51 protein-coding genes and 1 pseudogene are annotated in these 57106 nt (G+C 67.1%); 30 read left to right on the top strand and 22 right to left on the bottom strand.

The annotated features are described in order from the left end of the window. Positions 1-43 precede the first annotated feature (43 nt). Genes C7H84_RS25670 through opcM form a run of 4 tightly spaced genes read left to right on the top strand, consistent with a single transcriptional unit; the run spans position 44 to position 6967 of the window. Complete coding sequence (locus C7H84_RS25670) at positions 44-904, top strand: alpha/beta hydrolase (RefSeq protein ID WP_121861405.1); 861 nt, start codon at positions 44-46, stop codon at positions 902-904. Positions 905-935: 31 nt separating this feature from the next. Then, on the top strand, positions 936-2153 hold the full coding sequence (gene ceoA / locus C7H84_RS25665) for a multidrug efflux RND transporter periplasmic adaptor subunit CeoA (protein ID WP_121861404.1): 1218 nt from the start codon (positions 936-938) through the stop codon (positions 2151-2153). Positions 2154-2199: 46 nt separating this feature from the next. Beyond that, positions 2200-5415 carry a multidrug efflux RND transporter permease subunit CeoB gene (ceoB, locus tag C7H84_RS25660; protein WP_121861403.1) on the top strand — a complete coding sequence of 1072 codons (3216 nt, stop codon included), beginning with the start codon at positions 2200-2202 and terminating at the stop codon, positions 5413-5415. Positions 5416-5425: 10 nt separating this feature from the next. After that, positions 5426-6967, top strand: coding sequence for a multidrug efflux transporter outer membrane subunit OpcM (gene opcM, locus C7H84_RS25655; RefSeq protein WP_121861402.1), 1542 nt, complete (start codon positions 5426-5428; stop codon positions 6965-6967). A gap of 176 nt (positions 6968-7143) precedes the next feature. On the opposite strand, the gene C7H84_RS25650 is transcribed toward opcM, so the two are convergent. Next, positions 7144-7995: an alpha/beta hydrolase gene (locus tag C7H84_RS25650; protein WP_121861401.1), complete on the bottom strand. Its 852-nt coding sequence runs from the start codon at positions 7993-7995 to the stop codon at positions 7144-7146. 338 nt (positions 7996-8333) lie between these two features. Here C7H84_RS25650 and C7H84_RS25645 point away from each other — a divergent pair, with 338 nt between their 5' ends. Together C7H84_RS25645 and C7H84_RS25640 are read left to right on the top strand one after the other, a co-directional pair. After that, positions 8334-9473 (top strand): helix-turn-helix domain-containing protein, encoded by a 1140-nt coding sequence (locus C7H84_RS25645; protein ID WP_121861400.1) that lies wholly within the window; start codon positions 8334-8336, stop codon positions 9471-9473. Next, positions 9470-10315 (top strand): GSU2403 family nucleotidyltransferase fold protein, encoded by an 846-nt coding sequence (locus C7H84_RS25640; protein WP_121861399.1) that lies wholly within the window; start codon positions 9470-9472, stop codon positions 10313-10315. The genes C7H84_RS25645 and C7H84_RS25640 overlap by 4 nt, the downstream gene beginning before the upstream one ends. 22 nt (positions 10316-10337) lie before the next feature. Here the strand turns inward: C7H84_RS25640 and C7H84_RS25635 are convergent, their stop codons facing one another. The 4 genes from C7H84_RS25635 to C7H84_RS25620 all read right to left on the bottom strand — a co-directional run bounded on the left by C7H84_RS25635 (position 10338) and on the right by C7H84_RS25620 (position 15452). After that, positions 10338-10679 carry a DUF3579 domain-containing protein gene (locus tag C7H84_RS25635; RefSeq protein WP_121861398.1) on the bottom strand — a complete coding sequence of 114 codons (342 nt, stop codon included), beginning with the start codon at positions 10677-10679 and terminating at the stop codon, positions 10338-10340. Positions 10680-10704: 25 nt separating this feature from the next. Further along, the gene (locus C7H84_RS25630; protein ID WP_121861397.1) at positions 10705-12066 is read right to left on the bottom strand and encodes a sigma-54 dependent transcriptional regulator; all 1362 of its coding nucleotides are present in this window, start codon (positions 12064-12066) and stop codon (positions 10705-10707) included. Then, positions 12056-13942 carry an ATP-binding protein gene (locus C7H84_RS25625; protein WP_121861396.1) on the bottom strand — a complete coding sequence of 629 codons (1887 nt, stop codon included), beginning with the start codon at positions 13940-13942 and terminating at the stop codon, positions 12056-12058. The genes C7H84_RS25630 and C7H84_RS25625 overlap by 11 nt, the downstream gene beginning before the upstream one ends. Positions 13943-14087: 145 nt before the next feature. Then, positions 14088-15452 carry a 2-hydroxycarboxylate transporter family protein gene (locus tag C7H84_RS25620; protein ID WP_121861395.1) on the bottom strand — a complete coding sequence of 455 codons (1365 nt, stop codon included), beginning with the start codon at positions 15450-15452 and terminating at the stop codon, positions 14088-14090. A 433-nt stretch (positions 15453-15885) separates the two neighbouring features. Here C7H84_RS25620 and C7H84_RS25615 point away from each other — a divergent pair, with 433 nt between their 5' ends. The 7 genes and pseudogenes from C7H84_RS25615 to C7H84_RS37225 all read left to right on the top strand — a co-directional run. Next, positions 15886-16716, top strand: coding sequence for a MetQ/NlpA family ABC transporter substrate-binding protein (locus C7H84_RS25615; RefSeq protein ID WP_121861394.1), 831 nt, complete (start codon positions 15886-15888; stop codon positions 16714-16716). A 10-nt stretch (positions 16717-16726) separates the two neighbouring features. Next, the gene (locus tag C7H84_RS25610) at positions 16727-18145 is read left to right on the top strand and encodes an LLM class flavin-dependent oxidoreductase (protein WP_121861393.1); all 1419 of its coding nucleotides are present in this window, start codon (positions 16727-16729) and stop codon (positions 18143-18145) included. Positions 18146-18163: 18 nt separating this feature from the next. After that, positions 18164-19351 carry an ATP-binding cassette domain-containing protein gene (locus C7H84_RS25605; RefSeq protein WP_121861392.1) on the top strand — a complete coding sequence of 396 codons (1188 nt, stop codon included), beginning with the start codon at positions 18164-18166 and terminating at the stop codon, positions 19349-19351. Beyond that, positions 19344-20000 carry a methionine ABC transporter permease gene (locus tag C7H84_RS25600; protein ID WP_121861391.1) on the top strand — a complete coding sequence of 219 codons (657 nt, stop codon included), beginning with the start codon at positions 19344-19346 and terminating at the stop codon, positions 19998-20000. Before C7H84_RS25605 ends, C7H84_RS25600 begins: the two co-directional genes overlap by 8 nt. A gap of 55 nt (positions 20001-20055) precedes the next feature. Then, on the top strand, positions 20056-20913 hold the full coding sequence (locus tag C7H84_RS25595) for a hypothetical protein (protein WP_121861390.1): 858 nt from the start codon (positions 20056-20058) through the stop codon (positions 20911-20913). Then, positions 20910-22121, top strand: a complete 1212-nt coding sequence (locus tag C7H84_RS25590; RefSeq protein WP_121861389.1) for an acyl-CoA dehydrogenase family protein — start codon at positions 20910-20912, stop codon at positions 22119-22121. The genes C7H84_RS25595 and C7H84_RS25590 overlap by 4 nt, the downstream gene beginning before the upstream one ends. 84 nt (positions 22122-22205) lie before the next feature. After that, positions 22206-22307 (top strand): annotated as a pseudogene (locus C7H84_RS37225) (LysE family translocator); the annotation flags it as partial. A 9-nt stretch (positions 22308-22316) separates the two neighbouring features. Here C7H84_RS37225 and C7H84_RS25580 read toward each other — a convergent pair. After that, positions 22317-23165: a helix-turn-helix transcriptional regulator gene (locus tag C7H84_RS25580; RefSeq protein WP_121861388.1), complete on the bottom strand. Its 849-nt coding sequence runs from the start codon at positions 23163-23165 to the stop codon at positions 22317-22319. Between the two features lie 36 nt (positions 23166-23201). After that, positions 23202-23660 carry a hypothetical protein gene (locus C7H84_RS36965; protein WP_205611460.1) on the bottom strand — a complete coding sequence of 153 codons (459 nt, stop codon included), beginning with the start codon at positions 23658-23660 and terminating at the stop codon, positions 23202-23204. A gap of 248 nt (positions 23661-23908) precedes the next feature. Here C7H84_RS36965 and C7H84_RS25570 point away from each other — a divergent pair, with 248 nt between their 5' ends. Continuing rightward, a complete protein-coding gene (locus tag C7H84_RS25570; RefSeq protein WP_121861387.1) occupies positions 23909-25486 on the top strand; it encodes an aldehyde dehydrogenase (NADP(+)) in 1578 nt (525 codons plus the stop codon). Positions 25487-25552: 66 nt separating this feature from the next. Here C7H84_RS25570 and C7H84_RS25565 read toward each other — a convergent pair whose 3' ends face one another. The 8 genes from C7H84_RS25565 to C7H84_RS25530 all read right to left on the bottom strand — a co-directional run bounded on the left by C7H84_RS25565 (position 25553) and on the right by C7H84_RS25530 (position 31988). Next, positions 25553-25867 carry a high-potential iron-sulfur protein gene (locus tag C7H84_RS25565; protein WP_121861386.1) on the bottom strand — a complete coding sequence of 105 codons (315 nt, stop codon included), beginning with the start codon at positions 25865-25867 and terminating at the stop codon, positions 25553-25555. Between the two features lie 100 nt (positions 25868-25967). Continuing rightward, complete coding sequence (locus C7H84_RS25560; protein WP_121861385.1) at positions 25968-26309, bottom strand: cytochrome C oxidase subunit IV family protein; 342 nt, start codon at positions 26307-26309, stop codon at positions 25968-25970. A gap of 8 nt (positions 26310-26317) precedes the next feature. Further along, positions 26318-27025 (bottom strand): heme-copper oxidase subunit III family protein, encoded by a 708-nt coding sequence (locus C7H84_RS25555; protein WP_121861384.1) that lies wholly within the window; start codon positions 27023-27025, stop codon positions 26318-26320. Continuing rightward, positions 27022-27633 (bottom strand): cytochrome c oxidase subunit 3, encoded by a 612-nt coding sequence (locus tag C7H84_RS25550; protein WP_121861383.1) that lies wholly within the window; start codon positions 27631-27633, stop codon positions 27022-27024. The genes C7H84_RS25555 and C7H84_RS25550 overlap by 4 nt, the downstream gene beginning before the upstream one ends. Continuing rightward, positions 27630-29384, bottom strand: a complete 1755-nt coding sequence (gene ctaD, locus C7H84_RS25545; RefSeq protein WP_121861382.1) for a cytochrome c oxidase subunit I — start codon at positions 29382-29384, stop codon at positions 27630-27632. Before ctaD ends, C7H84_RS25550 begins: the two co-directional genes overlap by 4 nt. 13 nt (positions 29385-29397) lie before the next feature. Next, complete coding sequence (locus C7H84_RS25540; RefSeq protein ID WP_121861381.1) at positions 29398-30552, bottom strand: c-type cytochrome; 1155 nt, start codon at positions 30550-30552, stop codon at positions 29398-29400. 308 nt (positions 30553-30860) lie between these two features. After that, positions 30861-31373 (bottom strand): hypothetical protein, encoded by a 513-nt coding sequence (locus C7H84_RS25535; RefSeq protein WP_121861380.1) that lies wholly within the window; start codon positions 31371-31373, stop codon positions 30861-30863. A 105-nt stretch (positions 31374-31478) separates the two neighbouring features. After that, positions 31479-31988, bottom strand: a complete 510-nt coding sequence (locus C7H84_RS25530) for a DUF1269 domain-containing protein (protein ID WP_121861379.1) — start codon at positions 31986-31988, stop codon at positions 31479-31481. A 364-nt stretch (positions 31989-32352) separates the two neighbouring features. On the opposite strand from C7H84_RS25530, the gene C7H84_RS25525 reads away from it, so the two are divergent. Further along, the gene (locus tag C7H84_RS25525) at positions 32353-32907 is read left to right on the top strand and encodes a hypothetical protein (protein ID WP_121861378.1); all 555 of its coding nucleotides are present in this window, start codon (positions 32353-32355) and stop codon (positions 32905-32907) included. Between the two features lie 112 nt (positions 32908-33019). On the opposite strand, the gene kdgD is transcribed toward C7H84_RS25525, so the two are convergent. After that, a complete protein-coding gene (gene kdgD / locus C7H84_RS25520) occupies positions 33020-33934 on the bottom strand; it encodes a 5-dehydro-4-deoxyglucarate dehydratase (RefSeq protein WP_121861377.1) in 915 nt (304 codons plus the stop codon). A gap of 229 nt (positions 33935-34163) precedes the next feature. Between kdgD and garD the strand changes: the two genes are divergently transcribed. Beyond that, positions 34164-35717 (top strand): galactarate dehydratase, encoded by a 1554-nt coding sequence (gene garD / locus C7H84_RS25515; protein ID WP_121861376.1) that lies wholly within the window; start codon positions 34164-34166, stop codon positions 35715-35717. Positions 35718-36000: 283 nt separating this feature from the next. Here the strand turns inward: garD and C7H84_RS25505 are convergent, their stop codons facing one another. Next, the gene (locus C7H84_RS25505; RefSeq protein ID WP_121861375.1) at positions 36001-36486 is read right to left on the bottom strand and encodes a cysteine hydrolase family protein; all 486 of its coding nucleotides are present in this window, start codon (positions 36484-36486) and stop codon (positions 36001-36003) included. Positions 36487-36658: 172 nt separating this feature from the next. Here C7H84_RS25505 and C7H84_RS25500 point away from each other — a divergent pair, with 172 nt between their 5' ends. From C7H84_RS25500 to C7H84_RS25490, 3 genes are all read left to right on the top strand, one after another. Beyond that, entirely contained in the window at positions 36659-37060 is a 402-nt protein-coding gene (locus C7H84_RS25500) for a nuclear transport factor 2 family protein (protein ID WP_121861374.1), read from the top strand. A 78-nt stretch (positions 37061-37138) separates the two neighbouring features. Then, positions 37139-37594 (top strand): RbsD/FucU family protein, encoded by a 456-nt coding sequence (locus tag C7H84_RS25495; protein WP_121861373.1) that lies wholly within the window; start codon positions 37139-37141, stop codon positions 37592-37594. A 226-nt stretch (positions 37595-37820) separates the two neighbouring features. Further along, positions 37821-38258 (top strand): DoxX family protein, encoded by a 438-nt coding sequence (locus C7H84_RS25490; protein WP_121861372.1) that lies wholly within the window; start codon positions 37821-37823, stop codon positions 38256-38258. 171 nt (positions 38259-38429) lie between these two features. Here the strand turns inward: C7H84_RS25490 and C7H84_RS25485 are convergent, their stop codons facing one another. Together C7H84_RS25485 and C7H84_RS25480 are read right to left on the bottom strand one after the other, a co-directional pair. Next, entirely contained in the window at positions 38430-39749 is a 1320-nt protein-coding gene (locus C7H84_RS25485; protein ID WP_121861371.1) for an MFS transporter, read from the bottom strand. Between the two features lie 326 nt (positions 39750-40075). Continuing rightward, the gene (locus C7H84_RS25480) at positions 40076-41212 is read right to left on the bottom strand and encodes a branched-chain amino acid ABC transporter substrate-binding protein (RefSeq protein WP_121861490.1); all 1137 of its coding nucleotides are present in this window, start codon (positions 41210-41212) and stop codon (positions 40076-40078) included. Positions 41213-41869: 657 nt separating this feature from the next. Between C7H84_RS25480 and C7H84_RS25470 the strand changes: the two genes are divergently transcribed. Continuing rightward, a complete protein-coding gene (locus tag C7H84_RS25470; RefSeq protein WP_121861369.1) occupies positions 41870-42664 on the top strand; it encodes an AraC family transcriptional regulator in 795 nt (264 codons plus the stop codon). Positions 42665-42730: 66 nt separating this feature from the next. Here the strand turns inward: C7H84_RS25470 and C7H84_RS25465 are convergent, their stop codons facing one another. After that, complete coding sequence (locus C7H84_RS25465) at positions 42731-42994, bottom strand: hypothetical protein (protein WP_121861368.1); 264 nt, start codon at positions 42992-42994, stop codon at positions 42731-42733. 289 nt (positions 42995-43283) lie between these two features. Beyond that, entirely contained in the window at positions 43284-45176 is a 1893-nt protein-coding gene (locus C7H84_RS25460; RefSeq protein ID WP_121861367.1) for a sugar phosphate isomerase/epimerase and 4-hydroxyphenylpyruvate domain-containing protein, read from the bottom strand. A gap of 258 nt (positions 45177-45434) precedes the next feature. Here C7H84_RS25460 and aroQ point away from each other — a divergent pair, with 258 nt between their 5' ends. From aroQ to C7H84_RS25445, 3 genes are read left to right on the top strand one after another with little or no spacing between them, the layout of a single operon-like run. Beyond that, complete coding sequence (gene aroQ / locus C7H84_RS25455; RefSeq protein WP_121861366.1) at positions 45435-45890, top strand: type II 3-dehydroquinate dehydratase; 456 nt, start codon at positions 45435-45437, stop codon at positions 45888-45890. Continuing rightward, positions 45887-46741, top strand: a complete 855-nt coding sequence (locus C7H84_RS25450) for a shikimate dehydrogenase (RefSeq protein ID WP_121861365.1) — start codon at positions 45887-45889, stop codon at positions 46739-46741. The genes aroQ and C7H84_RS25450 overlap by 4 nt, the downstream gene beginning before the upstream one ends. Positions 46742-46786: 45 nt before the next feature. Continuing rightward, positions 46787-48130 carry an MFS transporter gene (locus C7H84_RS25445; RefSeq protein ID WP_121861364.1) on the top strand — a complete coding sequence of 448 codons (1344 nt, stop codon included), beginning with the start codon at positions 46787-46789 and terminating at the stop codon, positions 48128-48130. A 102-nt stretch (positions 48131-48232) separates the two neighbouring features. Here the strand turns inward: C7H84_RS25445 and C7H84_RS25440 are convergent, their stop codons facing one another. Beyond that, complete coding sequence (locus tag C7H84_RS25440) at positions 48233-49342, bottom strand: 2-aminoethylphosphonate--pyruvate transaminase (RefSeq protein ID WP_121861363.1); 1110 nt, start codon at positions 49340-49342, stop codon at positions 48233-48235. A gap of 253 nt (positions 49343-49595) precedes the next feature. Between C7H84_RS25440 and phnS the strand changes: the two genes are divergently transcribed. The 7 genes from phnS to C7H84_RS25405 are packed head-to-tail and all read left to right on the top strand — an operon-like array spanning position 49596 to position 56887. Further along, positions 49596-50687 (top strand): 2-aminoethylphosphonate ABC transporter substrate-binding protein, encoded by a 1092-nt coding sequence (gene phnS / locus C7H84_RS25435; RefSeq protein ID WP_121861362.1) that lies wholly within the window; start codon positions 49596-49598, stop codon positions 50685-50687. 34 nt (positions 50688-50721) lie between these two features. Continuing rightward, on the top strand, positions 50722-51825 hold the full coding sequence (gene phnT, locus C7H84_RS25430) for a 2-aminoethylphosphonate ABC transport system ATP-binding subunit PhnT (protein ID WP_162999362.1): 1104 nt from the start codon (positions 50722-50724) through the stop codon (positions 51823-51825). Next, a complete protein-coding gene (gene phnU / locus C7H84_RS25425; RefSeq protein ID WP_121861361.1) occupies positions 51803-52723 on the top strand; it encodes a 2-aminoethylphosphonate ABC transporter permease subunit in 921 nt (306 codons plus the stop codon). Before phnT ends, phnU begins: the two co-directional genes overlap by 23 nt. After that, positions 52713-53573: a 2-aminoethylphosphonate ABC transport system, membrane component PhnV gene (phnV, locus tag C7H84_RS25420; protein WP_121861360.1), complete on the top strand. Its 861-nt coding sequence runs from the start codon at positions 52713-52715 to the stop codon at positions 53571-53573. The genes phnU and phnV overlap by 11 nt, the downstream gene beginning before the upstream one ends. Further along, entirely contained in the window at positions 53570-54880 is a 1311-nt protein-coding gene (gene phnA, locus C7H84_RS25415) for a phosphonoacetate hydrolase (RefSeq protein WP_121861359.1), read from the top strand. The genes phnV and phnA overlap by 4 nt, the downstream gene beginning before the upstream one ends. Then, positions 54877-56331 (top strand): phosphonoacetaldehyde dehydrogenase, encoded by a 1455-nt coding sequence (gene phnY, locus C7H84_RS25410; RefSeq protein ID WP_121861358.1) that lies wholly within the window; start codon positions 54877-54879, stop codon positions 56329-56331. The genes phnA and phnY overlap by 4 nt, the downstream gene beginning before the upstream one ends. Before the next feature lie 4 nt (positions 56332-56335). Further along, entirely contained in the window at positions 56336-56887 is a 552-nt protein-coding gene (locus C7H84_RS25405; RefSeq protein WP_121861357.1) for a phosphonate degradation HD-domain oxygenase, read from the top strand. The last annotated feature ends 219 nt before the right edge of the window (positions 56888-57106 follow it).

Here is a 57106-nt window from a genome sequence, read left to right as displayed (position 1 = left end):
GGACCCAGAATTCGTTCCATCTCGAAATGGATGCTTCATCGTCATGGACGCTTCTGAATTCAGCAAATTCCTGAAAGCCGCATTGCCCGCCGAAGCCAGAGCCGGCGCGGCATTGACGGTCGCGGAGGTGGAAATCCCCGGCTACGCGCAGGACATCGTGCTGCGTCTCTATCGGCGTGCGGACAAGACCGGACTACCGGTAGTGCTTTACTTCCACGGCGGCGGTTTCGTGCGCGGCACGCTGGACGACGCCGACTTCGCCGCGCGCTTTTTAGCAGAACGCTTACCAGCTCTCGTAGTGTCGGTCGATTATTCGCTCGCACCGGCCTTTCCGTTTCCGGCCGCGCCGGAAGATGCGTATCGCGCTGCCGTGTGGGCCGCGACGCGCGCCCGTGCGTTCGGCGGCAATCCGAAGAAGATCGGTGTCGCGGGGCACGATGCGGGCGGCCAGCTCGCGAACTGTCTTGCGTTCATCGCGCGCGATCGCGGCGAAGTGCCGATCGTCGCGCAGGCGCTGTTCGGGCCGATGCTCGACCCGAGCATGACGCGCATCGGCGACGCCGAACGCCTTTCGTCCGACATCACCGCGCGCGAATGCGCGGCCTGTTATCGCGCCTATCTGCCGCAGGCGGCGCAGCGCATGCACCCGTATGCGGCGCCGCTCGAATCGGTGCGCCTCGCGGGCCTGCCGCCGACGCTCGTCGTCACCGCGCAGAACGACGTGCTGCACGTCGAAGCGGAGAAATATGCGGGCTGCCTGATTTCATCGGGCGTGCTCACGCAGGTGATCCGCTACCCGGACGTCACGCACGCCGCGCTCGCGACGCACGAAGCCGCGCTGGAGGAAGCCGTGCGCTTCTTCGCGTGCCGCTTCCAGGCGCGCCAGCCGAACCGTTCCGAATAACCAGACCAATCCACGCTTACCGGAGATCCACATGGCCATCCTACGCACCTCCCGTTCTCGAATCGCGACAGCGGCGATCGTGACGCTCGCCGTCGTCGGCCTCGGCACGTTCGGCGCGATGCGCGTGAACGCGAACGCACCCGAGAAAGCGGCGGCGCCGCTGCCCGAAGTCGACGTCGCGACCGTCGTCCCGCAGACCGTCACCGACTGGCAAAGCTATTCGGGCCGCCTCGAGGCGGTCGAGAAAGTCGACGTGCGCCCGCAGGTGTCGGGCACCATCGTCGCGGTGAACTTCAAGGACGGCGCGCTCGTGAAGAAAGGCGACGTGCTGTTCGTGATCGATCCGCGCCCGTACCAGGCGGAAGTCGACCGCGCAGCCGCGCAGCTCGCCGCCGCGCAGGCGCGCAACGGCTATACGCAAAGCGACTGGCAGCGCGCACAGCGGCTGATCGGCGACAACGCGATCGCGAAGCGCGACTACGACGAGAAGCAGAACGCCGCGCGCGAAGCGAACGCGAACCTGAAGGCGGCCGAAGCCGCGCTGGAGACGGCGCGCATCAACCTCGGCTATACGCGGATCACGGCACCGGTCTCGGGCCGCGTGTCGCGCGCGGAAATCACGCTCGGCAACGTCGTGTCGGCCGGCGCATCCGCCGCACCGCTGACGACGCTGGTGTCGGTATCGCCGATCTACGCGTCGTTCGACGCGGACGAGCAGACCTACCTGCAATACATCAACGGCGCACGTAACGGCCGCAAGGTGCCGGTCGAGCTCGGCCTCGCGAACGAGTCCGGCTACTCGCGCAGCGGCGAGATCGATTCGGTCGACAACCGGCTCGACACGTCGTCCGGCACGATCCGCGTGCGCGCGCGCTTCGACAACGCGGACGGCACGCTCGTCCCGGGCCTCTATGCGCGCGTGAAGGTGGGCGGCAGCGCGCCCCATCAGGCATTGCTCGTCGACGATGCGGCGATCAACACCGACCAGGACAAGAAGTTCGTGTTCGTCGTCGACCAGCAGGGCCGCGTGTCGTATCGCGAAGTGCAGCCGGGCCTGCAGCACGGCAACCGGCGCGTGATCGTGAGCGGGCTTGCCGCCGGCGATCGCGTGGTCGTGAACGGCACGCAGCGCGTGCGCCCCGGCGCGCAGGTGAAGCCGCACATGGTCCCGATGACGGGCGGCGACGAGCCGTCCGCGCCGCTCGCGAACAGCGCGAAGCCGGCCGCACCGGCGAAGGCGGAATCGTAAGCGGCACGCCGCTTCGTTTTCCGCGTTCAACCAGACAGAGCCACACATGAACATTTCCAAATTCTTTATCGACCGGCCGATCTTTGCAGGAGTCCTATCGGTGATCGTCCTGCTCGGCGGGGTGATCGCGATGTTCCTGCTGCCGATTTCGGAATATCCGGAAGTCGTGCCGCCTTCGGTGATCGTGAAGGCGCAGTACCCGGGTGCGAACCCGAAAGTGATCGCCGAGACGGTCGCGTCGCCGCTGGAAGAGCAGATCAACGGCGTCGAGGACATGCTCTACATGCAGTCGCAGGCGAACAGCGACGGCAACATGACGATCACCGTCACGTTCAAGCTCGGCACCGATCCGGACAAGGCCACGCAGCTCGTGCAGAACCGCGTGAACCAGGCGCTGCCGCGCCTGCCGGAAGACGTTCAGCGGCTCGGCATCACCACGGTGAAGAGCTCGCCGACGCTGACGATGGTGGTCCACCTGATCTCGCCGGACAACCGCTACGACATGACCTACCTGCGCAACTACGCGCTGATCAACGTGAAGGATCGCCTGTCGCGGATCCAGGGCGTTGGCCAGGTGCAGCTGTGGGGCTCGGGCGACTACGCGATGCGCGTATGGCTCGACCCGCAGAAGGTTGCGCAGCGCGGGTTGTCGGCCGAGGACGTCGTGCAGGCGATCCGCGAGCAGAACGTGCAGGTCGCGGCCGGCGTGATCGGCGCGTCGCCGTCGCTGCCCGGCACGCCGCTGCAGCTGTCGGTGAACGCGCGCGGCCGCCTGCAGACGGAAGACGAGTTCGGCGACATCGTCGTGAAGACGACGCCGGACGGCGGCGTCACGCACTTGCGCGACATCGCGCGGATCGAACTCGACGCGTCCGAATACGGGCTGCGCTCGCTGCTCGACAACAAGCCGGCCGTCGCGATGGCGATCAACCAGTCGCCGGGCGCAAACTCGCTGCAGATCTCCGACCAAGTGCGCAAGACGATGGCCGAGCTGAAGCAGGACATGCCGGCCGGCGTCGACTACAAGATCGTCTATGACCCGACGCAGTTCGTGCGTTCGTCGATCAAGGCCGTCGTGCACACGCTGCTCGAGGCGATCGCGCTGGTCGTGCTCGTCGTGATCGTGTTCCTGCAGACCTGGCGCGCATCGCTGATTCCGCTGATCGCGGTGCCGGTGTCGATCATCGGCACGTTCTCGCTGCTGCTCGGCTTCGGCTATTCGATCAACGCGTTGTCGCTGTTCGGGATGGTGCTCGCGATCGGGATCGTGGTCGACGATGCGATCGTGGTCGTCGAGAACGTCGAGCGCAACATCGAAAGCGGGATGAACGCGCGGCAGGCGACCTACAAGGCGATGCAGGAAGTGAGCGGGCCGATCATCGCGATCGCGCTGACGCTCGTCGCCGTGTTCGTGCCGCTCGCGTTCATGTCGGGCCTGACCGGCCAGTTCTACAAGCAGTTCGCGATGACGATCGCGATCTCGACGGTGATCTCGGCGTTCAACTCGCTGACGCTGTCGCCGGCGCTGTCCGCGATCCTGCTGAAGGGCCATGGCGACAAGGAAGACTGGCTCACGCGCGTGATGAACCGCGTGCTCGGCGGCTTCTTCAAGCGCTTCAACAAGGTGTTCCATCGCGGTGCGGAGAACTACGGCCGCGGCGTGCGCGGCGTGCTGTCGCGCAAGACGCTGATGCTCGGCGTGTATCTCGTGCTGGTGGGCGCGACCGTGCTCGTGTCGAAGATCGTGCCGGGCGGCTTCGTGCCCGCGCAGGACAAGGAATACCTGATCGCGTTCGCGCAGCTGCCGAACGGCGCGTCGCTCGACCGCACCGAGAAGGTGATCCGCGACATGGGTTCGATCGCGCTGAAGCAGCCGGGCGTCGAGAGCGCGGTCGCGTTCCCGGGGCTGTCGGTGAACGGCTTCACCAACAGCTCGAGCGCGGGCATCGTGTTCGTCACGCTGAAGCCGTTCTCGGAACGGCACGGCAAGGCGCTGTCGGCCGGGGCGATCGCCGGCGCGCTGAACCAGCAGTACGGTGCGATCAAGGATTCGTTCGTCGCGGTGTTCCCGCCGCCGCCGGTGCTCGGCCTCGGCACGCTCGGCGGGTTCAAGATGCAGATCGAGGATCGCGGCGCGGTCGGCTACGCGAAGCTGTCGGATGCGACCAACGACTTCATCAAGCGCGCGCAGCAGGCGCCGGAGCTCGGTCCGTTGTTTACGAGCTACCAGATCAACGTGCCGCAGCTGAACGTCGATCTCGACCGTGTGAAGGCGAAGCAGCTCGGCGTGCCCGTCACCGACGTGTTCAACACGATGCAGGTGTATCTCGGCTCGCTGTACGTGAACGACTTCAACCGCTTCGGACGCGTGTACCAGGTACGCGTGCAGGCCGATGCGCCGTTCCGTCAGCGCGCGGACGACATCCTGCAGCTGAAGACCCGCAACGACAAGGGCGAGATGGTGCCGCTGTCGTCGCTGGTGACGGTGACGCCGACGTTTGGCCCGGAAATGGTCGTGCGCTACAACGGCTACACGGCGGCCGACATCAACGGCGGTCCGGCACCGGGCTTCTCGTCGGGGCAGGCGCAGGCCGCGATCGAGCGCATCGCGCATGAAACGCTGCCGCGCGGCGTGCGGTTCGAATGGACCGACCTCACGTACCAGCAGATTCTTGCAGGCGATTCGGCGATGTATGTGTTCCCGATCAGCGTGCTGCTCGTGTTCCTCGTGCTCGCCGCGCTGTATGAAAGCCTGACGCTGCCGCTCGCGGTAATCCTGATCGTGCCGATGAGCATTCTGTCGGCGCTGACGGGCGTGTGGCTCACGCAGGGCGACAACAACATCTTCACGCAGATCGGCTTGATGGTGCTGGTGGGGCTGTCCGCGAAGAACGCGATCCTGATCGTCGAGTTCGCACGCGAACTCGAGCATGACGGCAGGACGCCGTTTGAGGCCGCGATCGAGGCGAGCCGCCTGCGGCTGCGCCCGATCCTGATGACGTCGATCGCATTCATCATGGGCGTCGTGCCGCTCGTCACGTCGACGGGTGCGGGCTCGGAGATGCGCCATGCGATGGGTGTCGCGGTGTTCTTCGGGATGCTTGGCGTGACGCTGTTCGGGCTGATGCTGACGCCGGTGTTCTATGTCGTGCTGCGTACGCTCGCGGGCGGCAAGATCCACGTCGCCGGCAAGGACTCGGCCGGCTATGGCGCGTCGCCTTCGGGCGTACCGGCTGCGGGCGCGTCGGCTTCCGATGCTTGAGGATAGAAAGATGGACAACATGCACAACTCGAATGGCCTGATCCGCTTCGCGAAGGTGGCGGCCGCGAGCACCCTGCTCGCGACGCTGCTCGCCGCGTGCGCGGTGGGGCCCGACTACAAGCGCCCGGACGTGTCGACGCCCGCGGCGTTCAAGGAAGCGCCGACGCTCGCGGCCGGCGAACAGGCCGGCACGTGGAAGACCGCGGAACCGGCGGACGGCGAGCATCGCGGCGAATGGTGGAAGGTGTTCGGCGATCCGGTGCTCGACTCGCTCGAGTCGCAGGCGCTCGCCGCGAACCAGAACCTGAAGGCCGCGGCGGCGCGCGTCGAGGAAGCGCGTGCGGCGACCCGCACCGCGCGCTCGCAGTGGTTCCCGCAGATCGGCGCCGGGTTCGGGCCGACGCGTGAAGGGCTGTCGTCGGCGTCGCAGCTCCAGCCGCAGGGCACGGGCCCAACCACCGCGACGTTGTGGCGTGCGCAGGGCACGGTGTCGTACGAGGCCGACCTGTTCGGCCGCGTGGGCCGCAACGTCGAGGCGTCGCGTGCCGACCAGGCGCAGAGCGAAGCGCTGTTCCGTTCGGTGCAGCTCGCGCTGCAGGCCGACGTCGCGCAGAACTACTTCGAACTGCGCCAGCTCGACTCGGACCAGGACCTGTACCGCCGCACGGTCGAATTGCGCGACCAGGCGCTGAAGCTCGTGCAGCGCCGCTTCAACGAAGGCGACATCAGCGAGCTCGACGTGTCGCGCGCGAAGAACGAACTGGCAAGCGCGCAGGCCGATGCGGTCGGCGTCGCGCGCCGGCGTGCGGCGTCCGAGCATGCGCTCGCGATCCTGCTCGGCAAGGCGCCCGCGGATTTCGCATTCAAGGAAACGCCGATCGTGCCGGTCGCGGTGAAGGTGCCGCCGGGACTGCCGTCCGCGCTGCTCGAGCGCCGTCCGGACGTGTCGGCGGCCGAGCGTGCGATGGCCGCCGCGAATGCGCGGATCGGCCTCGCGAAGTCGGCGTATTTCCCGAAGCTCGATATCACGGGCGCGTTCGGGTATGAGGCGTCGACGCTCGGCAACCTGTTCCTGTGGTCGAGCCGCACGTTCCTGCTCGGGCCGTTCGCCGGTACCGCGCTGACGCTGCCGCTGTTCGACGGCGGGCGGCGTGCGGCCGGCGTGCAGCAGGCGCGCGCGCAGTACGACGAGCAGGTCGCGAACTACCGGCAGCAGGTGCTCGTCGCGTTCCGCGAGGTCGAGGACAACCTCGCCGACCTGCGTCTGCTGGACGACCAGATTCGCGCGCAGGAGGCGGCCGTCAATGCGTCGCGTCGCGCGGCGAAGCTGTCGCGTACGCAGTATCAGGAAGGTGAGGTCGCGTATCTCGACGTGATCGACAGCGAGCGGTCGGTGTTGCAGTCGCAGTTGCAGGCGAACCAGTTGACCGGTGCGCAGGCGGTGTCGACGGTCAACCTGATTCGTGCGCTCGGCGGTGGGTGGGGGGCGGCGCCGGCACCGGCCGCGGTCGGCGATGCGGCGACGGGCAAGCAGGACTTAGCCGTGCGTTGAGATATCGGCGGGCGTCGGCGCGCGTGGCGGTTCGCCATGCGTTGTCGACCGTCAACGCCCGAGTGACGAAGAAAGATAACAACCCCGATCCGTGGCGACGCGGATCGGGGTTTTTTCATCGTTGCGCTTCGGAAAGACAAGGGGAGTAACGGGCGGAACGAATGCCGCCCGAGACGTTACGCGGCGACGAACTCGTGCACGAAACGGTTGAACACCGCGGGGCTCGCCGCGTTCATCCCGTGCGATGCACCGGCGACGGTCTGCCGTTGTGCGTCGCCGATCCACTGCGACAGCGTGTCGACGTTGTGGCGGAACATCTTCGGGCTGCGCTGGCCGTCGATCAGCAGCGTGCGGCATCCGATATCCGACGCCGTGTGCTGCGAATACGCCGGCAGCGGATCGCGCAGCTGCTTCGGCAGCGTGCTCGCGTTGTCGATCGCCATCGTGCGAAAGCGCGACGTGCTCTTCTTCCACGCGCCCGGCAGGCTCACCGAGTCGACGAACATCTCGAGGCCCGCTTCCACGTCGCCCTGGTCGATCAGGTTCACGGCCTTCGTGCGCAGCGCGATCGCGGCGGCCGGCAGCGCGGCTTCGCGCACGCCCGGCTGTTGCAGCGGGCCGCCCGGATCGGCGAGGGTCAGCGTGTCGACGAGTCCCGGATGCTGGCGCGCGACGTTGAACGCGACGCTGCCGCCACGCGAATGGCCGACGAGATGCACGGGGCCGAGATCGAGTGCGTCGATGAATTCCGCGAGTTCGTCGACGTGGTTCTGCCAGCTGAACTCGTCCTGGATGCCCGCTTCGACGGCTGGCCAGTAGTGGCTCAGGCTCGGCGCGATGCAGCGGTAGTTCTCCGACAGCGATGCGAGTTGCGGATCCCAGTAGCGGTAATCGCACAACGAGCCGTGCACGAACACCATCGGCGCGCCGCTGCCCCGCTCGACATACGGCAGGCTGATGCCTGACGAAAGCGTCGCAAATTGCAGGTCGGGGTTCGCGAGCACGGACGGCTCGATTCGCATGTTCATGGCTGAAAGACTCAAAGGTGCGTCAACACGACGCAACTATGCATCACGGCGACCTGCAAGGAAAACGCATAATTTTCATCGCGACGATCAATTTTATTGATGGATCGGCGGGAAACCGTTGTCGGACTGAGGGGGCTGACGATCCGCATACGACTCCGCTGCATCCGTGTTGGGTCCCTAATAGAAGATCTCGGCAGGCTCGATTGGCCGCGCATCGACAATGACGGTGTGAAAGCGCTGTCGGATCGAGCGACGCTTGCGGCGCGCGCGAGATTGTCATAACATGGCCATGTCATTTAACACGCCCAAGTGATTTCACTTGGCCAAGTGAGTGTGATGTGAGATCGCTGTCGAATCCGATTCCGGCGCGCGTTGCGCTTGACGCTTTCCGAACGTTGTTCGAGAAAGCAGACGGGTGGCGCGTGGTCGAGGAGATTGCGGTCCCCGATCAAGTCGGGGGCCTCATTCTGAGCAATGACAAGGGCCAAACGTACGTCGCGAACCTCAAGACGTTCAACGAGGGGCGTGCCGATCGCGTTACCGCGCTCTTTGCTCAGGCGCTCCTCGAGGCACGTGCATACGCGAAACGACAGAAGATGCGGCCCGCGATTCTGATTTGGGTCGGCAGTGCTCCGCCGTCGCTCATCCAGCGATTGGCCGATTTTCACGCCGAGTTCGCCGACCGTGAGCCCTTCGCCGTGCTGTCGGCCGACGGAACGCGATATGTCCGCTTTCCGGGGCTGGATATTTCCGAGCGTCCTGGCGAGTCGACTCGTTCGTACAGCCGCAGTCGCAGTATTCAGCCGGGGCTGGCGTTCTCGGATCTGAACCAGTGGATGCTCAAGCTCCTGCTCGCGATCGATATCAAGAGAGAGAACCTCATCGGCGCGGAACGCAGGCAATACACCACGGCGACCGACCTCGCGCGTGCCGCCGGTGTCTCGGTAATGACGGCGACGCGGCTGATCCATGCGCTCAAAGAGGAGGGTTTCATCGAGACGAAGCCATTCCTGAAGATCGTGCAACGGCGCAAACTCGCACAACGCTGGAAGGCCGAATACCAGAGGCCGGCCGCGGCAGTGCCGATGAAATTTCTTTTGCCGGCCGCGCCGGATGTCCAGTTGCGCAAGATGCTCAAAAACGAGGGCGGCACGCTCGGCCTTTTTGCCGCGGCCGATGCACTCGGCGTCGGCCATGTCAGCGGGGTCCCGCCAACGGTCTGGGTCCCTAGCCTGATGGAAGCCGGTAACTGGCGACCGCTGCGTCGGGCCAAAGAGGGCGAACGTCCCGATCTCGTCTTGCAACAGCCTGGCTTTCCCCAATCGCTGGGGCGGGGCGTCGTCTACCGCGACGGGTTGCCGGTCACGGACATCCTCCAGATCTGGCTCGACGTTTCCGCTCACCCGGCGCGCGGTGCAGAGCAGGCCGCCGAACTGGAGCACGGCGTTCTCGCGAACGTGACTGGAGAAGGTACGTGAGCGAATTGGCCGATTTCAGCAATCTCGCGATGACGTTGGCGCCGTGGCGAGCCAGGATCGTTTTCATCGGAGGCTGGGCTTTTCGGCTCTATTCGTATGAGCCGCGTGCCTGGACGCCCGACCACAAGCCGATCTTCACGCAGGATGCCGACGTTGCGTATGCAGAACGCGAAGTGCTCGAAGGAGATATCAAGAGGGCGCTCGAAAACGCGGGTTTCACGGAGGAACCGAATTTCGCCGGCGGATTCAAGCCGCCGGCGATGCGTTATACCCTCGGCAAGCGAGCCAACGGCTTTTACGCGGAATTTCTCACGCCGCTGACAGGTAGCCCCTTGCGTCGCAACAAGGTCACGAGGCGGATGGAGCAGAATGCCACGGAGGCGAATGCCGGCGTTGTTGCACAGAAGCTGCGCCATCTCGAGATACTGCTGCACGAACCTTGGCTCGTGACGATTCCCGCCGAGGAGTCAGGGCGTGGCGACGCACTGGTCGACCTGCGTATCCCCAATCCGGTGAGCTTCATGGTCCAGAAGCTGCTGATTCGTGACGACAGGATTCCGGAAAAGCGCGCTCAGGATGTGCTTTACATCCACGATGCGATGCTCCTTTTTGGCGGCGTAATCGAGGACGAGCTTGTCCCGGTCTGGAGGCGTCTCGAACCCACGTTATCGGATGCTCAGCGCAAGTCCATCGATGCGGGCGTCGGCGCATTTTTCACTGAAGTGAACGACACCATTCGTGCAGCGGCGGCCATCCCGCGGCCCGACCGACACATCGAGCCCGAGGATTTACTCAGGCTGTGCAAGAACGGGTTCGAAGCGCTCTTCGGCGACGTGCCATAGGGTGCCGGCCGCGGCCCCCGCATCATCGTACCGTCAATGCGGGCACGCCCTGAAGCTCGACGGGAAGATCGTTATCCGCCGCGAACTGCATTGCAAAGTCGAACGCATCGCCGCACACGTCGCGCAATTCATCAGACACGAACAGGCATTTGACGCCGCCGTCGACGACCGGCATCGCGAGCCGCGACAGCGCGCACGGATAGCCGGGCCGCCGCTCGCCGACGAACAGCGTGATGACGCCCGCGAGCCGTTCGGGCCAGTCGCTCGGGCGGAAGGTCTTCTGCGCGCGCGTGACGCCGCGGATCAAGTGGCCGCGGGGTTGACCGATGAGGCGGCCGCGTTCGGTGATGTCGATGCGATCCATGCTGGTGTGCGTATCCTCGTTCCGGTCATTCGCCGCCGTCGGCCGCCGCGTCGCCGCGCGCGGGAATCCGCAGGTTGCGCAGCTTGTGATAAAGCGTCTTCTTCGGCATGCCGAGCGCAACGCTTGCGTCCGCAACGTTGCCGTTGTGACGCCGCAGCATGTCCTCGATCAGCATCCGCTCGAAATACGCGAGCTGCTCCGCGAGCGTGCCGCCCGCCGTCGCCGTACCGCCGGACGACAACAGGCTGTCGCCGGTCAGCCCGAGCACGAAGCGATCGGCCACGTTCTGCAGCTCGCGCACGTTGCCGGGCCACGCATGCGTCATCAGTTCCGACACCTGCGCAGCGGTGACGACGGGCGCCGGCTGCCCGAAGCGCCGCGCGGCCGCGAGCACGAAATGCTCGAACAGCAGCGGCACGTCCTCGCGCCGCTCGCGCAGCGGCGGCAGCTCGATCTGCGCGACGTTCAGGCGATACAGCAAGTCCGCACGGAAGCGCCCGTCGGCCGCGAGTTCGGCGAGATCGGCCTTCGATGCGGCCACCACGCGGCAGTCGACCGGAATCAGCTCGTTCGCACCGAGCCGCTCCACGACGCGCTCCTGCAGCACGCGCAGCATCTTGATCTGCAGCGGAATCGGCATCGTCTCGATCTCGTCGAGGAACAGCGTGCCGCCGTTCGCCCACTCGATCTTGCCGATGCGCTTCTTGATCGCGCCGGTGAACGCGCCGGCCTCGTGGCCGAACAGCTCGCTCTCGAACACCTGCTCGGGCAGGCCGCCGCAGTTCAGCGCGACGAAATGCGCATCGCGCCGGCCGCCGAAGTCGTGCAGGCTGCGCGCGATCAGTTCCTTGCCGGTGCCCGTCTCGCCCGTGATCAGCACCGACACTGACGTATCGGCGAGACGCAGGATCTTCTTGCGCACGTCGGCCATCGCGGGCGACTTGCCGAGCACGAACGCCTCGATGCCCTGCCAGTTGTTGAGCGCCGCACGCAGCCCCTGCACCTCGAGCGTGAGCCGGCGTTTCTCGACCGCACGCGCGACGCGCCCGGCGATCAAGTCCGACGAGAACGGCTTCTCGATGAAGTCGTACGCGCCGTCCTGCATCGCGCCGACGGCCGTCGAAATGTCGGCGTGGCCGCTGATCAGCACGACCGGGATCTGCGGATCGACCGCCATCACGCGCTCGAGCAGCTGCAGCCCGTCGATGCCCGGCATCCGTACGTCCGACACGACCACGACGGGTGCGCCGGGCGCGACATGCGTGAGCGCGTCGGCGGCCGACGCGAATGCGTCGACCGGGAACCCGGCGAGCGCGACGGCCTGCTCGACGCCGATCCGGACGTTTTCATCGTCCTCGACGACCAGCACGCGAATCTCATCTTCCATGCTCTGTCCTTTGTTGCGGCGTTGCGGCCGCGAATTCGATGGTGAACTGCGCGCCGCCGGCGTCGCGGTTCGTCGCGGCGATCTTCGCGCCGAACGCCTCGACGATGCGCGACGTGATCGCGAGGCCGAGCCCGAGGCCCTGGCCGCGCGGCTTGGTGGTGACGAACGGCTCGAACAGGTGCGGCAGCACGTCGGGCGCGATGCCGGCGCCGCTGTCGGCCACCGTGAAGCGCACGCGGCCGGCTTCGTCCGGTTCGGTCGCTTCGATCACGATGCGCCGCACCGGCGCCTCGTGCACCGCGTCGAGCGCGTTGCCGAGCAGGTTCACGATCACCTGCTGCAACTGGCTCGATTCGGCGGATACCGTCGTGCCCGGCGCGATGTTCACGTCGAGCTGCACGCCTTCGTCGCGAATGCGCGCATCGTAGATGAGCCGCGCATGCGCGACGGCCTCGTTCAGCGACACGGCGACGCGCTCGACGTCGGGCTTGCGCGCGAAAGTCTTCAGCTCGCCGGTGAGCACGGCCATGCTGTCGACGAGCTTGCCGATCCGTTCGAGATTCGCGTACGCCGGCGCCGGCTGGCCGCGCTCGAAGAACGTGCGCGCGTTGTCGCACAGCGTGCGGATCGCGACGAGCGGCTGGTTCAGCTCGTGCGTGAGGCCGGCGGCCATCTGGCCGAGCACCGCGAGCTTGCCCGCATGCACGACTTCCTGCTGCGAATCGCGCAGCCGCTGCTCGGTGCGCTCGCGTTCGTCGATCTCGCGCTGCATCCGCTCGTTCGCGGCGGTCAGCGCAGCCGTGCGCTGCGCGACGGTCAGCTCGAGCTGGTCGTTCGCGCGGCGCAGTGCGTCCTGCGCATTCAGCCGCGCGACGATCGCCCGGCGCCGCTGGATCGCGTAGCCGACCAGCAGCACGGCGATCAGGAACGCGCCGGTGACGAACACGAACGCGGTCTGCTGCTGGCGCCGCGCGCCGGCGATGTCGAGCAGCACCATCAGCGAATCGCCGGCCTGCGGCGCGGGGCGCGACATCACGAGATAGCGCGTGCTGCGGCCGGCGTGACGCAGATCGGGAAACGTGCCGAACCACGCGGCGGCGCTGCGATCGCCGATGTGGCGGTACGGCAGCACGTCGACCGTGCGGCCCGCGTATTGGCGCGACGCCTGGATGTCGCGCTGCTGCTGCGCAGTGATCGGGCGCAGCGCGGCGAATTTCCACGCCGGCTCGGTCGAGATCACGACCACGCCGTTGCCATCGACCACCATCGCGGCGACGCCCGGCGCGCGCCATGCGGTTTCGAGCGAGTCGACGCTGATCTTCGCGGCCGCGACGCCGATCGGCACGCCGTCGTCGCGCACCGCGCTCGCGAAGTAGAGGCCCGGCACGCCGGTGTTGGTGCCGATCCCGAAGAAGCGGCCGGTGCCGTGCGCGAGTGCATCCTTGAAGTACGGCCGGTACGACACGTTGGTGCCGACGAAGCTGATCGTCTCGTTCCAGTTGCTTGCGGCGATCACTTCGCCGCGCAGGTCGATCACGTCGACGGCGCCGCTGCCGGCGTCGCGGTTCACGGCTTCCAGATAGGTGTCGACCGCATGCACGAGTTCAGGCGCGTCGTGCGGCGCGGCCTTCAGCATCGCGCGCACGCTGTCCTGCCGCGCGACCAGGCCGGGCAGGATCTCGAAGCGGCCGAGTTCGCTCTTCAGGCTCGACGCATACAGGTCGAGCCGGTGCGCACCGGTTTCCTCGAGCGCGTCGATCGCGCGTTCCCACGCGAAATCGACGGCCGCCCCGGCCACGCCGACATACAGCGCCGCGGCCGACGCCCAACCCCACCACGGGATTCCCTTGAAGCTCTTCTGCACGTTCGCCCTCATCGAAGCCCGCAACCGGTCGCCCGCAGCCGGCCGCCCGCAGCCGGTCGCCCGCCACCGGCCCCCGGAACGACGCGCGCCGCGCGCCGGCAGGGCCGGCGGCGGCGCGTGCGAAGCAGCGTGCGCGACGGTGCGCGCGGCCGCGCGGTTATCCGAAGTGCGCGACCAGGATCAGCGTCACCGTGACGACGATCGCACCACCGATGCGGGTGGCGATCTGCGCGAACGGCATCAGCTGCATCCGGTTCGCGGCGGTCAGGATCGCGACGTCGCCGGTGCCGCCTTGCCCGCTGTGGCAGGCGTTCACGATTGCGGTGTCGATAGGGTACATCTTCAGCAGGCGGCCGACCACGAAACCGGTGCCCATCAGCGTCGCGACGGTCGACACGATGGTCACGACGTTGACGATCGTGAAGGCGGCGGTCAGCTTGTCCCACGGCGTCATCGCGACGCCGATCGCGAACAGCAGCGGATAGGTGACGGCGGTCGAGAAGAACTTGTAGACGACGAACGCGCCTTCCTGCAGCGGCGGCGACACGGCACGCGCGAGCTTCACCAGCACCGCGAGGAACAGCATCGCGACCGGCGCGGGCAGGCCAAACAGCTTGTGCGCCATCAGGCCGACGAGGTACAGCGTGATCGCCGTGATGCCGGCGCCCGCGATGTGCGTGACGTCGACGTGACCGCGGATCTCTTCGTTTTCCGGCGTCATGTCGCCGCTTTCGCCGACTTGCAGACGGCCGTTTCCGGTCAGGTGCGGCAGGCGCTTGCCGAGCATGTCGAGCGCGCCCGACAGGATGATCGCGGTCAGGCTGCCGAGCATCACCGGCGGCAGCACCATCGCGAACATCTCGCCCTGCGGCAGGTGCATCAGTTCCGAATAGCCGATCGACAGCGGAATCGCACCTTCGCCGACGCCGCCCGCCATGATCGGCACGACGATGTACAACAGCGTGTGGCGCGCGCCGAGGCCGAGCGCGGTGCCGACCGCCGTGCCGACGATCGCGGCCGCGACCGAGCCGGCCGCGAGCGGAATGAAGATCTTCACGAAGCCCTGGATCAGCACGCGGCGATCCATGCTAAGGATACTGCCGACGATGATCGACGCGATGAACAGGTACAGGAAGTTCGTCGACTTCGTGAACTCGACCGTGAGGTTCAGCACCGGCTTCGGCAGCACGTGGTAGTACGTGAGCGCCGACGGCACGAAGGTCGCGAAGATCGCCGCCGCGCCGATGTTGCGCAGCAGCGGCAGGCGCTTGCCGAGTTCCGCGCAGGTGAAGCCGAAGAACGCGAGCACGGCGATCGCCATCGAGATTTCGCCGGGCACCTTGCCCGTCACCGCGAAGCCGACGATCAGCCCGAACAGGATCACGTAGACCGGCAGCGGGATGATGCCGATGCGGATTTCCATCAGCTTCCACCAGCCTTCCGGCCAGAAGCGCTCGCGCGTGGCGGCACCGGCTTCGGCAATCGGTTCCTGATGGGACGGGGTATGGATAGAGGTCTGCAAGACGTGTCTCCTGATGTTTGGAATGCCTGCATCGCTTCGCGGCATCGTGTGCCGTCTATTACGCAACCCCCGTGCCAGAATTCCGAATCGCCGGAATATTTTTAATGCATTGATTCATAAGGGATTTGTTTCGTCTGCGGAAAGGATCGATGCCGCTCATTGGCTGAGATTTCGGAATCCGCCCGGCGCTCGGGCCGAGATTTCGGCCTACACGCCAGCCTCGAGCCCGTTCGCGGGTCGGGTAGCCGACCCGCGCGCCATATCGCCGCGCGCGATTTTCTTCGCACAATCGCTTCGTAGACCGCCTCCCCGCCGCTCTCTATCATCGGCTGATCCTTTTCCGATGCCATGACGACTGTCCGGAGAACGCCCGCGCGTTCGCCGCGGCGTCGCTCATCCGTCGATACCGTCTTTGGACAGGAGAGTGGTTCCCATGCTGCATGCCGTTTTTTCCGCCCGCTTTTCCTCCGGCCCGCTGGGCCGCCTGCTGACGGCCGCGCTGCTCGGCGTCGTGCTGATGAATGGCGCGCGCGCCGATACCGCGCCGCTGAAGGTCGGCATCTCGACCAGCCCGCAGATCGAAGCGCTGAAGATCGCCGCGAAGGAGGCGAAGGAGCAGGGGCTCGACGTGAAGATCGTCGAATTCACCGACTGGAATACGCCGAACGCGGCGCTCGCGAACAAGGACATCGACGTCAACTACTTCCAGCACATCCCGTTTCTGGAGAACGCGAAGAAGCAGGGCGGCTACAACTTCGTGTCGATCGCACCCGGCACGATCATGAAGATCGGCCTCTATTCGAAGAAGGTGAAGCGCTTTGACGAACTGAAGGACGGCGCGCGCGTCGCGATCGCGAACGATCCGGTGAATGGCGGCCGCGGGCTGTTGCTGCTGCAGCGCGCCGGGTTGATCACGCTGAAGCCGGGCGCCGACTACCGCGCGACCACGCACGACATCGTGTCCAACCCGAAGCACCTGAAGATCATCCCGCTCGAGGCATCGCAGCTCGCGCGCTCGCTCGACGACGTCGACCTCGCGCAGGGCTACCCGAGCTTCATCAAGCTCGCCGGCACGACCGACCCGAACAGCGCGCTGCTGTTCGACGGCACCGAGAACAAGATCTTCGCGATCCAGTGGGTCGTGCGACCCGAGAGCGCGAACGATCCGCGCATCCGCAAGTTCATCTCGATCTACCAGCACTCGCCGGCCGTGCGCCGTGCGCTCGACAACGCGTTCGGCTCGCTTTACGCGATCGCGTGGTGACGGGGGCGACATGACGACCGCGAACCGCAAGAAGATCCTGCTCAACGCGTTCAACATGAACTGCGTCGGGCACATCAACCACGGGCTGTGGACGCATCCGCGCGACCGCTCCGCGCACTACACCGATCTCGACTACTGGGCCGATCTCGCGAGGACGCTCGAGCGCGGCAAGTTCGACGGAATCTTTCTCGCGGACATCGTCGGCGTGTACGACGTGTTCGGCGGCGGCCCGGACGCCGCGCTGCGCGAATCGGTGCAGGTGCCCGTCAACGATCCGCTGCTGCTCGTGCCCGCGATGGCGCAGGTCACGCAACATCTCGGCTTCGGGGTTACCGCGAACCTCACTTACGAGCCGCCTTACCTGTTCGCGCGGCGGATGTCGACGCTCGATCACCTGACGAAGGGGCGAGTCGGCTGGAACATCGTGACCGGCTATCTCGACAGCGCCGCGCGCGGGATGGGCCTCGCGCAGCAGATCGGCCACGATGACCGCTACGAGCGCGCGGACGACTACATGGACGTCGTCTACAAGCTGTGGGAACAGAGTTGGGACGACGACGCGGTGATCCGCGACGCGCAGGCGCGCGTGTTCGCGCAGCCGGGCAAGGTGCGGCGCGTGAAGCACGACGGGCCGTTCTATTCGATCGACGCGATCCACCTGAGCGAGCCGTCGCTGCAGCGCACGCCGGTGCTGTACCAGGCCGGTTCCTCGGCGCGCGGCGTCGAGTTCGCGGGGCGCCACGCGGAGTGCGTGTTCGTGAACGGGCAGAGCAAGGCTGCCGCGCGCGCGGCCGCGCTCGACATCCGCGCGGCCGCCGCACGGCAGGGCCGCGACCCGGCGTCGATCAAGATCTTTGCCGGCGTGAGCGTCGTGACGGCCGAGACCGAATTGCTTGCCCGCGAGAAGTTCGACGAATACCGGCGCTATGCGAGCCCGGAAGCCGGCCTCGCGCATTTCGCGAGCTCGACCGGCATCGACTTCGCGAAATACGGCCTCGACGAGCCGATCTCGTACGTGAAGACCGATTCGATCCAGTCGGCCGTCGACGCGATCTCGCGCAAGAGCACGACCGGCACGTGGACCGTGCGCCGGATGCTCGAACAGATGTCGCTCGGCGGCCGCTATGCGCCGATCGTCGGGTCGCCGTCGCAGGTCGCCGACGAACTGCAGGCGTGGATCGACGAGACCGGCATCGATGGTTTCAACCTGACGCGCACCGTGATGCCCGAGTCGTTCGAGGATTTCGTCGACTGGGTCGTGCCCGAGCTGCAGAACCGCGGCATCTACAAGGAAGACTACGATCCCGCGCCGACGCTGCGCGAGAAGCTGTTCGGCGCCGGCGCGCGGCTGCCCGCGTGGCACACCGGCGCGCAGCACCGGCCGGCTGCCGTGCCGGCGACGGAACCCGCGCATCCCGCGCATGCATGAACGTGACGGAGCGACGCGATGACGCAATTGTTCGATACGCTGGGTTTCATCGAGGCATCGGCCGTGCGGGCCGGTGCGGGTGCCGACACGGATGCGCATGACGAAGCGGCCGCGCAGGCCGACGGCGCCGCCGCCGTGTCGTTCGCGCACGTCGGCAAGGTATTCGCGACGCCGCTCGGCCAGGCCGCTGCGCTGCGCGACGTGACGCTCGACGTGCGGCGCGGCGAGGTGTTCGGCATCATCGGCCGCAGCGGCGCCGGCAAGTCGACGCTGCTGCGGCTCGTCAACGGGCTGGAGCGCCCGAGTTCGGGCAGCGTGCGCGTGCAGGGTGTCGACGTCGGCGCGCTCGACGAGGACGGGCTTGTCGCACTGCGCCGCCGTACCGGGATGGTGTTCCAGCATTTCAACCTGCTGTCGGCGAAGACGGTATTCGAGAACGTCGCGCTGCCGCTGAAGATCGCCGGCGTGCCGAAGGCCGAGCGCACGCGCAAGGTCGATGCGCTGCTCGATCTCGTCGGGCTCGCCGCGAAGCGCGACGCGTATCCGGCGAGCCTGTCGGGCGGCCAGAAGCAGCGCGTCGGCATCGCGCGGGCGCTGGTGCACGATCCGGAGGTGCTGCTGTGCGACGAGGCGACGTCGGCGCTCGATCCCGAGACGACGCAGTCGATCCTCGCGCTGCTCGCCGACATCAACCGCCGCCCGGGGCTGACGATCGTGCTGATCACGCACGAAATGGAGGTGATCCGCGCGGTGTGCGACACGGTCGCGGTAATCGAACAGGGTGAAGTCGTCGAAACGGGCCCTGTGTGGCGCGTGTTCGGCGATCCGCGCCACGGCGCGACGCGCGCGCTGTTGAGCACGCTTCAGCACGACCTGCCGGCCGAGCTGGCCGCGCGCGTGCGGCCGCTGCCCGAACAGGCCGCGCTGCCCGACGGCGCGCAGGTCGTGCTCGACGTCCGCTATACGGGCGAGAGCGGCGGCGAGCCGGACGTCGGCGCGCTCGCGGCGGCGCTCGGCGGCTCGGTGCGCTTCCTGCACGGCGGCATCGAAAGCATCCAGGGACATGCGCAGGGGCGGCTCGTGATCGCAGCGACGCCGCGGGCGGACGAAGCCGGCGCGTCAGCGGTACGCGGCGGTGAGGTTGCCGCGTTGCTCGAACGCGCACGCCGCCATGCGAACCACGCGGAGGTGCTCGGCTATGTTTGAACTCTGGTGGCCCGAACTGCTCGACGCGATCCGCGACACGCTGTCGATGGTCGCCGCGTCGGCCGCGATCGCCGCGCTGATCGGCATCCCGCTCGCGCTGATTCTCGTGACGACCGCACCCGGCGGCATCTACGCGCGGCGCGGCGTGAACGCGGTGCTCGGCGCGCTCGTCAACGTATTCCGTTCGACGCCGTTCATCATCCTGCTCGTCGCGCTGCTGCCGTTCACGCGCGTGCTGATCGGCACGACGATCGGCGTATGGGCGGCCGTGGTGCCGCTGTCGATCGCCGCGATTCCATTCTTCGCGCGGATCGCCGAAGTGAGCCTGCGCGAAGTCGACCGCGGGCTGATCGAGGCCGCGCTCGCGATGGGCGCGAAGCGCCGCCACATCGTGTGGCACGTGCTGCTGCCCGAAGCGCTGCCCGGCATGCTCGGCGGCTTCACGATCACCGTCGTCGCGCTGATCGGCTCGACCGCGATGGCGGGCGCCGTCGGCGCGGGCGGGCTCGGCGATCTCGCGATCCGCTATGGCTATCAGCGTTTCGACACCACCGTCATGGTGACCGTGATCGTGATCCTGATCGCACTCGTTTCGGCCGTGCAAATCACGGGCGACCGCCTGGTCCGACGCGTGACCCGGCGTACCTGAGCAGCGCCACGAGCGCCGGCTCTTTTTCATTGAAGACCCTGAGAGAACGATACCCATGACCTTGCCTATCGGCGCGCCGCGCGAATGGAACGGACAATTCGAGGAAGCGCTGTTCCTCGACGTCGCGCGACGCCATCGCCCCGGCTTCCCCGACAAACTCGCGACCCCGCCGCGCGAGCCGCACAGCGGAGACGAGCTCGCCGCCGTCGCCGACTACTACACGAAGATGGCATCGCACGACCTGTTCATCGTGCAGGTCGTTGCGAAGGCGATCGACACGCTGTTTCGGGACGATCCGCATTTCCAGCTGATCCTGTCGCGCCAGCTCGGCGACGACGGCGCACACGCGGTGATCGGCCGCGAGCGCGTGACCGAACTGACGGGCCGCGATCCGCTGCCGGAAGTCGAGCGGCTCGTCGCCGCGCACTGGGCGCGCATCGGCGACATCGCGGTGCGCGACGTCGCCGGCTTCCTCGCGTTCGAATGGCATTACGAGCTGCACATCCTCGCGAAGCTGTGGATCCAGCGCAAGACCGGCCGCATCGCCGACGGCGCGATGCGCGAGCACGGCGAGAACCGGATTCGTCCGGACGAGGAATGGCATCGCGTGCAGATCGTCCAGTGGTGGTTCGACACGTTGAACGCGCTGCCGGCCGCCGAGCGCGACGCGCTGATCGACCGCGTGATCGCGGCCGACGAGGAAACGCAGGCGCGGCTCGACGGTTATCTGCATGACGAGTACGCGCATACCGCGCACGTGTTCGGTGCGGACATCGCCGAGTACCGCGCGATCTACGACGACTGGCGCCGCGAGATCCTGTCGCGGCTGACCGGCCGCCAGCTCGGCGCGCTGGTGCCGCTGTCCGGCGAAGTCGTGGCGCATGAAGCGGTTGCACAGGAAGCCGTCGCATGAACGATCCACGCGAGCCGGCGACGTTTGCGCCGGATACGGACGCACCTGCATTCGCCGACGATGCGCTGGCCCGTGTGATCGCTGCGTTGCGTGCGACCGCGGCCGCCCGCGATCGCGCCGGCGGTCACGCGGCCGACGAGAAGCAGTGGCTCGCCGACGCGGGCCTGCTGACGCTCGCGGTGCCGCGGGAATTCGGCGGGCAGGAAGCCGGGTGGCCGGCGATCTACGACGCGATCCGGCGGATCGCACGCGTCGACAGCGCGCTCGCGCATCTGGTCGGATTCCAGGTCCTGCAGGTGGTGAGCGTCGACGTGTGGGGCAGCGCGGCCCAGCGCGAACGCTATCTGCGCGGCACGGTCGAGCATCGCTGGTGGTGGGGCAATGCGGTCAACCCGCTCGATACGCGGCTGGTAGCAACCGCGACGCCGGACGGCGGCTATCGGCTCGACGGCGTGAAGGGTTTCTGTTCGGGCACGCGCGGGTCGCAGCGGATGACCGTGTCCGCGCACGATCCGGCAACGGGCCGCGCGGTGTTCGGCGTGGTGCCGACCGATCGTGACGGGATCACGGTCAACGCGGACTGGGATCCGATCGGCCAGCGCCAGACCGACAGCGGCAGCGTGCGTTTCGACGGCGTGACGCTCGCGCCCGACGAAGTGCTGCATCGATCCGAAACGCCGCCGACGCCGCGCGCGACGCTGCGCACGCTGGTGTCGCAACTCGTGCTGACGAACCTGTTCGTCGGGCTCGCGGAAGGTGCGCTGGCCGACGCGCGCGACTACGTGCTGACACACGGCCGGCCGTGGATCAACGCGGGCGTCGCCGAGGCGAGCGACGATCCCTACACGCTGCAGCGCTTCGGCGACATGCGCGTGCAGGCGGTCGCGGCAGCCGCGCTGGCCGATCGTGCGGCTGTCGCGTTGCAGCAGGCGTGGTCGCGGCGCGACGCGCTGACCGCCGACCAACGGGCCGAGGTCGCGCTCGCCGTATCGGACGCGAAGATCGTCGCGCAGCGCGCGGCGCTCGAGAACGGCGAGGCGCTGTTCGATGCGTGCGGCGCCCGCGCGACGGCCGCGTCGCTCGGCCTCGACCGCTTCTGGCGCAATGCACGTACGCATACGCTGCACGATCCGCTCGACTACCGGCTGCGCGATGTCGGCCGGTTTGCGTTGACGGGGGAATTGCCGCAGGCGTCGCTGTATACGTGACCGGGCGCGCGCGGCGTCGCTGCGCGGCGGCTATTGCGGTTCCGCATCCCTGCATCGGCAGCCGCACCATGTGCTTGATGCGCTTCAGCGGAATGCCGGAGCCATCCGCGGATCCTCACCCGCATGCCTCAGGTGAGCGGCGTGGTCCTGCCGGCGCTTGGCGTGACGCTGGCGTTCGAGCGTCGTCGAGTGCGCTCACCGCGCCGGCAACCCATCCGCCACCGCCCGCATCGCGTCCGCCGTCTCCGGATTCGCCGGGAAAAACGCCTCGATCGCGAGTTCCGACAGCGTGACGTCGACCGGCGTGCCGAACACCGTCGTCGTACTGAAGAACGTCAGCTCGCCGGCTGCGGTGCGCAGTCGCAGCGGCACGGCGATGTCCGCATAGTCGGTGCACGCTTCAGGGCTGTCCGGCTGGCCGGCAGGCGCCGGATAGGCGGCGAGTTCGTCGCGCAGCGTATGCAGCGTGCGGTCGCCGCTCGCATCGATCTGCCGCTGCAGCCGGTGCAGGATATGCGCACGCCATTCGTGCCAGTTGACGATCTGCGACGCGAGGCCGCCGGGATGCAGGCTCAGGCGTAGTACATTGACGGGCGCCTGCAGCAGCGCCGGATCGGCCTGCGCGACCAGCGCGCCGAGCATCCGGTTTGCGGCGAGCAGCGTCCAGTGGCGATCGACCGCGAGCGCCGGATAGGGCTCGTGGCCGCGCAGCACGGCTTCGACCGCAGCGCGCGCCGCGTCGAGCTTCGGATCGGAGAACGGCCGCTCGCGGAAGACCGGTGCATAGCCGGCCGCGACGAGCAGCGCATTGCGTTCGCGCAGCGGCACGTCGAGGCGCTCGGCGAGATGCAGCACCATGTCGCGGCTCGGCTGCGCACGACCCGATTCGACGAAGCTCAGGTGCCGCGCGGACACCTCGGCCTCCAGCGCGAGCGCCATCTGGCTCAGGCGCCGGCGTTGACGCCAGGTGCGCAGCAGCGGGCCGATGCCGGATGCGCGGCCGGCGGACGGGGGGAACGACTGGAGGGCGGCGGTCGAGTTCATGACGGTGATGATAGGCAATCCTGTGCGCGCCGGGCATTACCTGTGAGGTAAGCATTCCGGGTCGACGCGAGGCGCCGCTCGACCTGATCCCGCTGTTGCCGTTCGATGGCGTTCGTGTACCGGCCGAGCCCGGCTGCCGATCGTGATGGCAATCCGCGCGCTGACGCGTGCGGCGTGCACGACATGCTGCACGTCGCGCATTCCGCGGCCTGATGCGAAACGGCGGCCGTTTGCGCGGCCGCCGTCGTCTTCTGCCTTCCCTTTCCGCCGAAGCTTACGCGTCGCGATGACGCAGCCGAGCGAGCCGATCCCCTTGCCGAAGAACGACACGGCCATCAGCGCGATCACCAGCACTTCGCTGTCGACGTAGTTGCAGCCGATGATGACCATCGACAGCAGCATCCCGCCGACGATCGGGATCTTGCGCACGGCGGTGCGGCGGGCGCTGCCGGCGAGTTCGATCGGAAGATCGCGAGGAGTGGTCTGATTGGACACTTTAATGTACGTCGTCGTATAACATGACCAAAAGTTCATGGCTAATGATGTGTCGCAGAAACCTCGGGTTTTCCCTTTGAAGGATGACGTGGAAACGTACAAATGTCTTGAATAGGCCGATCAGATAAGGCCTTGAGGCCGCCGGCCATGCTGGGTGGTTAGCCGGCGAAAATCGCAATGTCGTCGGCAGACATCGTATGTGTTCGGCTACAATGAGCAAACCATTCCCGAACCACGGAGCACACCCCATGCAACTGACTGGACAGATGCTGATCGGCGCCGACGCGGTGGCCGGCTCGGCCGGTACCTTGCGCGCGTTCGACCCGACGAAAGGCGCGCCGATCGATGCGCCGGCCTTCGGCGTCGGGACGCAAGCCGACGTCGAGCGCGCGTGCGAGCTGGCGCGCGACGCATTCGACGCATACCGCGCACAGCCGCTCGCGGCCCGCGCCACGTTTCTCGAAACGATCGCCGATGAAATCGTCGCGCTCGGCGACGCGCTGATCGAACGCGCGCACGCCGAAACGGGCCTGCCCGTCGCGCGGCTGCAGGGCGAGCGCGGCCGCACGGTCGGCCAGCTGCGGCTGTTCGCGCGCGTCGTGCGCGACGGGCGCTTCCTCGCCGCGTCGATCGATCCCGCGCAGCCCGGGCGCACGCCGCTGCCGCGCTCGGACCTGCGGCTGCAGAAAATCGGGCTCGGGCCTGTCGTCGTGTTCGGCGCGAGCAACTTCCCGCTCGCGTTCTCGGTGGCCGGCGGCGACACCGCGTCGGCGCTGGCGGCCGGCTGCCCGGTGATCGTGAAGGCGCATGAAGCGCACCTCGGCACGTCCGAGCTGGTCGGTCGCGCGATCCGCGCGGCGGTGGCGAAATGCGGGATGCCGGCCGGCGTGTTCTCGCTGCTGATCGGCCCCGGCCGCGTGATCGGCGCGGCGCTCGTCAGCCATCCGGCGATCCAGGCCGTCGGCTTCACCGGGTCGCGGCAGGGCGGCATGGCGCTCGTGCAGCTCGCGAACGCGCGTCCGCAGCCGATTCCCGTCTATGCGGAAATGAGCAGCATCAACCCGGTCGTGCTGTTCCCGGCCGCGCTGGCCGCGCGCGGCGACGCGATCGCGACTGGCTTCGTCGATTCGCTGACGCTCGGCACCGGCCAGTTCTGCACGAACCCGGGCCTCGTGCTGGCCGTCGACGGTCCCGATCTCGACCGCTTCGAATCCGTCGCCGCGCAGGCGCTCGCGAAGAAACCGGCCGGCGTGATGCTGACGCGCGGCATCGCCGATGCGTACCGCAATGGCCGCCGCACGCTGGCCGAACTGCCGGGCGTGCGCGAAATCGGCGCGGGCGAAGCGGCGCAGACCGACTGCCAGGCGGGCGGCGCGCTGTACGAAGTCGCGGCGCAGGCGTTCCTGTCCGAGCCGGCGTTCAGCCATGAGGTGTTCGGACCGGCGTCGCTGATCGTGCGCTGCCGCGATCTCGACGAAGTCGCACGCGTGCTCGACGCGCTCGAGGGCCAGTTGACGGCCACGCTGCAAATCGACGCCGACGACAAGCCGCTCGCGCGCCGGCTGCTGCCGATCCTGGAACGCAAGGCCGGGCGCCTGCTGGTCAACGGTTACCCGACCGGCGTCGAGGTGTGCGATGCGATGGTGCACGGCGGCCCGTTCCCCGCGACGTCGAACCCGGCCGTCACGTCGGTCGGTGCGACCGCGATCGAGCGTTTCCTGCGGCCGGTGTGCTATCAGGACTTCCCGGACGATCTGCTGCCCGAAGGGCTGCAGGAAGGCAATCCGCTCGCGATTCCGCGGCTGCGGGACGGGAAGGCGGAGTAATGACGGGGCGGGACGGCGGAACGTATCGTTTCGGCGGCTGAAGGAGTCGCCGTCACGCCGTCCCCGCTACGCCTTTTTCGCGTAGGCGCTGCACCAGCCTTTTGCATTGACCTGCTTGCCGCTGAAAATGGCGCACGGTGCCATTGCGGCGCCGGGCTTGCCCTGGAAGAACTGGCAGTTCGCACAGGCCTGGCCCGCCTGAAATTGCGGGAACTTCGCATGGTCGACCCGGCTTGCATCCGTCTTGTAACCGAGGGCCTGGGCGTTTGCATCGGATTCCTGCACGACCCCGGTCTCTGCCGACGCCGCGCGGCGTCCCAAGGACAGCGCGGATACCAGAGCGGTGGTGGCCGTAATGAAACGTCGGCGTGAAAACTTCATGGCGTTCTCCTTCATGTTTGCGTGAATGGATTGCCCGACGTCATCCGGCCCGTCGTGATGCGACGCATGCGTCGCCGGATGAAGCGGGCGGCACAGGGGATCAGTGGAAGAAGAGCGTGCGCATGCCGAAAGTGTGATGCGCTTCGGCGGCCATCAGCACCATGAGCACCAGCAGGCACAGAGGCGGTATCAGGATCGCGTACACCAGCGCCAGCCGCTCCCACATCATGTGCATGAAAATCGACACGATCAGCCCGGCCTTGGCGATCATGAACACGACGATCAGCGTCCAGCGCAGCAGGCCGTGCACATGGAAGTAATCGACCAGGTACGACATCGTGCTCAACACGAACAGCAGGCCCCAGATCTTCAGATAGAGACCGATCGGATGCTGCTGGCCGTGCGCGGCGTCGGGTCGAGGGGCGGAGTCGGTGTGGTCCATGATCTGCCTCACCACAAATAGAACAGCGCAAAGATGAACACCCACACCAGGTCGACGAAGTGCCAGTACAAGCCGGCAATCTCGACGATCTGGAAGTTGCCGTGCTCGACGAACCCCGGCCGGAGGATCTTGCGCGCGATCAGCAGCAGGTAGATCACGCCGCAGGTCACGTGAAAGCCGTGGAAGCCGGTAATCATGAAGAAGCACGCGCCAAACTGCGCGGCGCCGAGCGGGTTGCCCCACGGGCGGATGCCTTCATGGGCGATCAGCTTGGTCCATTCGAAGGCCTGCATCGACACGAAGGTCGCGCCCAGCAGCGCGGTCGCCAGCAACAGGGCGGCGGCGCGCCTTGCGTCACGCCGGTAGCCGAAATTGACGGCCATCGCCATGGTGCCGCTGCTGGTGATCAGCGTGAACGTCATGATCGCGATCAGCAGCAGCGGCACTTCCACGCCGCCCACGGTGAGCCCGAACACCCGGGAAGGATCGGGCCACGGCACGGTGGTCGACATGCGCACCGTCATGTAGCCGATCAGGAAGCTGCTGAAGACGAAGGTGTCCGACAGCAGGAAGATCCACATCATCGCCTTGCCCCACGGCACCTTGAAGGCGGCGCGGTCGGCCGACCAGTCGGTGACGATGCCGTGCCAGCCGTCGGGCCCGGCATCGGTGGCTGCGGGCGCGGCGGACTCGGGGGGGAGCGTGGGCGAGGTCATGGCGCGGCTCCATACAACGGCCCGCAGATGGCGGCGACGATCCCGGGGGTGAGCCACGACATCGCCGCCAGCAGCACGAGCCAGACAGCCAGCAGGAAATGCCAGTACATCGCGCACAGCGTGATGGCCCGCTGGGCCCGGAACGGGTCAGCGCGCCGCAGATGCGCGATCGTCGACGCCCACGCCGCGAGCCCGCCCAGCACGTGCATGCCGTGCAGGCCGGTGAGCAGGTAGAGAAAGCTGTTGGAAGGATTGACGGCGACGGTCTGCCCGGCCGCCGCCAGCATGCGCCATGCGATCAGTTGCCCGATCACGAACACGGCCGCCAGCACGCCGCCGGCCGCCAGCCACGCCGCGCGGTGCAGGGTCATCTGCCGCGCACGCTGCATGGCGATGCTCGCCAGCACCAGCGCGCCGGTGTTCCACCACAACAGCGCCGGATGCGGGATCGGCTGCCAGTCGGGCTCGCGCATGCGCATGCCGTAGGCGAGCAGCAGCAATGAAAACAACGCCGTCGCCACCGCCATGAAGACGAACAGGCCGGTGCGGCTCGCACTCGGCACGACCGGGCGCGGGTCGGGAACGAAGGGGCGTGGCAGCGTGGTCATTCGCGCACCTCGCCGGGTTGCAGCGTCGGGCGGGCCGGTTCAGGCACTGTCTCGGGCGGCTGGTTTTGCGGGACGAAGTCTTCCTCGCGCCCCGGCGGGCTGTATTCGTATGCCCAGCGATAGACGACGGGCAGCTCGGCGCCCCAGTTGCCGTGCGCGGGCGGCGTTTGCGGCGTCTGCCATTCCAGCGTGGTGGCCCGCCACGGGTTGCCGTCGGCACGCTTGCCGCGCACGAGGCTCCACGCCAGGTTGTAGAGGAACAGCAACTGCGCGACCGCGACGATCAGCGCAACGACGGTGATGAACGCGTTGAGCGTTTGCGCCGAATGGGGAATGAAGCTGTAGCCCTCATACGCGTAATACCGCCGCGGCATGCCCATGAGGCCGAGATAGTGCATCGGGAAGTAGATCGCATAGGTGCCGAGGAAGGTGGCCCAGAAGTGCGCGCGCCCGAGCCTGTCGTCGAGCATGCGGCCCGTTACCTTCGGATACCAGTGGTAGATGCCGCCGAACACCACCAGGATCGGCGACACGGCCATCACCATATGGAAGTGCGCCACCACGAAGTACGTATTCGACAGCGGAATGTCCACGCTCACGTTGCCGAGGTAGAGGCCGGTCAGCCCGCCCAGCACGAAGGTGCTGATGAAGCCGATCGCGAACAGCATCGGCACGGTCAGGTGGATGTCGCCGCGCCACAGCGTCAGCACCCAGTTGTAGACCTTGACGGCGGTCGGGACGGCGATGACGAGCGTGGTGGTGGCGAAGAAGAAGCCGAAGTACGGATTCATGCCGGAGATGAACATGTGGTGCGCCCAGACCACGAAGCTCAGTGCGCCGATGATGACGATGGCCCACACCATCATCCTGTAGCCGAAGATGTTCTTGCGCGCATGCGTGCTGATGAGATCCGACACGATGCCGAAGGCCGGCAGCGCGACGATGTAGACCTCCGGATGCCCGAAGAACCAGAACAAGTGCTGGAACAGCAGCGGGCTGCCGCCGGCATGCTTGAGCGTCTGCCCCATCGACACCACGGCCGGCATGAAGAAGCTGGTGCCGAGCGTCCTGTCGAGCAGCATCATCACCGCCGACACGAACAGCGCCGGAAACGCCAGCAGCGCCAGGATGGTCGCGACGAAGATGCCCCACACCGTGAGCGGCATGCGCATGAGCGTCATGCCGCGCGTGCGCGCCTGCAGCGTGGTGGTGACGTAATTCAGGCCGCCCATCGTGGCCGCGACGATGAAGATCGCCAGCGACACCAGCATCAGCACGATGCCCCATTCCACGCCCGGCGTGCCCGGCAGGATGGCCTGCGGCGGATACAGCGTCCAGCCGGCGCCAGTCGGCCCGCCCGGCACGAAGAAGCTCGCCACCAGCACCAGCACGGCCAGCAGGTAGACCCAGAAGCTCAGCATGTTGAGAAACGGGAACACCATGTCGCGCGCGCCCAGCATCAGCGGGATCAGGTAGTTGCCGAAGCCGCCGAGAAACAGCGCCGTCAGCAGGTAGATCACCATGATCATCCCGTGCATGGTGACGAACTGGTAGTAATGGTTGGCGTCGATGAAACTGAACTTGCCGGGAAAGCCGAGCTGCAACCGCATCAGGTCCGACAATACGAGGCCGACCAGGCCGATGGCGATGGCCGTCAGCGAATACTGCACGGCGATGACCTTGTGGTCCTGGCTCCAGACATAGCGAGTCCAGAAGCTGTGCGGGGCGTGATCGGGGTGCGTGTAGGTCATGGCGTCTGCTCCGCTAGGGCTGCGAGTTGGCCGCGCTGCTGGCGGCCGGGCCGCGTTGCGATTCGATGTAGGTCACCAGCGCGGTCAGCTCCTGCTCGCTCAGGTCGAAATGCGGCATGATCGGTGCGTAGCCCTTCACGACGCGGGCCGTCGGGTTGCGGATGAACGCGCGCAGATAGGCTTCGTCCACTTTCGCGGTGCTGCCGTCGGCCATCGTTTCGGTCTTGCCGTACAGGCCCTTCCAGGTCGGGCCGACGCGTGGAGTGCCGTCCACGGTATGGCAGGCGAGACAACCCTTGGCCGCCGCGAGCGCCTTGCCCTGGTCAGCCAGCGCCTGCGCGCTGCCGCCTGCCGTGCCCGCCGCGGCCTGCACCCTGGCCTGCTGCTGCTGCGCGAACGTGCTTTGCTGCGCCAGCCAGCGCGAGAACGATGCTTCGTCTTCCACCACCACCACGCCGCGCATGCTGGCGTGCCCGATACCGCAAAGCTGCGCGCACAGGATGTCGTAACGCCCCGCCTTGGTCGGCGTGAACCAGAAGGTCGTCACCATGCCGGGCACCATGTTCATGCGTGCACGGAACGGCGGTACATAGAAGTCGTGCAGCACGTCGCGCGAGCGGGCCAGGACCTGGATCGGCCGGTTGAGCGGCAGGTGTACCTCGGGCGTCTCGATCAGGTAATTGTCACGGCCGTTGGGGTCGGCGGGGTTCAGGCCGAAGGGGTTGTCGGTGCTGATATAGCGCACGTCCGTCGTGCCCAGCTTGCCGCCGGGGCCGGCGAAGCGGAAGCGCCATTGCCATTGCTGGCCGACCACTTCCATCCGCAGCACGTCGCGCGGCGGCTGGATGTAGTCCGCATAGACGAAGAGGCCAGGTGCCAGCAACGCCGCCACGCCGACGGCGGTCAGGCCGATCAGCCACCATTCCAGCCGTCTGTTGTGGGGCTCGTAGGCCGCGCGATGCCCGCCGCGGTGGCGGTAGCGCACCAGTGCGAGCACGACGAACAGGTTGATCGCGATGAAGAAAGCGCCGGTAATGACGATCGTGATCGTCAGCATGTCGTCCATGCGCACCCAGTTCGACGCGATCGGCGTGATCCCCCAGGGGCTGGCAAAGTGGAACCCCACCGCCAAGATGACGATCAGGATCAGGGCAATCGCAAGCGTCATAAGCCGCCTCGCCGCATGTCACTCGCCGGGGCCGCCGACAAGCGCTCCTGGCGTCGTTGTGCCGCCGTGCCGTACTTCGTCTTGTTTTTTTGCCGGCACTCTCTGCCGGGACCGATTGGCCGAGCGTCGCGAGCGGCTCTTAAGCAAAGGTAGTTCTCTCATCTGCATCGTGCAAGGCAGTGAGGGGAAGCACGCCCCCCATGCGCATCGGCCGAACGGACGCGTCGCTTGCCGCGATGAAAATGCAAAACAGCCGCCTCCAGCATGATTGACGAGGCGGCCGTCTCGCGCGGCGGGAACAAGCCGTGTCAGTGCATCTCGCTCTGCTTGCGTCGTTCAAGCATGCCGTAGACGACGGCAGTGACCACACCGAACAGCAGGTTTGCCAACAACGGTCCGGAACCGCGCTCCGAGATGAACCATGGGAACACGGCAGTCATCACATGGAAGTTCCACACATACGCGACGATCCCGAAAGCCAGCCCGATGACGGCCTCCATGCCCACGCTCGAATCGAAGCGGAACGGGGCCATGATCGCGGCGAGAATCATCCCCATGATGGCGCCGAACACGTAGTGCAGTACCAGCGCCGTTCCCACGATGCCAAAGCTGAAAACCGACATGTGTTCGAGTGCACTGCGGCCCATCACCATTGCCGCGATCTTGTGGGTCGGCTGCCACGGGCTTTCGTCGATCACCATGGTCGACCAGAAGAATTCGAGCACGATCACCAGGGCGCCACCCGCGAGACCGGCCACCGCAGCAGCGAGCCAGTCGGGCGTGCGCCGCTGCCAATGGTGTGATTGAATGTGCAGTTCCATACGACCTCCTCTCCTGCGTGGACTGGTGCCGATTTCGCACTGGCCCGACGCAGCACGCTCGATGTAGAGACAGCCTCAGGTGCCGTGCATGCCGGTTTTAGAGTGTCAGGGGAAGGCCGGTGTCGTAGGATCGGCGCCTTCCAGATCCGCCTTCGGAAAATGTTCGGCGATCATCTGCTCGATTTCCTGCTCTCGTAATGCCGGCACGTCGGCCATGATCAGAATCTGGCCTTCCTGGATCGCTTCTCGAAATCGCTGGAGTCGCGCGTTCGGCTCGGCGATGCCGATCATCGCGGCCGTCCACGCCCCGAAGCCCGCTCCCGCCACCGTCAATGCGACGACGGCGCCGCCCGCGATCACGAGTTCCGCAGGGGGAAACACCAGCGCGACGAGGCCGATAAGCGCGCCCGTTGCGCCGCCGAGTGCCACGCCGCGCTCGAGCGCGTGCACGACATCGCTGCTTTGCAGCAGTGACGCTTCGGGCAACTGATCAAGTGTGACGCTGTGATTGGCGAGGACGTGGATATGGCGCCAGATGATGCGCGCGCGCAGCAAGTCGTCGACGATAGCTTTCGCCATCTGGGTATCGGGTACGAGGAAATAAAGGCGTCTCATGCCAGCCTCCTTTTTCCGCCAACTCGTTCTGACGGAAGTATTTTTTATTCTATGTCAGCAGCATCGGCCGCGCGGTACGTGCACGCGTAGGTGCTTTTACCGTCCCCGGGGGCAGTCGCCTCGCATCGAGCGCGCGGAACGGGGTCCCCATGCCGGGTTCAGTGCCGTCGAGCCCGCGAGTCGCCGCGCACTTGCGCGCGCAACCAGCGCACGCCGCCCCGCTCCGACCCGCGCCGATGCTTGCGGCGCGCATCGTCGCCGTTGCCTTCCCGGCGCGCCGAATTTCTCCTACAGTAGCGAAGCCTCGGGCCGTGCGGCCCGCAGGCGAGCCTGAGAGATCACAAGACCAACAAGGAACCATCCGATGAATATCAGCAAGCGTGGCGACCACCTGTTCGCGGCAGGGTTGTGGAAAACGATCGGCGACGTCGCGAAATCGGTCCGTACCCAGATCGGCGAATACAGCGAAGGGCGCGTGCTGGCCGACGCGCTGTTTGCGCTGCAGCGCGAGCTGGGCGGCAGCGAATTCGACGTGACGATCAATCAGGGGCGGCCCGTCGCGGGCTCCGATCCGCATTCGTTGATTTTCGGCAGGGCCGTCGAGCGCTTCAAGTACGACATGGAGGCGGTGGTGTTCGCGCTGAAGCATCGCCGCGGCATCGACGGGCCGAACGGTGCGCAGCGCGCCGAAGCGCTCGCGCAGGCCAACACGCATCTCGCGACCGCGAAGCAGTACGCGATATTCACGGTCGGGCGCTTCTTCGATGCGGTCGTCGATCGCGACGTGCTGGAGCAGATCGTGGGCGCCGAGTCGCCGGCGCGCGGCCGGCCGCTCGCGGCGCGCAAGGGGATCGACGAGACGCAGCGCACGCTCACGGGCGTGCGCCAGCGGATCATCGGCGCGCTCGCGCAGATGTAATGGAATGGCCGCGCCGGCTCGTCGAGCCGCGCGGCCATCGCGTGATACGGATACGAAGCAGGGCGCGGCCGCGGCGCCGCTGCAGGCCGCGCGCGCCGCCGGCGAAGCCGGCTTACTGCGGGCCCATCTTCTTGATCAGCACGTCGAGCTCGGCCAATTCGGCGTCGGTGAGGTCGATCAGCGGTGCGCGCACCGGGCCCGCGTCGTGGCCGACGAGCTTCGCGCCCGCCTTCACGATGCTGACCGCGTAGCCGGCGCGGCGGTTGCGGATCTGCAGGTACGGCAGGAAGAACTCGTCGATCAGGCGGCCGACCGTGGCGTGGTCGTCCTTCGCGATCGCTTCGTAGAATGCCATCGCCGTCTTCGGGATGAAGTTGAACACGGCCGACGAGTACACCGGCACGCCGAGCGCCTTGTATGCGGCTGCGTAGACTTCGGCCGTCGGCAGGCCGCCGAGGTACGCGAAGCGGTCGCCGAGGCGGCGGCGGATCGTGACCATGCTCTCGATTTCGCCGACACCGTCCTTGAAGCCGATCAGGTTCGGGCAACGATCGGCGAGGCGCTCGAGCATGTCGGCGTTCAGCTTCGAATTCGCGCGGTTGTACACCACGACGCCGATCTTCAGCGCGCGGCACACCTGCTCGACGTGCTCGGCGATCCCTTCCTGGCTGGCTTCGGTCAGGTAGTGCGGCATCAGCAGCACACCGCTCGCGCCGAGGCGCTCGGCTTCCTGGGCATATTCGATCGCGACGCGCGTCGCGCCGCCGGCGCCGGCCAGGATCGGCACCTTGCCCTTGCAGGTTTCCGTCGCGACGCGGATCACGTCCGAATACTCGCGCTGCGTGAGCGAGAAGAACTCACCGGTGCCGCCGGCGGCGAACAGTGCGGTCGCGCCATACGGCGCAAGCCATTCGAGGCGCTCCGCATAGGTGGCCGGACGGAAGTTGCCGGCAGCGTCGAAGTCCGTCAGCGGAAACGACAGCAGGCCGTGGGAGATGATCTGTTTGAGTTCTTGCGGTGAAGTCATGGTTGAGTCGTCCGTCTAGCGCGAGTGCTGGGTTCGTCGGGTACGGCATCCGAGCCATATTGGCGATGTCGTTGTATGTCATCGTACAACGCAAGAATGAGCGGCGCAAGCGGTTTGCTGGCGGGACAAGGGTAGAGTCTTTCCGGATAAGGGTTTACTCAGCATCACGGGTTGGTGTTGAGTGTCGTATGATGACTAACGATTTGGCCGGTAGCCTCCAGGAATTCCGATGACTGCTTCCCCTCTCTATATCCGCGTGCATCCCGACGACAACGTCGCGATCGTCGTCAACGACGGCGGCCTGCCCGAGGGTGCGACCTTCGCCGACGGCCTGACGTTGCGCGAAGGCGTCCCGCAAGGTCACAAGGTCGCGTTGGTCGACCTCGCGGCCGGCGACCCGATCGTCCGCTACAACGTCGTGATCGGCTATGCGCTCACCGAGCTGCGCCGTGGCAGCTGGGTCAACGAGCGCACGATGCGCATGCCCGCGCCGCCCGGCCTCGACGACCTGCCGCTCGCCACGCGGGCCGCGCCCGCGCTGGCGCCGCTCGAAGGCTATACGTTCGAGGGCTTCCGCAATGCGGACGGCTCGGTCGGCACGCGCAACATCCTCGCGATCACGACCACCGTGCAGTGCGTGTCGGGCGTCGTCGAGCATGCGGTGAAGCGGATCAAGGAAGAACTGCTGCCGCGTTACCCGAACGTCGACGACGTCGTCGGGCTCGAGCACACGTACGGCTGCGGCGTCGCGATCGACGCGCCCGATGCGGACATCCCGATTCGCACGCTGCGCAACATCAGCCTGAACCCGAACTTCGGCGGCGAAGTGATGACGGTGAGCCTCGGCTGCGAAAAGCTGCAGCCCGAGCGCCTGCTGCCGCCCGGATCGATTCCGGTCACGGCCGACGGCGCGACGGACAACGGCGGCGTCGTGTGCCTGCAGGATGCCGCGCACGTCGGCTTCAACTCGATGATCGACTCGATCATGAAGATGGCCGAATCGCATCTCGAACGGCTGAACCGCCGCCGTCGCGAGACCTGCCCGGCGTCGGATCTCGTCGTCGGCGTGCAGTGCGGCGGCAGCGACGCGTTTTCAGGCTTGACCGCGAACCCGGCGGTCGGCTTCGCGGCCGACCTGCTGGTGCGCGCGGGCGCGACGATCATGTTCTCGGAAGTGACCGAAGTGCGCGACGGCGTCGCGCAGCTCACGTCGCGCGCGGCGAACGAGGACGTCGCCCGCGAGATCATCCGCGAGATGGACTGGTACGACCGCTACCTGCAGCGCGGCCGCGTCGACCGCAGCGCGAACACGACGCCCGGCAACAAGAAGGGCGGCCTGTCGAACATCGTCGAGAAGGCGATGGGCTCGATCGTGAAGTCGGGCAGCGCGCCGATCGCCGGCGTCGTGCGTCCCGGCGACCGCGCGCGGCAGAAGGGGCTGCTGTACGCGGCGACGCCCGCGAGCGACTTCATCTGCGGCACGCTGCAGCTCGCCGCGGGGATGAACCTGCACATTTTCACGACAGGCCGCGGCACGCCGTACGGCCTCGCGCAGGTGCCGGTGATCAAGGTCGCGACGCGCAGCGATCTCGCGCGCCGCTGGCACGACCTGATGGATCTCGACGCGGGGCAGATCGCGACCGGCGCGGCGTCGATCGAGGACGTCGGCTGGGAGCTGTTCCGGCTGATGCTCGACGTCGCGAGCGGCAAGCGCCGCACGTGGGCCGAGCAATGGAAGCTCGCGAATGCGCTGACGCTGTTCAACCCGGCGCCGGTGACCTGATACGCAGGTTGCGACGGCAGACGATGCGGGCGCCTTCGGGCGCCCGTTTTCGTTGAAGCGGCTGGCGGTGGGCAGCGGGTAGCGGACAGCGGACAGCGGGCTGCGAGCTGCGGATGGCGAACGGCGAGCGGCGAGCGGCGAGCGGCGAGCGGCGAGCGGCGAGCGGCGAGCGGCGAGCGGCGAGCGGGACGCGGTAGGCGGTAGGCAGTGGGCAGTGGGCAGTGGACGGTCGGCGCCCAGCGGCGGACGGCGGCGAGCGGCTGGTGGGCGCAGCGGGCTACCGCTACGCATCCCCGTTCGGCAGACCGAACAACGCATGCGCGTACTCGACGCGGCCAAAATGATGCTTCCACAGCCGCACGCCGAGTTCGCCGCTGCGATCGAGCGACGAGCCGATCGTGAGATCCGCGAGCAGCGTGGGATGCAGCCCCGCGTCGAACAGCGCGAAGCCGGCCGCGAGCACGCATGTGTCGGTCTGGATGCCGCAGACGAGCACGCGTTCCGGCGCCAGCACACGCAGGTGCTCGACGACCTCCACGGGCGGCCCGTAGCCGTGCTTGACGAAGATGCGATCGGCGGCGATCAGGCTGTCGTCGTCGCGGGACGGGCGCCAGCCGAGCTGGCGCTCGAACGGCACGCGCGATTCGTCGTGACGCTCGACCGTCGCGACGGTCGGCAGGCGCCCGACGAGCGCCCGCACGCGGGCGACCAGCCACTCGGGCGGCGCGAAAGTCGGCTGGATATCGACGATCAGGAGGGCTTGCTGCATGACGGGTGGCGTCCGGAGGATCGGGCGGGTCGATTCTAGCGCGCGTGCCGGCGGCGCGATTTGCTTACCTCTTGCGTAATCGACCGCCGGCGCGAGGCCGGCGACGATGGTGTCACGCGAACACGAAGCCTTCGCGACGCTGTCCTCCCCTCATCCCCATCAGGAGCCTCGCATGAACACCGCACACACCGCCCAGTCCGCCCAGTCCGCCCACGCCGACCTGATCGACCGCTATTTCGATGCATGGAACGAACCCGATGTCGGACGCCGGCGCGCGCTGATCGAAGCAACCTACGCGAGCGACGCGGCCTATCGCGACCCGCTGATGGCGGGCGACGGCCACGCGGGCATCGACACGATGATCGCCGCGGTGCGGGAACGCTTCCCCGCGTATCGCTTTCGCCGCACCACCGACGTAGACGGCTTCGGCCAGCACCTGCGCTTCTCGTGGGCGCTCGTGTCGCCCGACGGCGCGGCGATCGTGAAGGGTTCGGATTTCGGCACCGTCGACGCGTCGGGCCGCCTGAAGTCGGTCACGGGCTTCATCGACGAAATGCCGGCCGCGGCGTCGTGACGCGAGCCGCGCATACCCGGCGGCACCGGGATCGGGTAACGTTATGCGGTTCGTTCCTGATCCCGGAGACTTGCTCATATGCTGAAGAACCTCGATCCGCTGCTGCACGCCGACATCCTGCACGCGCTGCGCGCGATGGGCCACGGAGATGAAGTGGCGATCTGCGATGCGAATTTCCCGGCGGAATCCGTCGCGGAGCACACGGTCGTCGGCCGCGCGCTGCGCATCGACGGCGCCGACTCGGCGCGCGTCGCGCGCGCGGTACTGTCCGTGCTGCCGCTCGACACGTTCGTCGATACGCCCGCGTGGCGGATGGAGGTCGTCGGCGATCCGGCCGCGGTGCCGCCCGTGCAGCACGAGGTGCAGGCGGAGATCGACCGCGCGGAAGGGCGCGCGGTGCCGCTCACGGGCATCGACCGTTTCGCGTTCTACGAGCGCGCGCAGCAGGCATATGCGGTGATCGTCACCGGCGAATTGCGCGGCTACGGGTGCTTCATCTTCAAGAAAGGCGTGCTGTTGAGCGACGCGAGATAGGGCCGGTTCCCGTTATTTTTTCGCCTCGCCAGAACGCCGTTTTTCGCGGTGCCGTCATGCCGGTGCTGCCGCCGCAGTGTAAAGATTTGCTACAACCTTTTTCTTGGACACCGCGGAAAGACCCTCTATGCTGGCCCATTTGCCGCGGGCGCCGCAGGGTTGCGCGGCCCCCAACCGCACGGGCGCGCCCCATGCGGACGGCCGATTTGCATACGAGGAGAGAGGCATGACGCGTTCCGTCGATTCCGGCGTCATTTTTTTCGCGCGCCTGGCGCTGGCGGCGTTGTTTCTGTGGGGCGGCGTGATGAAGCTGCTCGGCTACAGCGATTTCATCGGCTATCTGCACGGGATGAACGTCCCGTATCCGCAGGTGACGGGGCCGATCGTCGTCACGATCGAAGCGCTCGGCGCGCTTCTGCTGATCGTCGGCTACAAGGTGAAGCCGCTCGCATTGCTGATGGCCGTCTATACGGTCGCGACCGCGATGGTCGGCCACAACTTCTGGGACGCGACCGACGCCGCGGTCCAGCACGACATGGTGATCCACTTCTGGAAGAACATCGCGATCGCCGGCGGTTTCCTGCTGCTGTTCGTGACGGGCGCGGGCGGTGCGAGCATCGATGCGCTGCGCCGGCCGAGTTCGTCGTACGGCGTGCTGCGCTGAGTCGAACGGTTGAGTCGAACGACGCGTGAGCTGAACGAAGCCTGAGCCGAACGAAACGCGACATCCGCACGGCGCCGCGCGCATGCAGCAAAGCAAAAGGGCCGAATTCCGCACGTAGCGGGATTCGGCCCTTTGTCTTGCTTCATCCAGCCGGCGCGAGCGCGCCGACGTTCAGCGTGCGTCCTTCAGGTCGTTCGCGTCCTTCGCATCCTTCGAGAACTGCACGGCGATCGCGCCGAGCACGCAGATCGCCGCGACGTACATGACCGGCGCGAGCGGATTCGACTTCATCATCAGCGACACGATCACCGGCGTGAGGCCGCCGAAGATTGCATACGCGACGTTGTACGAGAACGAGATGCCGGAGAAGCGCACGACGGCCGGGAAGCTGCGGACCATCACGAACGGCACCGCGCCGATCGTGCCGACCATGAAGCCGGCGATCCCGTAGTACAGCGGCAGCGTCGACGCGTCGGCCGCGACCTGCACGAACAGCAGGTAGTAGCACGCGGCCAGCCCGAGGCCGCCGATGCCGAGCACGCGCTTCGCGCCGATCCAGCCCGCCAGCGAGCCGGCGGTGATGCAGCCGGCCGTCAGGCACAGCGTCGCGACGCTGTTCGCGAACAGCGTGGTCGCGGGCGTCAGGTGGAACTGCTTCTGCAGCAGTGCGGGCGTCATCAGGATCACGACGACGATCGCCGCCGACAGCATCCACGTGAGCAGCATCGACACGATCACCGCACGGCCGTGGTCGCGCAGCACGGCCTTCAGCGGAATCTCGGCCGCGAGCGCCTTCTTCGCCTTCATTTCGGCGAATACCGGCGTCTCGTGCAGCCAGCGGCGCAGGTACACGGAGAACAGCCCGAACACGCCGCCGAGCAGGAACGGGATGCGCCACGCGAACGCGGTGACTTCGGCGCCCGAGTAACGGCTGTTGATGCCGGCCGCGACCAGCGAGCCGAGCAGGATACCGGCCGTCAGGCCCGCGGTCAGCGTGCCGCACGCATAGCCGATGTGGCGCGACGGCACATGCTCGGACACGAACACCCATGCGCCCGGCACTTCGCCGCCGACCGCCGCGCCCTGCAGCACGCGGAACAGCAGCAGCAACACCGGCGCGAGGATGCCGATCGAGTCATAGGTCGGCAACAGGCCCATCAGCAGCGTCGGCACCGACATCATCAGCACGCTCAGCGTGAACATCCGCTTGCGGCCGAACAGGTCGCCGAAGTGCGCCATGATCACGCCGCCGAGCGGGCGCGCGAGATAGCCGGCCGCGAAGATGCCGAACGTCTGCAACTGGCGCAGCCAGTCGGGGATGTCATGCGGAAAGAACAGCTGTCCGATCGCGGGCGCGAAGAACACGAAGATGATGAAGTCGTAGAACTCGAGCGCGCCGCCGAGTGCGGCAAGGCCAAGGGTTTTGTAGTCGCTGCGCGTGAGCGCGCGTTCGGCGGCGCGAGGCACGCCGCTCAATTCGGAAGCTTGCATGGTCAGGACGATCGGTTTTCGAATGTAGTTGTCGGTGCTGCGTCTCCAGGGCCCGCTATCGGCATGGACTGGCAAGGCGCGGCTTGCGTCGTCGAGCGTGTGTCGCGTATCGGATGGAACACGTCACATGCACCGTCGCACCAGGATGGGGCGCAACGGAGACGAAGCGTCAAAGCGGGTGGGGGGATTCTACAGGAGCGCAAAATGCACGCACGCGGCGGGCGCACCGAGGAACGCTTCGGACTTCGTCGAGCGCGAAATGCGCGCGGCGCGGCAGGCGGGTGTACCGCTTGCCGCGCCGCGCGGGACAGCGTGTCGCTGCCCGATCAGTTGCCGGCGATCGTGTCGACCGGCTTGAACGCGCCGTGCTCGACCTTGTAGATCGTCACCGGCGCATCCTTCAGGTCTCCCTTCGTGTCGTACGCGATGCTCGGCGCCGACACGCCCTTGATCGACACCTTGCCGAGATACGGCGTGTAGACCTTCGGATCGGTCGAGTTCGCGTCCTTCATCGCGGTGAGCAGCGCGATCGTGCCGTCGTACGAGTAGGGCGAGTAGGTGATCACGTCTTCATTGAAGCGTGCCTTGTAGCGCGATGCGTAGCCGGCGAAGCCCGGCATCTTTTCCTTCGGCAGCCCGCCCATGTAGACGATCGCGCCTTCGGCCGCGTCGCCGCCGACCTTCAGGAACGTCGGCGAGCGCGACATCTCGCCGGTCACGAACGCCGCCTTCATCCCGAGCTGGCGCATCTTGCGGATCATCGGCGAAGACTGCGCATCGCCGCCGCCGTAGAAGATCGCGTCGGGATTGACGCCCTTCAGGTTGGTCAGGATCGCAGAGAAGTCGAGCGCCTTGTCGTTCGTGAAGTCGCGCTTGATGATCGTGCCGCCCGCGGCCTGCACGGCTTTCGCGAATTCGTCGGCGATGCCCTGGCCGTAGGCCGTGCGGTCGTCGATGATCGCGATGCGCTTGAAGTGCAGCGTCTTCACCGCATACGTGCCGACGATGCGGCCGGCCTGCGCGTCGCTCGTCAGCAGCCGGTAGGTCGTCTTGTAGCCGCGCGCCGTGTATTGCGGCGACGTTGCCATCGAGATCTGCGGCAGCCCGGCGCGATCGTACAGGTCGGACGCCGGAATGCTCGTGCCCGAGTTGAAGTGGCCGATGACCCCGCTGACGTTGTCGTCGATCAGCCTCTGCGCGACGGTCGTGCCGGTGCGCGGGTCGGCCTGGTCGTCCTGCGAATCGAGCTGGAACGTGACCGGCTTGCCGCCGATCGTCGGATGCGTCGCGTTGAAATCGGCGATCGCGAGTTGCACGCCCTTCTGCATGTCCGTGCCGTAGTTCGACTGCGGCCCCGTCAGCGGTGCGGCGAAACCGATCTTGACGACGTCGGCGGCGATGGCGTGTGCGCCCGACAGTGCGCAGGCAGCAGCCAGCGCGACGTGCGATACCTTCAGCTTCACTTTCACTTCCCCTTGATGGCATGGTTGGGCCGCGGCCGGCCAGCGGGCCGGTGCGGTAAACCGGGCGAGACGTATCGGTTGCGGGCCTTGGTGAAGACCGTGCGGGGCGTGCCGTGCGCCGTTCGGGTTGTGCCGGAATCGGCGTGCGCGGCGATGGCGGGATGTCGTCTCGTGACCGTGGAGCAAAGTCTAGGTAGCGAAAAAGCCCGCGTCTTGCGCGTTCGGTGCGCGGCCGGCGACGATTTCGGCATATCGTCGATAACCCTGATATATGCTGAAATCGTCATTTAGAATGCGCAAACGCGCCAAGACGCGGCACGTCGGCATTTCTAGGATGGCGGGGTCGGGGCGCGGGCCGAATTCGCGCGGGCTGCGTGCGCAGGCAGCGTGTACCTGGCCGACCGACGCGCAGCGACATGCGCCGCGCCGACGCGAAATCGTTGCCCCCGAACCCGCGGCCGGCGCAGTGGTTGCGCGCACAACCGCACCATTGCATCATGCGCCGCTGCCTGCGCGCCGATCATCGTCGGTAGATCGCGCATCGCGCGGGCCGCCGTTCGCCGAACAGCCCGTTCGCTTGCCCGCGACCGCCGCGACGCGTTCCACAGGGCGCTCCTATAATCGACGCCATCAGCCACTCCGTTCGCAGACGCCGGAATGACGACTTTCCTTGCAGCACCGCCCATGAGCCTGTCCGACACGCTGCGCTACCAGCCCGACAACGCCGATCTCGGCGCGATGCTCGCGCACTTCCGCCTCCTCGAGCCGGTGTTCGACGCACTGCCCGACGTCGCGTTCTTCGTGAAGGATGCGAACGGCCGTTACGCGCTCGTCAACCGTACGCTGGCGATGCGCTGCGGCTACAAGGACAAGCGCGACCTGCTCGGCAAGACGACCGACGAAGTGTTTCCGCGCCGCTTCGGCCGGACCTATTTCGAGCAGGACATGGCGACGATCAACGCCGGCCAGCAGCTGATGGACCAGCTCGAGCTGCATCTGTATCCGGGCCGCCAGCCGGGCTGGTGCCTGACCTGCAAGGAGCCGCTGCGCGACGCGGCCGGCAAGGTGGTCGGACTCGCGGGCATCTCGCGCGACCTGAAGGCGCACGAGGGTTCGCACCCGGCCTACAGCAAGCTCGCCGACGTGGTCCAGCACATCCAGGATCACTACGTGCAGCCGCTGAACCTGAAGCAGCTCGCGCAGATGGCCGGGATGTCGGTCGCGCAACTGGAGCGCTACTTCCACAAGGTGTTTCACCTGACGCCGCGCCAGGTGCTGCTGAAGACGCGGCTCGACGCGGCCACGGCGCTGCTCGTCACGCACGACAAGGTGACTGACGTCGCGGCGCTATGCGGTTATACGGATCACAGCGCGTTCACGCGCCAGTTCAAGGCGACGGTTGGCGTGACGCCGACCGAATACCGGCTGATGCTGCAGGACCGGGGAGGGTGACGCGACGCGCCGGCCGAGGCCGACGGGGCGGGATGAGCGGGGTGTTGCGGGAGGGGGAAGGACGGCTCAGCGGTAGCCGAGGCCTTTCAGGACGGCCGTGCCGTCTTCGGTCAGGCGGAAGCTCGGTGAGTTGTCGGCGTCGAGCTTGATCATCTCGACGAGGCCGGCTTCCTGCAGCGCGGGCAATTCGGGTTTGGCATTCGCACCGATCGGCGCGTGCAGCAGCACGAGCAGCGTCGCGATCTCGTGATGGCTGAGCAAACGGCGCAGCATCGTCTTCTTTGCAGGGGGCGCGGCCGGGCGGCCCGCGGGTGCTTCTACGGCGCTCATCGCTGTCCTCCTTTTTCGGGATATCCATCGGGTTACTGGTTCCGGATGGTGCCGTCGAAGACTTAAGCGATTCTTAAAAGCGCGCCAGCGGTGAGGATGCTGCAGTGCGCCGCGCGTTACGGGATGTAACCCCCGCCGCGCGGCCGTCTCCGGGGCCAGAGCTGCGGGCCTTGCCGGACGGGGGCGCCGCTCGCGAAATCCCGGGATGGTGCGTCCGACCAGCGCGCGTTGCCGAATTGGCATGACTTTCTCCACCGATCCGGCCCCGAAGCGAAATTCCTGCGCTGGGTTATTTCCTCCGCTGCGCCTGCGCGGCGAGCCGCACGGCCGCGTTGGTCGCGCCGTAGCCGTCGTAGCCGCCGCGCCGCTCGACGATTTCGAGCGAGAAGCGGTTGTCGACCAGTTCCGTATACGCGTGCAGGAATTCGCCGCCGTTTTCGTCGCGGTCGTACAGCAGATGATGGGCGCTCAGCGTGTCGATCAGTTCGTCCGACAGCGCGTAGCGCGCGGCGAGATCGTCGTAGTAGTTCGGCGGGATTCGCAGGAACGGCACGCCGTCGGCCGCGAACGCGGCGACCGTCTTCACGATGTCGTCGGTCCGGAACGCGACATGGTTCAGCCCCGTGCCGTGATAGCGGTCGAGCGATTCGGCGACGGCCGTATGGCGGTCGACCGACGCGTTCAGCGCGATCCGCACCGAACCGTCCGCGCTGCGCACCGCGCGGCTGCGCATCAGCCCGTACGGGTCGGGCACGAGCCAGCTGCGCTCGGCCTCGAAGCCGAAGGCGGTCTTGAAGAAGAGGATCCACGTATCGAGCGCGTCGGCCGGCAGCGCCAGGCAGACGTGGTCGATGCCCGTCAGCGGGCCGACCTCGGTCGGGCCGTCGACGTCGGTCAGCACGAAATCCGATTCATACAGTGTCGGCGTGTTCGGCGCTTCGTCGACGAAGTATTCGAGGCTGCCGTCCGGCGCCTTCACGCTCGGCAGCACGCGCTCGTTCGGACCGACGCGCCCGGAAAACGGCGCGTAGCCGAAGCCGGCCGCGCGTTCGAACGCCACTTTCGCGTCGTCGACGCGGAACGCCGACGCACACAGCGACAACCCATGCTGCTGGAAGAACGCATCGGCGAACGAGTCGCGCTCGGCGTTCAGCACGATCGACGCCGCGCCGTGCTGGAACAGCGTCACGTCCTTCGAGCGATGACGTCCCGCGAGCCGGAATTGCATCCGGCCGAGCCATTCGCCGACGGTGGCCGCCGCCTGCGCGTCGACCGCGAATTCGATGAACTGGAACCCGACGTGCGCGGGCGGGGCCGGCGGCGCGAACAGCGGCTGGTCGGCCCTGGGCGCATGGCCGTCCTGCGCGAGCCGCGCACGTGTCAGGTCTTCCAGATAGAGCAGCGAGCGGTGGCCGTCGGCGGACGTGATCGCGGTCGGCGCCGCGCGGAAGCCGTCGTTGAAGATCTCCAGCGACAGCGGCCCCGTATAACCGGACTCGATCACGCGGGCGGTGAAGCGCGCGAGGTCGAAGTCCCCCTGGCCGGGAAACGAGCGGTAGTGGCGGCTCCATTCGAGCACGTCCATCGCGAGCTTCGGCGCATCGGCGATCTGCACGAACGCGATCCGGTCGCCGGGGATATCGGCGATCCCGTCCGGCGAGTCGTCGAGCGACAGCGTATGGAAGCTGTCGAGCGCGAGGCCGAGGTGCGGGCTGTTCACCGCATTCACGAGCTGCCACGCGTGGCCGTACCGCTTCACGACGCGGCCCCACGCGAGCGCTTCGTACGCGGCCACCACGCCGGCCTGCCGCGCGGCTTCGGCGAGTGCGCCGAGCTGATCGACGAACAACGCGTCGTCGGCGATCGTATCGGCCGACACACTGCTGCAGACGAGGATGCGATCGGTGCCGAGCGCATGCATCACGTCGAACTTGCGCTTGATCCGGTCGAGATTGCGCGCGAGCTGCGCCGGGCTTACGCCCTCGAAGTCGCGAAACGGCTGGAACAGCACAATGTCGAGGCCGAGATCGGCGGCCATCCGGCGCACGTCGGCGGGCGATCCGTCGAAGTACACGAGGTCATTCTCGAAGATTTCGACACCGTCGAAACCGGCGGCCTGGACGGCGGCGAGCTTCTCGGCGAGCGTGCCGGACAGTGACACCGTGGCGATCGAGCGCTGCATGGGCGAATCCTGCTGATGAACGGGATGTGGCGTTGGCCGAATCGGGTCGGGATGAACCACCCGTTGAATTCCTGCGGACACCATATCCCGAATTTACTAGGGAAGTGAGGTGAATTATACAAACTAACTAGATGGTACAAATTAGCGAAAACCCGGAAAGACAGCGAGCCAGTGCCGGCGCACACTAGCGCCACATCCTGATTGTCACGGGGCGCAAGCCGGTAAGGCTGCGCCCCCGTTTTTGGAGCAGAAATCGTCATGAGTAAACACAAGGTGCTGGTGCTGAACGGCCCGAATCTCAATCTGCTGGGAACCCGCGAACCCCATATCTACGGCGCGGAAACCCTCGCGGACGTCGAGCAGCGTTGCCGTAAGGCAGCCGAGGGGCTCGGTCTGGAGATCGACTTCCACCAGTCGAACGCCGAGCACCAGCTGATCGACTGGCTGCATGCCGCGCGTCACGACACGCACGGCATCGTGATCAACCCGGCTGCCTATACGCACACGTCGGTCGCGCTGGCCGACGCGCTGTCCGCGATCGCGAAGCCCGTGATCGAGGTGCACATTTCCAATGTGCACCGCCGCGAGGCATTCCGCCACCACTCGTATATAGCGGCCATCGCCGAAGCCGTGATCTGCGGCTGCGGCACCGAAGGCTACGTGTTCGCGCTGCAGCGCCTGGCGACCCTGTTTGCGCAGCGAGCCGCACAATGAGCCGCCCGTCGTTTCTGATCGGCCTGATCGGCCAGGGCATCGGCGCTTCGCTGTCGCCCGCGATGCATGAGGAAGAAGGATTCCGTCAGGGCTTCGGCTACGTCTATCGCCGCATCGATCTCGATGTGCTCGGACTGACCGCCGACGCGCTGCCCGAACTGCTCGATGCCGCGCAGCGGATGGGCTTCAACGGCCTGAACATCACGCATCCGTGCAAGCAGCGCGTGATCGAGCACCTCGATGAACTGTCGGACGACGCGCGCGCGCTCGGTGCGGTGAACACCGTGTTGTTCAAGGACGGCAAGCGGATCGGCCACAACACCGACTGGTCGGGCTTCGCGAAATCGTTCCGCCGCGGTTTGCCGGACGCATCGCTCGAGCGCGTCGTGCAGCTCGGCGCGGGCGGCGCAGGCGCGGCCGTCGCGCATGCTGCGCTGCAGATGGGCGCGGCCGAACTGACGATTTTCGATGTCGACCGCACGCGTGCCGTCACGCTCGCGGGCGAACTGCAGCAGCGCTTTCCGGCAGCGCGGGTCGCGGCCGGCGACGATCTCGCGGTCGCGGTGAAGGCCGCAACCGGCCTGATCCACGCAACGCCGACCGGCATGGTCAAGCACCCGGGCCTGCCGCTGCCGGCCGAGCTGCTCCATGCCGGAATGTGGGTCGCCGACATCGTGTATTTCCCGCTCGAAACCGAACTGGTCCGCGCGGCACGTGCGGCCGGCTGCGCGACGCTGCCGGGCGGCGGGATGGCCGTGTACCAGGCCGTCGATGCGTTCGAGATCTTCACCGGCCGCACGCCGGACGACGAGCGGATGTTCGAGCACTTTCAGTCGCTCGTCGCGCGCTGACTTTCTACCTATTAGCTGGAAAAAGAGACCAGGAGACAACCAACCATGCAGCACACCACCCACACCAACGCCGCGCCGGCTCAGGCTGCCGGCACGGTCCGGCGGACATCGGCGCGCTACAAGATTCTTGCGCTGCTCGCGATCGGCACGATGATCAACTATCTCGACCGCACCGTGCTGGGGGTGGCTGCGCCGCAGCTCACCAAGGAGCTCGGCATCAACGCGGCGGTGATGGGCATCATGTTCTCCGCGTTCTCGTGGACGTACGTCGCGATGCAGGTGCCGGGCGGCCTGTTTCTCGACCGCTTCGGCAGCAAGGTCACCTATTACTGGTCGATGACGCTGTGGTCGCTGTGCACGCTGCTGCAAGGCTTCGTACCCGGTGTCGCGACGCTGCTCGCGTGCCGGCTCGGCCTCGGCGTGACGGAGGCGCCGTGCTTCCCGACCAACAGCCGCGTCGTCGCGACGTGGTTCCCGCAGAACGAACGCGCGATGGCGACCGGCACCTATACGGTGGGCGAGTACATCGGCCTCGCGTTCTTCAGCCCCGTGCTGTTCGCGCTGATGGGCGCGTTCGGCTGGCGCTCGCTGTTCTGGGTGGTCGGCGCGGTCGGCATCGTGTTCGGCCTTGTCTGGTGGAAGTTCTATCACGAGCCGCGCAACCATCCGGCCGCGAACTCCGAAGAGCTCGCGTACATCGAAGCGGGCGGCGGTCTGGTGCACGGTGCGCGCAAGGACGCTGGCAAGGGCGACAAGCCGGCACAGGCCCAGTTCAGCTGGTCGATGGTCGGCCAGCTGGTGAAGAAGCGCCAGCTCGCAGGCATCTGCCTCGGCCAGTTCGCCGGCAACTCGACGCTCGTGTTCTTCCTGACCTGGTTCCCGACCTATCTCGCGACCGAGCGCCACATGGGCTGGCTGAAGATCGGCTTCTTCGCGGTGATGCCGTTCATCGCCGCGTCGGTCGGCGTGATGTTCGGCGGGATCTTCTCCGACTGGCTGCTGCGTCGCGGCAAATCGGCGAACCTCGCACGCAAGCTGCCGATCATCGCGGGCCTGCTGCTCGCGTCGACGATCATTCTCGCGAACTACGTGCAGAGCAACGAAGCCGTGATCGCGATCATGTCCGTGGCGTTCTTCGCGCAAGGGATGGCCGCGCTCGGCTGGACGCTCGTGTCCGACATCGCGCCGGACGGCCTGCTCGGCGTGACGGGCGGCATCTTCAACTTCGCGGCGAACCTCGCGGGGATCATCACGCCGCTCGTCGTCGGCTTCATCGTCGCCTCGACCGGCTCGTTCGTCGGCGCGCTGGTGTTCATCGGCGTGATCGCGCTGATCGGCGCGCTGTCTTACATCTTCGTGGTCGGCGACATCAAGCGGATCGAACTGTAAGCATCGGCTCCACGCACTCTCGGTGCGTTCGCCCGGCGGCCTGTGGGTCGCCGGGCTTTTTGTTTCCAGCAACGATTCGCGCGCGGCGTTGCGGGTGAACGCTCACACCCGCTGCATCGCAATCCCGAGCGATTCGAGCGCCTGGGCGATCGCCGCGACCGCTCGCCGGATGTCGCCCGCATCGATCGCGCCGATGCAGCCGACGCGAAACGTTTCCAGCTGCGTCAGCTTGCCCGGATACAGAATGAAGCCCGCATCGCGCACCGCGTCATAGAAGCGGCGGAAATCGTACTCCGGATGGTCGGGCGCATGGAACGTGACGATCACGGGCGCCTGCACGTCGGCGTCGAGGAACGGCACGAAGCCGAGTGCGCGCATCGATTCGACGAGCGTCCGGCAGTTCTCCGCATAGCGCGCGCCCCGCGCGGGCTGGCCGCCTTCGGCCAGGTACGCGTCGAGCGCCGCACGCAGCGCGGCGATCACGTGGGTGGGCGGCGTGAAGCGCCACTGGCCCGTCTTGCGCAGGTACGCGTACTGATCGTGCAGATCGAGCGCGAGCGACGGCGAGTTGCCTTCGCACGCGTCGAGCGCGTCGCGCCGCACGATCGCGAAGCCCATCCCCGGCACCCCTTCCAGGCATTTGCCGCTCGCCGAGATCAGCGCGTCGATTCCGCTGTCCGCCAGCGCGATCGGCAGCGCGCCGAACGAACTCATCGCGTCGACGATCAGCCGCTTGCCGTGCCGCCGGCACGCGGCCGCGATCGCGTCGAGCGGATTCAGGATGCCGGCGCTAGTTTCCAGGTGCACCAGCGCGACGTGCGTGATGCGCGGCTCGCGCCCGAACGCGGCTTCGACCGCCGCCGGATCGACCGCGGCATCTTCGCCGAACGGCAGCGCGATCGCGTCGATGCCAAGCCGGCCCAGGATCTTCAGGATGCGCGCGCAATACGCGCCGTTGTCGGGCACCAGCACGACGCCGTCGCGTGGCACCAGCGTGCCGAGCGCGGCTTCGACCGAAAACGTGCCGCTGCCCTGCATCGGCACGCACACGTACTCGTCCCCGCCGTGCGCGATCGTGACGAGATCCGCGCAGACGCTCGCCGTCAATTGATTGAACGCGGCGTCCCACGAGCCCCAGTCGTGTTGCATTGCGTGGCGTGTTGTGGCGGACGTGGTGAGCGGGCCGGGCGTGAGGAGGATCGGGGCGGGCATGGTTTTCTCCAGCAAAGGTCGGACGAAACGCCGGGGCGGCATTTCTGAATGACTTGCATGATATTGGCAAAATGTGTCATTTTTTGGAAATTGTGGCACTCGTCACGGGGTTGTCATCGAACGCTGTGATCCTTCGCTTGCCGCGCGAAACCACCTGCAGCGCGGCAGCGACGCGGCCGGTTGTCGGCCCGTTCGACTGAAGCGAGCCGGATCGTGCACCGGCCGCCTGGTGTTCCGCCTACGGAGAAGTGAGATGACACTGCAGAATTCCTCGCGCGCCGCTGCCGGCGCGTTCCGCAAGCTCGCGCTGGCCGCCTGCGCCGCCGGTCTGCTGCAAGGCGTGGCGCTGCCCGCGCATGCGGCGAACGCGGTCGTGCTGTACACGGCGGACGGTCTCGAGAACCTCTATCGCGATGTGCTGCCGGCGTTCGAAAAGAAGGAAGGCGTCAAGGTCAACATCGTGACGGCGGGCAGCGGCGAGGTCGTCAACCGCGCGAACATCGAGAAAAATTCGCCGAAGGCGGACGTGATCGTCACGCTGCCGCCGTTCATTCAGCAAGCCGGCCAGATGGGCCTGCTGCAGGCGTACCAGAGCATCAACTACAAGAACGTGCCGGCGATCGCGAAGGCGGAAGACGGCACGTGGGCGACGTTCGTGAACAACTACTTCTCGTTCGCGATCAATCCGGACGTCGTGAAGAACCAGCCGAAGACGTTCGCCGACCTGCTGTCGCCGAACTATGCCGGCAAGGTCGCGTACTCGAACCCGGCGACCGCCGGCGACGGGATGGCCGTGCTGATCCTCACGACCGCGCTGATGGGCGAGGACAAGGCGTTCGACTACCTCGCGAAGCTGTCGCAGAGCGTGAAATTCCACACGAAGGGCACCGGCTACCTGAACGTGCTGCTGTCGCGTAACGAAATCAGCGTCGCGAACGGCGACCTGCAGATGGACCTCGACGATGCCGAGCACGGCGCGCTGTCCGTCAAGCCGATCTTCCTGGCCGCGAAGGCCGGCGACCAGCCGACCACGTTCCAGCTGCCGTACGGCATCGGCCTGATCAAGAGCGGCCCGAACCAGGACGTCGGCAAGAAGCTGATCGACTACCTGATGTCGACGGAAGTGCAGTCGAAGGTGCCCGATATGTACGGCATCCCGGGCCGCACCGACGTGCCGCTGGCCGGCAAGAACGGCGAAGCGGTGAAGAAGGCGATCGCGGGCGTGAAGCTGATTCCGGTCGACTGGAACCAGGTGATGGCGAAGAAGCCGGAGTGGATCGAGCGCTGGAAGAAGGACGTGATCGGCAGTTCGGGCAAGCAGCTCGACGTCGTCAAGCCGAAGTGAGCGGCGCACGCCGCCTGTATTAGTGAGCAAGAGGATGAACCCGGTGGATACCACCCTGACCCATCCCGGCGCATTCGGCGCCGCCGAGCCGCGTGCAACGCTGCGGTCCGGCGCGCCGGGCGGCGTGCAGATCGAACACCTGAGCGTGCGCTACGGCGCACGCACGGTGCTGGAAGATCTGTCGCTGTCGATCGGCGCCGGTGAATTTCTGACCGTGCTCGGCAAGAGCGGCTGCGGCAAGACCACGCTGCTGCGCTTCATCGCCGGGTTCGTGAAGGCCGACGGCCTGACCGGCACGCTGACCGTGGCCGGACGCGACCTGACCTATGCGCCGCCGCACAAGCGCAATCTCGGTCTGCTGTTCCAGAATTACGCGCTGTTCCCGCACCTGTCGGTGTTCGAGAACGTCGCATTCGGGCTGCGTGCGCGCGGCATGGCGTCGTCGGAAGTGACGCGCCGCGTCGCCGACGCGCTGAAGCTCGTGCAGCTCGGCGATGCCGGCCACCACCTGCCCGCGCAGCTGTCGGGCGGGATGCAGCAGCGCGTCGCGCTGGCCCGCGCGCTCGTGATCGAGCCCGACGTGCTGCTGCTCGACGAGCCGCTCTCGGCGCTCGACGCCAACCTGCGCGCGTCGGTGCGCAGCGAACTGAAGGCGCTGCACGAGCGGCTGCCGAACCTGACCGTCGTCTGCGTGACGCACGATCGCGACGACGCACTCGTGCTGTCCGATCGCGCGCTGCTGATGCGCGACGGCCACATCGCGCAGCTCGGCACGCCGCAGCAGCTGTACGACGCGCCGCGGGACGGCTACGTCGCGCGCTATCTCGGCCCGGCCAACCTGTTGCCGCCGCACGTGATCTTCCCGCTTGGCGATCCGCGTCACGACGTGCGCGGCAAGGTCGCGTGCGTGCGCCCCGAGCGTCTGACCGTGATGCCGCTTGCCGCGGGCGGGCTGCACGGCACGGTGTCGTCCGTCGAATGGCAGGGCGCGGATTTGTCGATCGCGGTCGTGATCGACGCGGCGCCCGACGAACCCGTGCGCGTGACGATGCAACGCGGCCGCGGCGCGGCTCCCGAGCGCGGTGCGCGCGTGTCCCTGCATTGCGAGGCAGACGATGTCGTCCTTATCGAGCCCTGAAGCCGGCGTGCCGCCGCACGTGCTCGCGTCGGCCGCCGCGCATGCGGCCGCCGCGCGGCGCCGCAAGCGCATGGGCGACCTGCACCTCGCGGCACTCGCGATCGTCGTGCTGGGCCCGCTCGTCGTCTATCCGCTCGTGCGGCTCGTGCTGCTGAGCGTGACCGGCGACCACGGGTTGAGCTTCGCCGCGTATCGCACGTTCTTCGGCAACCCCGATACGCGCAACGTGCTGCTGACGACCGTCGGCGTGCTGTTCGCGAGTGCCGGCACCGCGTCGGTGCTCGGCGTGCTGCTGGCTGCGCTGCTGTTCTTCAGGCCGTTCCCGGGCGCGTCGCTCGTCACGCGCTTCCTGGAGCTGTACGTCGCGTTTCCGTCGTTCCTCGTCGCGTTCACGCTGATCTTCCTGTACGGCTCGCAAGGCTCGATCAGCATTGCGCTGCAGCACCTGTTCCATCTCGAGAATCCGCCGCTCGACTTTCTGTTCGGCATCGGCGGCGTGATTCTCGCGCAGACCGTGTTCTATACGCCGTTCGTCGTGCGGCCGACGCTCGCGTCGTTCGCGACGCTGGACCTGCGTCTGGTCGAAGCGGCGCGCAGTCTCGGTGCGTCCGGCTGGATGCTCGCGCGCCGCGTCGTGCTGCCGATCGCGTGGCCGGGCATCGCCGCCGGCACCGTGCTGTGCTTCCTGCTGACGCTGAACGAGTTCGGGATCCTGCTCGTACTCGGCAGCGCACGGCTCGTCACATTGCCGGTCGCGATCTACAGCAGCGCGACCGTCGATCTCGACCTGCCGACCGCGTCGGCCGGCGCGGTCGTGATGCTCGCGCTGTCGCTGGCGCTCTATGCGGTTTATCGCCGGGTGAACCGGCGTGCGACGGGAGGAAACGATGTCCGCTGAATTCCGTATCGGGCAAGCCGTGCCGCGCCACCAGATCGGCTGGGGCGACACGGTGCTCAAGCATGCGTCGCGTGCGGCGCTCGCGCTGGCCGCGTTCGCGTGCTTCTGGCTGTTCGTGCTGCCGGTCGTCGTCGTCGCGCTGTCGAGCGTGTCGACGCAATGGTCGGGCACGATTCTGCCGGCCGGCTACAGCCTGCGCTGGTTCGAGCGGCTCGGGTCGCCGGAGTACGACGCGCTGCTGACCAGCCTCGAAATCGGCTTCGGCGTGTCGGCGATCGGCACGATCCTCGGGCTGTGGCTCGCACTCGCGCTCGAAGGGCGCGACCGGCGTGGCCTCGGTGCGCTCGTCGACGCGCTCGTGATGGTGCCGAACGGCGTGCCGAGCGTCGTGCTCGGGCTCGCGGTGCTGATCGCGTATCACCAGAAGCCGTTCGACCTGTCGAGTTCCGCGGCGATCGTCGTGTTCGTGCAGCTCGCGCTGATTCTGCCGTTCTGCTATCGCTGCGCGGCCGCCGCGCTGCGTCCGGAACTGACCGTGCTGCGCGAAGCGGCGGCGAGCCTCGGTGCGCCGCCCGCGATGGTGCTGCGCCGCGTGCTGCTGCCGCAGCTCGTGCCGGCGCTGCGCGCGAGCCTCGCGCTCGGCTTCGCGCTGTCGCTCGGCGAGCTCGGCGCGACGCTGACCGTCTATCCGCCGGGTTTCGCGACCGTGCCGATCGTCGTGATCGGCCAGGTGGAGCGCGGCTATTACCTTCCCGCATCGGCGCTGTCGCTGCTGATGCTCGGCGCGTCGCTCGCGGCGCTGCTGCTGATCGCCGCGCGCGTGCCGCGCGGCAAGCGGGCCGCATCGTGAACGCCGCGTTCGCGTTGCGGCTGCCCGGCGAGCAACCGGCCGCGGGCAACGGTTCGACGGCGCTCGCGGGACGTTCCGTCGACGTCAACGGCCGGCGCTACCGGCTGCCGGTCGAACCGACCGTCGTGGTTTGCGTCGACGGCTGCGAGTACGACTATCTCGAGCGGGCCGTCGAAGCCGGCGTCGCGCCGTTCATCGGCCGGATGATCGTGGAAGGCACCGCGTGGCGCGCCGACTGCGTCGTGCCGACCTTCACCAACCCGAACAACCTGTCGATCGTCTGCGGCGTGCCGCCGTCGGTGCACGGGATCTGCGGCAACTACTTCTGGGATCCGGCCGCCGACGGCGGTCGCGGCGCCGAAGTCATGATGAACGACCCGGCCTACCTGCGGGCCGGCACGCTGCTCGCGGCGGCGTCCGACGCCGGCGCGCGGGTGGCCGTCGTCACCGCGAAGGACAAGCTGCGGCGGCTGCTCGGCTGGCGGATGAACGGCATCTGCTTCTCCGCCGAGAAGGCCGCGCAGGCGAATCTCGCGGAAAACGGGATCGTCGACGTGCTGGACTGGGTCGGCCTGCCGTCACCGGACGTATATAGCTCGGCGCTGTCCGAATTCGTGTTCGCGGCCGGCGTGCGGCTCGCGCAGACGCGCCAGGTCGATCTGATGTACCTGTCGACCACCGACTACGTGCAGCACAAGTGCGCGCCGGGCAGTGCCGGCGCGAACGCGTTCTACGCGATGATGGACCGCTATCTCGCGCAGCTCGACGCGCTCGGCTGGGCGATCGGGCTCACGGCCGACCACGGGATGAACGCGAAGCACGATCCGGCCACGGGCCGCCCGAATGTGATCTATCTGCAGGACGCGTTCGACGGCTGGTTCGGTGCGCGGGCCGCGCGCGTGATCCTGCCGATCACCGATCCGTACGTCGTGCACCACGGTGCGCTCGGCTCGTTCGCGACCATCTACCTGGCGCCGGATGTCGACCGCACCGAAGCGATGTGGCGCGTCGGCGGGCTCGACGGCGTCGAACTCGTGCTCGACAACGCGGAAGCCGCCGCGCGTTTCGAGTTGCCGGCCGATCGGATCGGCGACCTCGTCGTGATCGCGCGACGCGACATGACGCTCGGCACGCGCGAGCGCGAACACGACCTGTCCGGGCTGACCGTGCCGCTGCGTTCGCACGGCGGCGTGTCCGAGCAGGAAGTGCCGTTGCTGTTCAACCGTCGGATCGAGCGGGGCGACCCTGCGCGGCGACCGCGCAATTTCGACGTCTTCGATTTCGTGCTGAACCGGAGCGCATCATGATGGCTCATCCCCGGCAGGATCACCCGGCGTTTCGCGCCGAGGCGCTGCGCTGGTGCGGTACGCGCGCGGCGCGCGAACGGAGCTTCGACGTCAGCGATCCGTACACCGGCACGCGTGTCGGGACGGCACCGCTGGCGAGCGTCGACGACGTGCGCGCCGCGTTCGACTACGCGATGGCATACCGGCCCGCGCTCACGCGTTACGAGCGTTCGCAGATCCTCGAGCGCGCGGCCGCGCTGCTGCGCGAGCGAACCGAGGAAGCGTCCGACCTGATCACGCTCGAATCGGGATTGTCGAAGCAGGATTCGCGCTACGAGATCGGCCGCGTGGCCGACGTGCTGAAGTTCGCGTCGGTCGAGGCGCTGCGCGACGACGCGCAGAGCTTCTCGTGCGACCTCACACCCCACGGCAAGGCGCGGCGCGTGTTCTCACAGCGCCAGCCGCTCGACGGCGTGATCGTCGCGATCACGCCGTTCAATCACCCGATGAACCAGGTCGCGCACAAGATCGCGCCGGCGATCGCGACCAATAACCGCGTGATCGTGAAGCCGTCGGAGAAGGTGCCGCTGTCGGCGTTCTATCTGGCGGACCTGCTCTACGAGGCCGGCCTGCCCGAGCCGATGCTGCAGGTGCTGACCGGCGATCCGCGCGAAATCGCGGACGAGCTCGTCACGCATCCGCACGCGTCGCTGATTACCTTTACGGGCGGTGTATCGATCGGCAAGGCGATCGCCGCGCGGGCCGGCTACCGGCGCATCGTGCTGGAGCTGGGCGGCAACGATCCGCTGATCGTGCTCGATGATGCCGATCTGGAGCGTGCGGCATCGCTGGCCGTGCTGGGTTCGTACCGGAACTCGGGGCAGCGCTGCACGGCCGTCAAGCGGATCCTGGTGCAGCGCTCGATCGCGCCGGCGTTCACCGAGCTGCTCGTCGAGAAGACGCGCGCATGGAAGTACGGCGATCCGTTCGATCCTGCGAACGAAATGGGCACGGTGATCGACGATGCGGCGGCGCGGCTGTTCGAGGCACGGGTTGGCGAGGCGGTCGCTCAGGGTGCGCGCCTGTTGACCGGCAACGTGCGGCGCGGGGCACTTTATGCGCCGACCGTGCTCGACAATGTCGATCCGTCGATGACGATCGTGCGCGAGGAGACCTTCGGCCCGGTCTCGCCCGTCATGACGTTCGACACCATCGACGATGCGATCCGGATCAGCAATGGCACGGCATTCGGGTTGTCGTCGGGCGTCTGCACGGACAGCACGGCCGCGGTCGTGCGATTCGTGAACGAATTGAAGGTCGGGACGGTAAATGTCTGGGAGGTGCCCGGATACCGGATCGAACTGTCGCCGTTCGGCGGGATCAAGGATTCCGGGCTCGGCTATAAAGAAGGCGTTCAGGAAGCGATGAAGAGCTTCACGAACCTCAAGACTTTTTCGCTGCCTTGGGAGTAAGCGGATGGCTCTGACGGTAGAGGAGATTCACGGGCTGTATCGCGAGCATGGCCACGTTGCCTATAGCGGCGAACCGGTCACGCAACTGGAGCATGCGCTGCAGAGCGGCTTGCTCGCAGAGGAAGCGGGTGCCGACGACGCGCTGGTCGCGGCGGCATTCCTGCACGACCTCGGGCATCTGCTGAATCGGCAGGGCGAGACGCCGAGCGCGCGCGGGATCGACGATCTGCATCAGTATTACGTGCTGCCGTTCCTGCGACCGCTATTCGATGATGCGGTGCTGGAGCCGATCCGGCTGCACGTCGACGCGAAGCGTTGTCTGTGCCGCACGGACGCCGGCTACTTCGAGAGCCTGTCGCCGGATTCGGTGCGCAGCCTCGCGCTGCAGGGCGGCATCTTCAGCGAAGAGGAGACGGCGGCGTTCCTTCAGCGTCCGTTCGCTGAAGATGCGCTGCGCCTGCGCCGCTGGGACGATACGGCGAAGGAAGCGGGCAAGGCGACGCCCGGGCTCGAGCACTATATGGAGATAGTCGCGCGCCAGGTGCGTGTGGCCTGACGATTCGAGCGCCTCTACTCTCTACTCTATTGAAGAAGGCTCCGCACGCGACAGCGTGCGGGGCCTTCAATTTTTTCGAAAAACCCCTTGCGCGATGGGCGAACGGTGCTTAGAATCACGCCTCTTTCGCGCTAACGGAAACGCGGCGCGAGGGAAGAAGGGAAGTGGTGATGTTGGGGACAGGTTGTAGAGCCCCGACGCACACGGAGTTGAACCCCA

Source organism: Burkholderia sp. Nafp2/4-1b (assembly GCF_003635165.1).
GTDB lineage: Bacteria > Pseudomonadota > Gammaproteobacteria > Burkholderiales > Burkholderiaceae > Burkholderia.
The sequence above is the reverse complement of the archived record's forward strand: the minus strand, read 5'-3'. Positions and strand labels throughout refer to the sequence as shown.

Excerpts from the sequence above, each read along its gene's own strand:
- C7H84_RS25635 (WP_121861398.1), bottom strand. The coding sequence starts at position 10,679 with ATGGATCGCATCGACATCACCGAACGCGGCCGCCTCATCGGTCAACCC.
- aroQ (WP_121861366.1), top strand. The coding sequence starts at position 45,435 with ATGAGTAAACACAAGGTGCTGGTGCTGAACGGCCCGAATCTCAATCTG.
- C7H84_RS25530 (WP_121861379.1), bottom strand. The coding sequence starts at position 31,988 with ATGAGACGCCTTTATTTCCTCGTACCCGATACCCAGATGGCGAAAGCT.
- phnU (WP_121861361.1), top strand. The coding sequence starts at position 51,803 with ATGTCGTCCTTATCGAGCCCTGAAGCCGGCGTGCCGCCGCACGTGCTC.
- garD (WP_121861376.1), top strand. The coding sequence starts at position 34,164 with ATGACTGCTTCCCCTCTCTATATCCGCGTGCATCCCGACGACAACGTC.
- ceoA (WP_121861404.1), top strand. The coding sequence starts at position 936 with ATGGCCATCCTACGCACCTCCCGTTCTCGAATCGCGACAGCGGCGATC.
- C7H84_RS25600 (WP_121861391.1), top strand. The coding sequence starts at position 19,344 with ATGTTTGAACTCTGGTGGCCCGAACTGCTCGACGCGATCCGCGACACG.
- C7H84_RS25535 (WP_121861380.1), bottom strand. The coding sequence starts at position 31,373 with ATGGAACTGCACATTCAATCACACCATTGGCAGCGGCGCACGCCCGAC.
- C7H84_RS25570 (WP_121861387.1), top strand. The coding sequence starts at position 23,909 with ATGCAACTGACTGGACAGATGCTGATCGGCGCCGACGCGGTGGCCGGC.
- C7H84_RS25670 (WP_121861405.1), top strand. The coding sequence starts at position 44 with ATGGACGCTTCTGAATTCAGCAAATTCCTGAAAGCCGCATTGCCCGCC.
- C7H84_RS25470 (WP_121861369.1), top strand. The coding sequence starts at position 41,870 with ATGACGACTTTCCTTGCAGCACCGCCCATGAGCCTGTCCGACACGCTG.
- C7H84_RS25630 (WP_121861397.1), bottom strand. The coding sequence starts at position 12,066 with ATGGAAGATGAGATTCGCGTGCTGGTCGTCGAGGACGATGAAAACGTC.
- C7H84_RS25595 (WP_121861390.1), top strand. The coding sequence starts at position 20,056 with ATGACCTTGCCTATCGGCGCGCCGCGCGAATGGAACGGACAATTCGAG.
- C7H84_RS25460 (WP_121861367.1), bottom strand. The coding sequence starts at position 45,176 with ATGCAGCGCTCGATCGCCACGGTGTCACTGTCCGGCACGCTCGCCGAG.
- C7H84_RS25485 (WP_121861371.1), bottom strand. The coding sequence starts at position 39,749 with ATGCAAGCTTCCGAATTGAGCGGCGTGCCTCGCGCCGCCGAACGCGCG.
- C7H84_RS25625 (WP_121861396.1), bottom strand. The coding sequence starts at position 13,942 with ATGAGGGCGAACGTGCAGAAGAGCTTCAAGGGAATCCCGTGGTGGGGT.
- C7H84_RS25590 (WP_121861389.1), top strand. The coding sequence starts at position 20,910 with ATGAACGATCCACGCGAGCCGGCGACGTTTGCGCCGGATACGGACGCA.
- C7H84_RS25605 (WP_121861392.1), top strand. The coding sequence starts at position 18,164 with ATGACGCAATTGTTCGATACGCTGGGTTTCATCGAGGCATCGGCCGTG.
- C7H84_RS25580 (WP_121861388.1), bottom strand. The coding sequence starts at position 23,165 with ATGAACTCGACCGCCGCCCTCCAGTCGTTCCCCCCGTCCGCCGGCCGC.
- C7H84_RS25525 (WP_121861378.1), top strand. The coding sequence starts at position 32,353 with ATGAATATCAGCAAGCGTGGCGACCACCTGTTCGCGGCAGGGTTGTGG.
- C7H84_RS25405 (WP_121861357.1), top strand. The coding sequence starts at position 56,336 with ATGGCTCTGACGGTAGAGGAGATTCACGGGCTGTATCGCGAGCATGGC.
- C7H84_RS25560 (WP_121861385.1), bottom strand. The coding sequence starts at position 26,309 with ATGGACCACACCGACTCCGCCCCTCGACCCGACGCCGCGCACGGCCAG.
- phnS (WP_121861362.1), top strand. The coding sequence starts at position 49,596 with ATGACACTGCAGAATTCCTCGCGCGCCGCTGCCGGCGCGTTCCGCAAG.
- C7H84_RS25450 (WP_121861365.1), top strand. The coding sequence starts at position 45,887 with ATGAGCCGCCCGTCGTTTCTGATCGGCCTGATCGGCCAGGGCATCGGC.
- phnY (WP_121861358.1), top strand. The coding sequence starts at position 54,877 with ATGATGGCTCATCCCCGGCAGGATCACCCGGCGTTTCGCGCCGAGGCG.
- C7H84_RS25495 (WP_121861373.1), top strand. The coding sequence starts at position 37,139 with ATGCTGAAGAACCTCGATCCGCTGCTGCACGCCGACATCCTGCACGCG.
- ceoB (WP_121861403.1), top strand. The coding sequence starts at position 2,200 with ATGAACATTTCCAAATTCTTTATCGACCGGCCGATCTTTGCAGGAGTC.
- C7H84_RS25550 (WP_121861383.1), bottom strand. The coding sequence starts at position 27,633 with ATGACCACGCTGCCACGCCCCTTCGTTCCCGACCCGCGCCCGGTCGTG.
- C7H84_RS25505 (WP_121861375.1), bottom strand. The coding sequence starts at position 36,486 with ATGCAGCAAGCCCTCCTGATCGTCGATATCCAGCCGACTTTCGCGCCG.
- C7H84_RS25445 (WP_121861364.1), top strand. The coding sequence starts at position 46,787 with ATGCAGCACACCACCCACACCAACGCCGCGCCGGCTCAGGCTGCCGGC.
- kdgD (WP_121861377.1), bottom strand. The coding sequence starts at position 33,934 with ATGACTTCACCGCAAGAACTCAAACAGATCATCTCCCACGGCCTGCTG.
- C7H84_RS25465 (WP_121861368.1), bottom strand. The coding sequence starts at position 42,994 with ATGAGCGCCGTAGAAGCACCCGCGGGCCGCCCGGCCGCGCCCCCTGCA.
- C7H84_RS25555 (WP_121861384.1), bottom strand. The coding sequence starts at position 27,025 with ATGACCTCGCCCACGCTCCCCCCCGAGTCCGCCGCGCCCGCAGCCACC.
- C7H84_RS25610 (WP_121861393.1), top strand. The coding sequence starts at position 16,727 with ATGACGACCGCGAACCGCAAGAAGATCCTGCTCAACGCGTTCAACATG.
- C7H84_RS25540 (WP_121861381.1), bottom strand. The coding sequence starts at position 30,552 with ATGACGCTTGCGATTGCCCTGATCCTGATCGTCATCTTGGCGGTGGGG.
- C7H84_RS25490 (WP_121861372.1), top strand. The coding sequence starts at position 37,821 with ATGACGCGTTCCGTCGATTCCGGCGTCATTTTTTTCGCGCGCCTGGCG.
- C7H84_RS25650 (WP_121861401.1), bottom strand. The coding sequence starts at position 7,995 with ATGAACATGCGAATCGAGCCGTCCGTGCTCGCGAACCCCGACCTGCAA.
- opcM (WP_121861402.1), top strand. The coding sequence starts at position 5,426 with ATGGACAACATGCACAACTCGAATGGCCTGATCCGCTTCGCGAAGGTG.
- C7H84_RS25615 (WP_121861394.1), top strand. The coding sequence starts at position 15,886 with ATGCTGCATGCCGTTTTTTCCGCCCGCTTTTCCTCCGGCCCGCTGGGC.
- C7H84_RS25565 (WP_121861386.1), bottom strand. The coding sequence starts at position 25,867 with ATGAAGTTTTCACGCCGACGTTTCATTACGGCCACCACCGCTCTGGTA.
- phnV (WP_121861360.1), top strand. The coding sequence starts at position 52,713 with ATGTCCGCTGAATTCCGTATCGGGCAAGCCGTGCCGCGCCACCAGATC.
- C7H84_RS25440 (WP_121861363.1), bottom strand. The coding sequence starts at position 49,342 with ATGCCCGCCCCGATCCTCCTCACGCCCGGCCCGCTCACCACGTCCGCC.
- phnT (WP_162999362.1), top strand. The coding sequence starts at position 50,722 with ATGAACCCGGTGGATACCACCCTGACCCATCCCGGCGCATTCGGCGCC.
- C7H84_RS25500 (WP_121861374.1), top strand. The coding sequence starts at position 36,659 with ATGAACACCGCACACACCGCCCAGTCCGCCCAGTCCGCCCACGCCGAC.
- ctaD (WP_121861382.1), bottom strand. The coding sequence starts at position 29,384 with ATGACCTACACGCACCCCGATCACGCCCCGCACAGCTTCTGGACTCGC.